General features: G+C 43.9%; 49 protein-coding genes, 11 tRNA genes, 6 rRNA genes and 1 other annotated feature (2 of these 67 running past the window's edge). Of the genes, 2 read left to right on the top strand and 64 right to left on the bottom strand.

All coding sequences use genetic code 11. The annotated features are described in order from the left end of the window. The 54 genes from rplA to spoIIE form a co-directional block, all read right to left on the bottom strand. Positions 1-549, bottom strand: partial view of a 50S ribosomal protein L1 gene (gene rplA, locus ACXAF2_RS12530; protein ID WP_282139298.1) — the 5' portion only. It extends 198 nt beyond the left edge of the window; 549 of the gene's 747 nt are visible here — the first part of the coding sequence; its start codon is at positions 547-549; its stop codon lies off the left edge, out of view. Between the two features lie 74 nt (positions 550-623). Continuing rightward, the gene (gene rplK / locus ACXAF2_RS12525) at positions 624-1049 is read right to left on the bottom strand and encodes a 50S ribosomal protein L11 (protein ID WP_032085258.1); all 426 of its coding nucleotides are present in this window, start codon (positions 1047-1049) and stop codon (positions 624-626) included. A 175-nt stretch (positions 1050-1224) separates the two neighbouring features. Next, complete coding sequence (gene nusG / locus ACXAF2_RS12520) at positions 1225-1758, bottom strand: transcription termination/antitermination protein NusG (RefSeq protein ID WP_098353402.1); 534 nt, start codon at positions 1756-1758, stop codon at positions 1225-1227. Positions 1759-1927: 169 nt separating this feature from the next. Further along, positions 1928-2107 carry a preprotein translocase subunit SecE gene (gene secE, locus ACXAF2_RS12515; protein WP_044340513.1) on the bottom strand — a complete coding sequence of 60 codons (180 nt, stop codon included), beginning with the start codon at positions 2105-2107 and terminating at the stop codon, positions 1928-1930. 48 nt (positions 2108-2155) lie between these two features. Beyond that, positions 2156-2302, bottom strand: a complete 147-nt coding sequence (gene rpmG / locus ACXAF2_RS12510) for a 50S ribosomal protein L33 (RefSeq protein WP_079534455.1) — start codon at positions 2300-2302, stop codon at positions 2156-2158. A gap of 72 nt (positions 2303-2374) precedes the next feature. After that, the gene (sigH, locus tag ACXAF2_RS12505) at positions 2375-3019 is read right to left on the bottom strand and encodes an RNA polymerase sporulation sigma factor SigH (protein WP_374056919.1); all 645 of its coding nucleotides are present in this window, start codon (positions 3017-3019) and stop codon (positions 2375-2377) included. A 77-nt stretch (positions 3020-3096) separates the two neighbouring features. Further along, positions 3097-3606, bottom strand: coding sequence for an NYN domain-containing protein (locus tag ACXAF2_RS12500; RefSeq protein ID WP_475139014.1), 510 nt, complete (start codon positions 3604-3606; stop codon positions 3097-3099). A gap of 6 nt (positions 3607-3612) precedes the next feature. Next, positions 3613-4356 (bottom strand): 23S rRNA (guanosine(2251)-2'-O)-methyltransferase RlmB, encoded by a 744-nt coding sequence (gene rlmB / locus ACXAF2_RS12495; protein ID WP_475139013.1) that lies wholly within the window; start codon positions 4354-4356, stop codon positions 3613-3615. Positions 4357-4358: 2 nt separating this feature from the next. Beyond that, complete coding sequence (locus ACXAF2_RS12490) at positions 4359-4778, bottom strand: Mini-ribonuclease 3 (RefSeq protein WP_475139011.1); 420 nt, start codon at positions 4776-4778, stop codon at positions 4359-4361. Then, on the bottom strand, positions 4778-6178 hold the full coding sequence (gene cysS / locus ACXAF2_RS12485) for a cysteine--tRNA ligase (protein ID WP_475139010.1): 1401 nt from the start codon (positions 6176-6178) through the stop codon (positions 4778-4780). Before cysS ends, ACXAF2_RS12490 begins: the two co-directional genes overlap by 1 nt. Further along, the gene (gene cysE / locus ACXAF2_RS12480) at positions 6175-6831 is read right to left on the bottom strand and encodes a serine O-acetyltransferase (protein WP_475139187.1); all 657 of its coding nucleotides are present in this window, start codon (positions 6829-6831) and stop codon (positions 6175-6177) included. Before cysE ends, cysS begins: the two co-directional genes overlap by 4 nt. A gap of 102 nt (positions 6832-6933) precedes the next feature. Beyond that, positions 6934-7154 (bottom strand) — a binding site (T-box leader). Positions 7155-7197: 43 nt separating this feature from the next. Continuing rightward, a complete protein-coding gene (gltX, locus tag ACXAF2_RS12475; protein WP_475139008.1) occupies positions 7198-8655 on the bottom strand; it encodes a glutamate--tRNA ligase in 1458 nt (485 codons plus the stop codon). 87 nt (positions 8656-8742) lie between these two features. Then, positions 8743-9219, bottom strand: a complete 477-nt coding sequence (gene ispF, locus ACXAF2_RS12470) for a 2-C-methyl-D-erythritol 2,4-cyclodiphosphate synthase (protein WP_475139006.1) — start codon at positions 9217-9219, stop codon at positions 8743-8745. Then, positions 9212-9916 (bottom strand): 2-C-methyl-D-erythritol 4-phosphate cytidylyltransferase, encoded by a 705-nt coding sequence (gene ispD, locus ACXAF2_RS12465; protein ID WP_475139004.1) that lies wholly within the window; start codon positions 9914-9916, stop codon positions 9212-9214. Before ispD ends, ispF begins: the two co-directional genes overlap by 8 nt. A 76-nt stretch (positions 9917-9992) precedes the next feature. Continuing rightward, positions 9993-11084, bottom strand: a complete 1092-nt coding sequence (locus ACXAF2_RS12460; protein ID WP_475139002.1) for a PIN/TRAM domain-containing protein — start codon at positions 11082-11084, stop codon at positions 9993-9995. A gap of 214 nt (positions 11085-11298) precedes the next feature. Then, positions 11299-12372, bottom strand: coding sequence for a DNA integrity scanning diadenylate cyclase DisA (gene disA, locus ACXAF2_RS12455; RefSeq protein WP_475139000.1), 1074 nt, complete (start codon positions 12370-12372; stop codon positions 11299-11301). A 3-nt stretch (positions 12373-12375) separates the two neighbouring features. Continuing rightward, positions 12376-13752 carry a DNA repair protein RadA gene (gene radA, locus ACXAF2_RS12450; RefSeq protein ID WP_475138998.1) on the bottom strand — a complete coding sequence of 459 codons (1377 nt, stop codon included), beginning with the start codon at positions 13750-13752 and terminating at the stop codon, positions 12376-12378. Between the two features lie 333 nt (positions 13753-14085). Continuing rightward, the gene (gene clpC / locus ACXAF2_RS12445) at positions 14086-16533 is read right to left on the bottom strand and encodes an ATP-dependent protease ATP-binding subunit ClpC (RefSeq protein ID WP_475138996.1); all 2448 of its coding nucleotides are present in this window, start codon (positions 16531-16533) and stop codon (positions 14086-14088) included. Position 16534: 1 nt separating this feature from the next. Next, positions 16535-17617 (bottom strand): protein arginine kinase, encoded by a 1083-nt coding sequence (locus ACXAF2_RS12440; RefSeq protein ID WP_475138995.1) that lies wholly within the window; start codon positions 17615-17617, stop codon positions 16535-16537. Continuing rightward, positions 17614-18162, bottom strand: a complete 549-nt coding sequence (locus ACXAF2_RS12435) for a UvrB/UvrC motif-containing protein (RefSeq protein WP_475138993.1) — start codon at positions 18160-18162, stop codon at positions 17614-17616. The genes ACXAF2_RS12440 and ACXAF2_RS12435 overlap by 4 nt, the downstream gene beginning before the upstream one ends. Positions 18163-18181: 19 nt before the next feature. Beyond that, positions 18182-18643, bottom strand: coding sequence for a CtsR family transcriptional regulator (locus ACXAF2_RS12430; protein ID WP_148971217.1), 462 nt, complete (start codon positions 18641-18643; stop codon positions 18182-18184). 630 nt (positions 18644-19273) lie between these two features. Next, positions 19274-19390, bottom strand: a 5S ribosomal RNA gene (gene rrf / locus ACXAF2_RS12425). Positions 19391-19492: 102 nt separating this feature from the next. Continuing rightward, positions 19493-22428: ribosomal RNA gene (locus ACXAF2_RS12420) — 23S ribosomal RNA — on the bottom strand. A 198-nt stretch (positions 22429-22626) separates the two neighbouring features. Further along, positions 22627-24178 (bottom strand): 16S ribosomal RNA (locus ACXAF2_RS12415). A 164-nt stretch (positions 24179-24342) separates the two neighbouring features. Continuing rightward, positions 24343-24418: transfer RNA gene (locus ACXAF2_RS12410), tRNA-Ala, on the bottom strand. Positions 24419-24426: 8 nt separating this feature from the next. Beyond that, positions 24427-24503 (bottom strand) — tRNA-Pro (locus tag ACXAF2_RS12405). Between the two features lie 7 nt (positions 24504-24510). Beyond that, positions 24511-24587 (bottom strand) — tRNA-Arg (locus ACXAF2_RS12400). A 56-nt stretch (positions 24588-24643) separates the two neighbouring features. After that, positions 24644-24732, bottom strand: a tRNA-Leu gene (locus tag ACXAF2_RS12395). A gap of 5 nt (positions 24733-24737) precedes the next feature. After that, positions 24738-24812 (bottom strand) — tRNA-Gly (locus ACXAF2_RS12390). A gap of 9 nt (positions 24813-24821) precedes the next feature. Then, positions 24822-24906 (bottom strand) — tRNA-Leu (locus ACXAF2_RS12385). Between the two features lie 53 nt (positions 24907-24959). After that, positions 24960-25035, bottom strand: a tRNA-Lys gene (locus tag ACXAF2_RS12380). Between the two features lie 35 nt (positions 25036-25070). Continuing rightward, positions 25071-25146 (bottom strand) — tRNA-Thr (locus ACXAF2_RS12375). A 124-nt stretch (positions 25147-25270) separates the two neighbouring features. Then, positions 25271-25346 (bottom strand) — tRNA-Val (locus ACXAF2_RS12370). Between the two features lie 12 nt (positions 25347-25358). Further along, a 5S ribosomal RNA gene (rrf, locus tag ACXAF2_RS12365) occupies positions 25359-25475 on the bottom strand. Positions 25476-25576: 101 nt separating this feature from the next. Next, a 23S ribosomal RNA gene (locus tag ACXAF2_RS12360) occupies positions 25577-28512 on the bottom strand. A gap of 221 nt (positions 28513-28733) precedes the next feature. Beyond that, positions 28734-30285 (bottom strand): 16S ribosomal RNA (locus ACXAF2_RS12355). Together the 16S, 23S and 5S rRNA genes with 9 tRNA genes alongside form the textbook arrangement of a ribosomal RNA operon. A 440-nt stretch (positions 30286-30725) precedes the next feature. Beyond that, positions 30726-32222 (bottom strand): lysine--tRNA ligase, encoded by a 1497-nt coding sequence (lysS, locus tag ACXAF2_RS12350; protein ID WP_475138992.1) that lies wholly within the window; start codon positions 32220-32222, stop codon positions 30726-30728. Positions 32223-32460: 238 nt separating this feature from the next. Beyond that, positions 32461-32685, bottom strand: a complete 225-nt coding sequence (locus ACXAF2_RS12345) for a helix-turn-helix domain-containing protein (RefSeq protein WP_475138991.1) — start codon at positions 32683-32685, stop codon at positions 32461-32463. Then, complete coding sequence (gene folK / locus ACXAF2_RS12340) at positions 32637-33161, bottom strand: 2-amino-4-hydroxy-6-hydroxymethyldihydropteridine diphosphokinase (protein ID WP_475138989.1); 525 nt, start codon at positions 33159-33161, stop codon at positions 32637-32639. The genes ACXAF2_RS12345 and folK overlap by 49 nt, the downstream gene beginning before the upstream one ends. A gap of 1 nt (position 33162) precedes the next feature. Further along, positions 33163-33522, bottom strand: a complete 360-nt coding sequence (gene folB, locus ACXAF2_RS12335; protein ID WP_148971404.1) for a dihydroneopterin aldolase — start codon at positions 33520-33522, stop codon at positions 33163-33165. After that, complete coding sequence (gene folP, locus ACXAF2_RS12330; RefSeq protein WP_475138988.1) at positions 33515-34336, bottom strand: dihydropteroate synthase; 822 nt, start codon at positions 34334-34336, stop codon at positions 33515-33517. The genes folB and folP overlap by 8 nt, the downstream gene beginning before the upstream one ends. 16 nt (positions 34337-34352) lie before the next feature. Further along, positions 34353-35210 (bottom strand): aminodeoxychorismate lyase, encoded by an 858-nt coding sequence (pabC, locus tag ACXAF2_RS12325; RefSeq protein ID WP_475138987.1) that lies wholly within the window; start codon positions 35208-35210, stop codon positions 34353-34355. Then, positions 35211-35798, bottom strand: coding sequence for an aminodeoxychorismate/anthranilate synthase component II (gene pabA / locus ACXAF2_RS12320; protein WP_475138985.1), 588 nt, complete (start codon positions 35796-35798; stop codon positions 35211-35213). Then, positions 35795-37198 carry an aminodeoxychorismate synthase, component I gene (gene pabB / locus ACXAF2_RS12315; RefSeq protein ID WP_475138984.1) on the bottom strand — a complete coding sequence of 468 codons (1404 nt, stop codon included), beginning with the start codon at positions 37196-37198 and terminating at the stop codon, positions 35795-35797. Before pabB ends, pabA begins: the two co-directional genes overlap by 4 nt. Positions 37199-37400: 202 nt before the next feature. Continuing rightward, positions 37401-38330 (bottom strand): cysteine synthase A, encoded by a 930-nt coding sequence (gene cysK / locus ACXAF2_RS12310; RefSeq protein WP_475138983.1) that lies wholly within the window; start codon positions 38328-38330, stop codon positions 37401-37403. 276 nt (positions 38331-38606) lie between these two features. Further along, the gene (locus tag ACXAF2_RS12305; RefSeq protein WP_475138981.1) at positions 38607-39488 is read right to left on the bottom strand and encodes a peptidyl-prolyl cis-trans isomerase; all 882 of its coding nucleotides are present in this window, start codon (positions 39486-39488) and stop codon (positions 38607-38609) included. 25 nt (positions 39489-39513) lie between these two features. Then, positions 39514-40395 (bottom strand): Hsp33 family molecular chaperone HslO, encoded by an 882-nt coding sequence (hslO, locus tag ACXAF2_RS12300; protein WP_475138980.1) that lies wholly within the window; start codon positions 40393-40395, stop codon positions 39514-39516. A gap of 19 nt (positions 40396-40414) precedes the next feature. After that, complete coding sequence (locus ACXAF2_RS12295) at positions 40415-41182, bottom strand: type III pantothenate kinase (RefSeq protein WP_172655809.1); 768 nt, start codon at positions 41180-41182, stop codon at positions 40415-40417. 154 nt (positions 41183-41336) lie between these two features. After that, a complete protein-coding gene (ftsH, locus tag ACXAF2_RS12290; protein ID WP_475138978.1) occupies positions 41337-43298 on the bottom strand; it encodes an ATP-dependent zinc metalloprotease FtsH in 1962 nt (653 codons plus the stop codon). Positions 43299-43400: 102 nt separating this feature from the next. Then, positions 43401-43949: a hypoxanthine phosphoribosyltransferase gene (gene hpt, locus ACXAF2_RS12285; protein ID WP_034762998.1), complete on the bottom strand. Its 549-nt coding sequence runs from the start codon at positions 43947-43949 to the stop codon at positions 43401-43403. 3 nt (positions 43950-43952) lie between these two features. Then, positions 43953-45359: a tRNA lysidine(34) synthetase TilS gene (gene tilS, locus ACXAF2_RS12280; protein WP_475138977.1), complete on the bottom strand. Its 1407-nt coding sequence runs from the start codon at positions 45357-45359 to the stop codon at positions 43953-43955. Between the two features lie 68 nt (positions 45360-45427). Next, on the bottom strand, positions 45428-46432 hold the full coding sequence (locus ACXAF2_RS12275; RefSeq protein WP_475139185.1) for a protein kinase domain-containing protein: 1005 nt from the start codon (positions 46430-46432) through the stop codon (positions 45428-45430). Beyond that, the gene (locus ACXAF2_RS12270; protein WP_044340612.1) at positions 46401-47141 is read right to left on the bottom strand and encodes a VWA domain-containing protein; all 741 of its coding nucleotides are present in this window, start codon (positions 47139-47141) and stop codon (positions 46401-46403) included. The genes ACXAF2_RS12275 and ACXAF2_RS12270 overlap by 32 nt, the downstream gene beginning before the upstream one ends. A 96-nt stretch (positions 47142-47237) precedes the next feature. After that, on the bottom strand, positions 47238-49730 hold the full coding sequence (gene spoIIE / locus ACXAF2_RS12265) for a stage II sporulation protein E (protein ID WP_475138975.1): 2493 nt from the start codon (positions 49728-49730) through the stop codon (positions 47238-47240). A gap of 287 nt (positions 49731-50017) precedes the next feature. Between spoIIE and ACXAF2_RS12260 the strand changes: the two genes are divergently transcribed. Then, positions 50018-50094, top strand: a tRNA-Met gene (locus tag ACXAF2_RS12260). An 8-nt stretch (positions 50095-50102) separates the two neighbouring features. Further along, positions 50103-50174: transfer RNA gene (locus ACXAF2_RS12255), tRNA-Glu, on the top strand. A gap of 69 nt (positions 50175-50243) precedes the next feature. Here ACXAF2_RS12255 and ACXAF2_RS12250 read toward each other — a convergent pair. The 10 genes from ACXAF2_RS12250 to mfd all read right to left on the bottom strand — a co-directional run. Continuing rightward, positions 50244-50714, bottom strand: a complete 471-nt coding sequence (locus tag ACXAF2_RS12250) for a DinB family protein (RefSeq protein ID WP_475138974.1) — start codon at positions 50712-50714, stop codon at positions 50244-50246. Between the two features lie 153 nt (positions 50715-50867). Continuing rightward, positions 50868-51296 (bottom strand): S1 domain-containing RNA-binding protein, encoded by a 429-nt coding sequence (locus ACXAF2_RS12245; RefSeq protein ID WP_044340617.1) that lies wholly within the window; start codon positions 51294-51296, stop codon positions 50868-50870. 74 nt (positions 51297-51370) lie between these two features. Beyond that, positions 51371-51760 (bottom strand): FtsB family cell division protein, encoded by a 390-nt coding sequence (locus ACXAF2_RS12240; protein ID WP_475138972.1) that lies wholly within the window; start codon positions 51758-51760, stop codon positions 51371-51373. Between the two features lie 42 nt (positions 51761-51802). Next, positions 51803-52456 carry a spore cortex biosynthesis protein YabQ gene (gene yabQ / locus ACXAF2_RS12235; RefSeq protein ID WP_475138971.1) on the bottom strand — a complete coding sequence of 218 codons (654 nt, stop codon included), beginning with the start codon at positions 52454-52456 and terminating at the stop codon, positions 51803-51805. Beyond that, positions 52453-52755 carry a sporulation protein YabP gene (yabP, locus tag ACXAF2_RS12230; RefSeq protein WP_044340620.1) on the bottom strand — a complete coding sequence of 101 codons (303 nt, stop codon included), beginning with the start codon at positions 52753-52755 and terminating at the stop codon, positions 52453-52455. The genes yabQ and yabP overlap by 4 nt, the downstream gene beginning before the upstream one ends. 97 nt (positions 52756-52852) lie before the next feature. Further along, complete coding sequence (locus ACXAF2_RS12225) at positions 52853-53122, bottom strand: RNA-binding S4 domain-containing protein (protein WP_044340650.1); 270 nt, start codon at positions 53120-53122, stop codon at positions 52853-52855. A gap of 22 nt (positions 53123-53144) precedes the next feature. Continuing rightward, complete coding sequence (yabN, locus tag ACXAF2_RS12220; protein WP_475138970.1) at positions 53145-54605, bottom strand: bifunctional methyltransferase/pyrophosphohydrolase YabN; 1461 nt, start codon at positions 54603-54605, stop codon at positions 53145-53147. A 13-nt stretch (positions 54606-54618) separates the two neighbouring features. Continuing rightward, positions 54619-56238 (bottom strand): putative polysaccharide biosynthesis protein, encoded by a 1620-nt coding sequence (locus tag ACXAF2_RS12215; protein WP_475138968.1) that lies wholly within the window; start codon positions 56236-56238, stop codon positions 54619-54621. Between the two features lie 168 nt (positions 56239-56406). Beyond that, positions 56407-56943 (bottom strand): stage V sporulation protein T, encoded by a 537-nt coding sequence (spoVT, locus tag ACXAF2_RS12210; RefSeq protein ID WP_148996584.1) that lies wholly within the window; start codon positions 56941-56943, stop codon positions 56407-56409. A 311-nt stretch (positions 56944-57254) separates the two neighbouring features. After that, positions 57255-57671 carry the end of a transcription-repair coupling factor gene (mfd, locus tag ACXAF2_RS12205; protein ID WP_475138967.1) on the bottom strand. The gene runs 3114 nt beyond the window's last position, so 417 of the gene's 3531 nt are visible here — the last part of the coding sequence; its start codon lies off the right edge, out of view — the gene reads right to left on this strand; it ends in the stop codon at positions 57255-57257.

Below are 57671 nucleotides of genomic sequence, written 5' to 3'. Positions count from 1 at the left end.
TGATTTGTCAGCACGGTATTCAACTTTACCTGCTTTGATTTCATTAACAGCTTTCGTTACGTCGAATGTAACTGTTCCAGTTTTAGGGTTTGGCATTAAACCTTTAGGTCCTAATACACGACCAAGTTTACCAACTTCACCCATCATGTCCGGAGTTGCTACGATTACGTCGAACTCGAACCAACCTTGGTTGATTTTGTTGATAAGTTCTGCATCACCTACGAAATCAGCGCCAGCAGCTTCTGCTTCTTTTGCTTTATCGCCTTTAGCGAATACAAGAACCTTTTGAGTTTTACCAGTTCCGTGCGGAAGTACAACTGCTCCACGGATTTGCTGGTCGTTTTTACGAGTATCTACACCTAAGCGGAACGCTACTTCAATCGTTGCGTCAAACTTAGCGAAGTTTGTTTTCTTAACTAGTTCGATTGCTTCTTCAACTGAGTAAGCAGTAGTACGATCTACAAGCTTTTGAGCTTCAAGAAACTTTTTACCTTTTTTTGCCATTTTATATTTCCTCCTATATGTGGTTTTAGCGGAATAACCTCCCACGAAATAAGGTTGCGAGTGAAACGTACATTTCATCATCGCAACCTCGTTCAACAGGACCTTTAACGAAGCAGGGATTAGTCTTCGATGACGATACCCATGCTGCGCGCAGTTCCTTCTACCATGCGCATAGCTGATTCAACACTAGCTGCATTTAAGTCAGGCATTTTTGTTTCAGCAATTTCACGTACTTTGTCGCGTTTAAGTGTTGCCACTTTCTTGCTGTTTGGTTCGCCTGAACCAGACTCGATACCAGCTGCTTTTTTAAGTAAAACTGCAGCGGGTGGAGTTTTTGTGATGAATGTAAATGAACGGTCTTCAAATACCGTAATTTCAACAGGAATGATTAAGCCAGCTTGATCTGCTGTACGAGCATTGAATTCCTTACAGAATCCCATGATGTTAACACCTGCTTGACCTAGTGCAGGACCAACTGGTGGAGCTGGATTAGCTTTACCGGCAGGAATCTGCAATTTAACCATTTTGATAACTTTTTTAGCCACGAGACACACCTCCTTAAGTCCGTGATGTGGTTATTGGGTTTTTCACCCTCCCACTCATGTAAAAAATGTCTTTATCAACATAAAGAACGTCTATTAGTTTCAGTATCTCTTTGTGGAGACGCACTGACTTATGAAATAGTACCATTTTTTCAGAATGATTTCAAGTTCTTTTCCATTATAATTTATCAATTTGGGAGAAATCCAGTTCTACCGGGGTATCTCTGCCAAACATATTAACATGGACTTTCACTTTTGCTTTCGCATTATCGATCTCTTCGATCGAACCAGTGAAGTTTGCAAACGGACCTTCGTTTACTTTTACTGTTTCTCCTAATTCGAAGTCGATCTCTACCTTTTTCTCTGTCATGCCCATTTGCTTCAGAAGATTCGTTACTTCTTCCGGCAGTAACGGAGTAGGCTTTGATCCGGATCCGGATGAACCGACAAATCCGGTAACTCCAGGTGTATTACGCACAACATACCAGGAATCATCCGTCATGACGATTTCAACAATCACGTAACCAGGGAATACTTTCTTCTTAACGACTTTCTTCTTACCGTTCTTAAAATCTGTTTCTTCTTCTTCAGGTACGATCACGCGGAAGATTTTGTCTTGCATCCCCATCGTTTCGACACGTTTCTCAAGGTTGGCTTTAACCTTATTCTCGTATCCTGAATAAGTATGAACTACATACCAATTCTTCTCCATTTAATAGGACTAAACGTCCGTCCCTCCTCGCTATTTAAGAATACTCTTTCGCCTTTTTCTCCAAATGAAAAAACCCGTAAAAAGATAACGGGCTCTAAGGTCATGTACTCTATTAACATTCATTATACCATGATTTTACGGTATATATACAACTAATTCTATGTTTCTCTTACTTAGAACCAATGATCAATCGCATAAGTTCTGAGATGCCCAGGTCAATGACAGCAAAGAAAAGGGCAACAAATACCACTGTTGTAATAACGGTAATCGTGTAGCGTGTTAACTCTTTACGTTTAGGCCAGCTGACCTTTCTCATTTCTGATGCAACATTGCGAAAGAATTTAAACATCCGTTTGTAACCTCCAACTAATATCAATACGCAAGACTTGGTGCTCCACTATTTCGTTTCTTTGTGTAGGGTGTGAGCATTACATGTATTACAGAATTTCTTTAATTCTAATCGAACTGCTTGATTACGATTACCCGGCACACTATAATTTCTGGAACCACACACCGTACAAGCAAGTATTAATTTAGTAGTCATATATTCCACCTAAACTATCCATAGTAAGTCCTATCAAAAATAACACGACCACCAATTTGTGTCAATATGACTTTACATCGTTATTTCGCGAACTTCCAAGTATCGTTCGAGCTTTCTCTTCACTCGCTGCAAGGCATTGTCGATGGATTTCACATGGCGGTTCAGTTCTTCAGAAATCTCCTGATAGGATTGCCCGTCTAAATAAAGAGCCAGGACTTTCCTCTCAAGATCACTCAATAACTGAGCCATCTTGTCTTCCATATTATCGAATTCTTCACGATTGATAATTAGCGCTTCCGGATCCATTACTTTCGCACCTGAAATAACATCTAAGAGCGTTCGGTCTGACTCGTCATCATAAATGGGCTTATCCAATGAAACATACGAATTCAGCGGTATATGTTTCTGTCTCGTGGCTGTCTTAATGGCTGTTATGATTTGTCTGGTGATACAAAGTTCTGCAAACGCTTTAAAAGAGGTCAGCTTGTCCTCCTTATAATCACGGATCGCTTTGTATAATCCAATCATACCCTCCTGGACGATATCTTCCTTATCTGCTCCAATTAAGAAATACGAGCGGGCTTTCGCTCTAACGAAATTACGATATTTCCTGATTAAAAAATCTAACGCTTCGCTGTGACCCTGATGGACGGCTTCTATTATCTCTTCATCATCCATGCCTTCTAATCGATTATCAAATGCTTCTGTCCTGGTGATATTGCTCACACACATCCCCCCGCGCAAAACAATAGATAGAAATATTATACATTACAGAAAATTCAATCGTCAACCTCTCATTGTTCCCCACGGCGCCATTTTTCGAAAATTTCAGCAACTTCTTCTGATAATTGGATCTTGGAAGCCGGCCTTTTATCACTTGAATTCCGTACTTTTCTTTCGATCTTTTTTTCGATGACTTTCACTTCCGTCAGAAGCTCCCTTGCTGATTTACGGAGGGCTCCCTGGCCAAAGATCGCCCATTGCTCCGTAAAATCAGAAGTCGCTACATGAATTTGAGTTTTGATATTACTTAACTCAATGGCTAATTTTTCAATTCGTTCGTCCGCTGTTTCATTTTCTTTCGTGAAAATGACTTCTACCTTATAATTTCTATATTTACGGGCAATTCCCTGAACGTAATAAGCATCAAACACGACAATGACCCGGTAGCCGGTATATCCTTGATATTCTGCCATTAGTTCTACAAGCCGATCTCTCGCTGCCGCCAAATCCTTATGTTTCAACTCATTCAGCTCTGACCAGGCACCGATTATGTTATAGCCGTCCACAAGGAGAATATCCATGTCTCTCTATTCTCCCAACGGGTGGCGTTTACGATAGACCTCATACATTAAAATACTAGCTGCCACCGAAGCGTTTAATGATGTTACATGACCGACCATTGGCAACTGAACAAGGAAATCACATTTATCTCTGAGTATTCGACTCATCCCTTTACCTTCACTACCGATAATTAAGCCGATAGGCAACGTACCATCAAACTGGCGGAAATCCTGCTTTCCTTTGGCATCCGTTCCCGCTACCCATACACCACGTTCTTTCAGTTCATCAACCGCTCTAGACAAGTTGGTCACACGTGCAACCGGAATGTGCTCAATAGCACCCGTGGATGCTTTCGCTACCGTTGACGTAAGCCCCACTGCTCTTCTTTTCGGGATGATGATTCCATGGGCACCTGCAGCATCCGCTGTTCTCATGATCGAACCCAGGTTATGAGGATCCTCTAATTCATCCAGGATCAGAATGAATGGATCTTCCTCTTTTTGTTCGGCCCTATGAAACAAATCATCGATTTCCGCATACTGATAAGCAGCTACAGAGGCCACGACCCCTTGGTGATTTTCCGCTACCATTTGTTCTATCTTCTTCTTCGGGACGTATTGAACCATCACATTCGATTCCTTGGCAAGTCCAACAATTTGCTGGATGGAGCCTTTCTGAGACCCTTCTGCAATCCAAATCTTATTGATATCCCTTCCTGACTTCAATGCTTCCATAACCGGATTTCTTCCTCCGATAAAATCTTTACTCATTTCTACTCCTCCTTTCCTGCCTGGGCTTGTTCAAATATCATCTTCAACAGTTCCTCTAATCGCTCTGTCCGATTAAGTAAAAACAAATATCCAATAAGTGCCTCAAAAGCAGTGCTGTGTTTATACGTTTGTACATCCGTGTTTTTTGGCGTTGTCCCGGATTTCGCATTCCGGCCGCGCTTGACAATCGAAATCTCTTCTTCCGTTAAGACGTCCTGATCGAACAACGTTCTGAGAATACCCGCTTGAGCTTTAGCAGACACATACTTCGTCGCCGCTCTGTGCAGCTGATTCGGTTTGATTTTTCCTTTTGTTAAGAGGAGCTGCCGTACATACGTTTCATATACAGCATCCCCCATATAAGCCAGTGCAAGTGCATTAATTTGTTTCGCATCGATTTGTTCATTTATCTCGTGAAGCATTAAGACCCTCTTTTCCAGCGAATGCCTTGAGGAGTATCTTCCAAGATGATATTCATCTCTTTTAATGTGTCACGAATTTCATCTGCTAATTGGAAGTTCCGCTCTTTACGTGCCTGAACGCGTTTCTCGATCAGTTCTTCCACTTCTTCGTCCAGCAGTTCTGCTTCCTGAAGGCTTAGCCCCAGGACAGAGAAGAAATCTTCGAATTGGCTCAAGAACGCATCAATCACTTCTGTAGCTGTATTCTTCTCCATCAAATAATAATTGGCCTGCCTGGATAATTCGAATATAACTGAGATTCCGTTGGCGGTGTTAAAATCATCATCCATTTCAGAGATGAACTGTGCTTTCAACTCAGCGATTTTGTCCAGCCATTCCCGGTTGTTATCCGTTAAGTCTGTACTCGATTCCTTACGATGCTTCAAGTTCTCATAAGCTGTCTTAATTCTATCTAAAGCGGACTCTGCATTTTGAAGAAGCTCTAAATTGTAGTTGATAGGATGACGGTAATGAACAGATAGCATAAAGAAACGAAGGACTTGTGGATCCTGTTCTTTAATGATGTCATGAACCAATACAAAATTCCCCAGTGATTTAGACATTTTCTCATTATCAATATTAATATATCCATTGTGCATCCAATACTTAGCGAATGGCTTACCTGTAAGTGCTTCTGATTGCGCGATTTCATTCTCGTGATGAGGGAAGGTTAAATCCTGGCCCCCGGCGTGAATATCGATGGTATCCCCCAAGTAGCGCTTTGCCATGGCAGAGCACTCAATATGCCAGCCGGGACGGCCTTCACCCCAAGGGCTTTCCCAAGAAATTTCCCCTTCTTTCGCTGCTTTCCATAATACGAAATCAAGAGCATCTTCTTTTTTATCCCCTACATCTATGCGGGCACCTGCTTTAAGCTCATCGATCGGCTGATGAGAAAGCTTACCGTATCCATCAAACTTTCTTGTACGATAATAAACGTCGCCTTGTGATTCGTAAGCAAACCCTTTTTCAACAAGAGCAGAGATAAAATCAATGATGGTATCGATATTGTCTGTTACAGTCGGATGAACATCCGCTTTCTTGCATCCAAGTGCTCCGGTATCTTCAAAGTACGCCTGGATAAAGCGCTGGGCAACCGTCGGAACATCCACACCCAGCTCCTTTGCGGCCCGAATCAATTTATCATCCACATCTGTGAAGTTAGAGACAAAGTGAACATCAAAGCCTCTGTATTCCAAATAGCGTCTCACTGTATCAAAGACAATAGCAGGGCGAGCATTTCCTATATGAATATAGTTATAAACCGTCGGCCCGCACACATACATTTTGACTTTACCCTCTTCCAGGGGTTTGAATTCCTCTTTTTTTCTTGTCAATGTGTTATATAAACGAATCGTCAAAATGATCGACTCCTTCCTTCATATTCCCTTAATAATGATTTTACCTCGTTCAATTCCATTTCCAGTTGTTTCATACGATCATTCATCGGATCCGGTAGGTCACAGTGATTCAGATCCTTCTGTATCTTGACACCATCTTGAATGACGACCTTCCCCGGAATACCGACGACGGTGGAGTTTGGAGGAACATCTTTCAGCACGACCGATCCAGCCCCTACTTTAGAATTTTCCCCAACTACAATCGATCCTAATACTTTCGCTCCCGTGGCGATAAGGGCATTATCCTGAATCGTAGGATGCCGCTTCCCTTTTTCTTTGCCTGTTCCACCAAGGGTCACCCCTTGAAAGAGCGTAACATTATCTCCGATTTCACACGTTTCACCAATCACGACGCCCATCCCATGATCAATGAAGAATCGGCGACCGATCTTTGCCCCTGGGTGAATCTCAACCCCGGTAAAAAAGCGGCTTACCTGTGAAATAACGCGAGCAATAAAAAAGAATTTCCTTTTGAAAAAAGCATGGGCTACGCGGTGGGCCCATATGGCATGAAGACCCGAATACGTAAGGATGACCTCGAAATAATTCCTCGCAGCCGGATCCTGATCAAACACTACTTCTATATCTTCCTTAAATGACTTAAACATTCGGATCCCCTCTCTAAATAAAATTGGACAATAAAAGCGCAGGCGGCTTGACCTATGACCTCTAGCCACCGGGGCTGGACAATAAAAAAACGCCTCTGTCAATAAACTGACAGAGACGCTTAGGCAGCGCGGTTCCACTCTGATTGAGAAGAAAGTAACCTTCTCCAACTCGATTCCTGTTAACGGTAGGAAACCGCCTATACCTACTATATTTCAGTAACGGGCTCAGAGGTGCATTTCAGAATCGGAGGGGCTTAAACCACTTTCAGCCGGTGATGGTTCTCTCTACTAAGCATCCTTTTCTTACTTCTCCTCATCAACGCGATATCATTTAGTGTGATACTCTTACTATATTACATAACATCCAAAATGTTAACCTAAAAGACTTTGCAGACGATGTTTAACGGTATCTTTCCCTAAAAGCTCAATCGCATTTGGTAATTCAGGACCATGCGTCTGACCTGTTACCGCTACACGGATCGGCATAAACAGCTTCTTCCCTTTATGACCAGTCGACTTTTGCACCGCTTTGATAGACGATTTGATTTCAGCTGCTTCATATTTTTCAAGAGCTTCAATCTCGTTCAAGAAAGCCTGAAGTACTTCAGGGACCTGTTCCTCTTCCAACACCGCTTTCGCCTCTTCATCATATTCAAGATCTGTCTTGAAGAACATTTCAGACAACTCGACGATTTCTGCACCGAAACTCATTTGCTCCTGGTATAAAGAAATGATGCGACTTGCCCATTCACGCTGCTCGTCAGACATATTCCCATCCAGTTTACCCGCACTGATTAAGTGAGGAAGGGATAGCTCCACAACTTGACTTAAGTCAAGATTCTTCATGTACTGATTGTTCATCCATGTGAGCTTCTGATTATCAAACAGAGCAGAAGAAGTCGATAGACGCTCAGGGTCAAAGATTTCAATAAACTCTTCTTTAGAGAATAGCTCTTCTTCTCCTTTTGGAGACCAGCCCAGTAATGCAATGAAGTTGAATAAAGCTTCCGGTAAATAACCTAACGCTTCGTATTGCTCGATGAACTGAATGATACTTTCATCACGCTTACTTAGCTTTTTACGGCTTTCATTAACGATTAATGTCATATGTCCATAAACAGGTGCTTCCCATCCAAAAGCTTCAAATATCATCAATTGCTTTGGAGTATTGGAAATATGATCTTCCCCGCGTAGAACGTGTGATATCTTCATCAGATAATCATCTACTGCAACGGCAAAGTTATACGTTGGTGTACCGTCTTTTTTCGCAATGACAAAGTCACCGATGCCGTCTGATTCAAATGACACATCTTCTTTCACGATATCATTGAAAGTATATACTTTCCCTGCAGGCACACGGAAACGAATGCTCGGTTGACGCCCTTCTGCAGCTAATCTCTCATGATCTTCCTGTGTCAAGTTGCGGCATTTACCGGAATAGCGGGGCATTTGACCGGCTGCTGATTGAGCTTCACGCTCCGCTTCCAGCTCTTCTTCCGTACAGTAGCATTTATAAGCTTGACCGCTTTCTAATAGCTCACTTAAATACTGCTCATAAATATGATTACGCTCTGATTGGCGATAAGGGCCATAGTCACCAGGCTTATCTGTGCTTTCGTCCCAATCGATTCCAAGCCATTGAAGATATTTAAGCTGACTTTCTTCTCCGCCTTCAATATTACGTTTCTTATCCGTGTCTTCAATACGGATGATGAACTTTCCACCTACACTGCGGGCGTATAAGTAATTAAATAAAGCGGTTCTTGCATTCCCAATATGTAAATGGCCCGTTGGACTTGGGGCATAACGGACGCGTACTTCTTTTGTCATTTGATTTCCTCCTCTTTGTATTTCTGCATGAAAGTCTCTGACCTATTTTAACACCGTTATGAAAGGGAATAAAGCAGATTTCTCCCCTTACTTCTTTTTGACCAACACGGTTGTCTGCGCTGCGATCCCTTCGCCTCTCCCGGTAAAACCAAGCTGCTCAGAAGTTGTGGCTTTTACATTCACTTGCGTAATATCCGCTTCCAATAACGTTGCGATGCTTTGTCTCATGGCATCAATATAAGGAGCCATCTTCGGTTTCTGGGCAATGATCGTGCAATCGATATTCCCTAATTCATACCCTTGCTCTTTCACAAGAGCCCATACATGCTCTAGAAGCTTAGCTGAATCTGCATCCTTGAACTCTGGATCTGTGTCTGGAAAATGCTTGCCGATATCCCCTGCTGCAACAGCCCCCAAACACGCATCCGCTACAGCATGTAATAGTACATCCGCATCTGAATGACCTAATAAGCCTTTTTCGTAGGGTATCGTTATGCCTCCCATAATAAGGGGTCTCTCTTCTACTAATTGATGAACATCAAATCCTTGTCCGATCCTAAACATGGCTGTCTCCTCCACTCATTTCCTCTTGCTTCTTCAAAATGGCCTCAGCAAAATATAAGTCCTCAGGTGTTGTCAATTTAATATTGTCATAATCACTTTCCACGACAGCAACCTCAACATCCATTCGTTCCACCAGAGAAGCATCGTCTGTTCCGAGGAAACCATCTTGCTCTGCTTCCCCGTGCGCTCTTTTCAACAATGAAACACGAAAAGCTTGTGGAGTTTGAACCATCCACAAGCTTGAGCGTTCAATCGTTTCCTCGACTTCCCCATCCAGTACTTTTTTAATCGTATCTTTAACAGGAACAGCAGCAATGGCGGCTCCTGCTAAATGAGTTTTCTCTACTAATTGGTGAATCGTGGATTCTTTAATAAAAGGTCTTGCTCCGTCGTGTACAAGAACAATTTCATGATCAACCTCAAGCAATGCATTGTATACACTATGCTGTCTTTCCTCCCCGCCATCTACAAGCTTAACGACCTTTTTAATACCAAAACGGTCTAATAAACCTTTGAACTCATCTCGCTCCGATGGATGAATCGCTAAATAGATTCCCTGACAATGGGAGTCATGCTCAAAGACCCGAAGTGTATGAATAATGACTGGACAGCTATTCAGCTCGAGGAGCAGTTTGTTCTTGCCCGCTTTCATTCGTTTCCCTTGCCCTGCAGCAGGAATGACAACTTCATATTCCATACGATAACTCCTTTAACTCTAGACTATTACTATTCATTATACCTTACTGAATCAATAGAGTCAGGGCAATGATTACTTATAAAGCTTTTTCTAATTGTTTGGGCTTGGCAAAGATCATCCGGCCAGCAGAGGTTTGAAGAACAGATGTTACCAGTACATCGATGTATTTGCCGATATAATTGCGTCCTTCTTCTACAACGATCATCGTACCATCATCGAGGTACGCGATCCCTTGGTTATGTTCTTTCCCATCTTTGATGACCTGAACCTTCAATTCTTCTCCAGGTAATACAACAGGCTTAACGGCGTTAGCTAGATCATTGATATTCAGTACTTGTACACCTTGAAGATCGCACACTTTATTCAAGTTGAAATCATTCGTCACAACGATCCCATTCGTAAGCTTCGCTAACTTCACCAGCTTCGAATCAACTTCCTGAATTTCCTCGAAGTCACCTTCATAAATCTGAACCTCAACAGGTAACTCCTTTTGTATTCGATTCAGGATATCAAGCCCGCGTCGTCCACGGTTTCGTTTCAACACGTCTGAAGAATCCGCAATATGCTGAAGCTCTTCCAGCACAAACTGTGGAATCACGACAATTCCTTCTAAGAATCCGGTTTGACAGATATCTGCGATACGACCATCGATGATCACACTCGTATCCAGTATCTTCAGTGTCTTAACACCCGCTTCATCAGAATCTTCGTCAGTCCCTTTTTTCTTACCTCTATTTGCAGGACCAAACAGCCCGATCAGCTCATCCCTTTTCTTAAAGCCAACTTGAAATCCTAAATATCCAAGAAGCAACGTTAATAGAATCGGAACCACTGTGTTGACAATCGGAATCTCCATTTGATTGAAAGGAATCCCAAACAGATACGCAACAAATAGACCGATAATAAGTCCTAAACTCCCAAATAACAGATCCGTTACTGGAGCTTTTACTAAACTATCTTCAAACCACTTGACGAAATTGACGACATACTCGACTGCCCAAAACGTAAGAATATAAAAAATAATGGCACCAAATATAGCAGTCATATAAGGGTTATTAATTAAAGGAATGTCTGATAAATTTATGACGGTAAATAATTCGGGAAGCAGAAATATCCCCAGTGTTCCCCCGACGATAAGGAAGCACGCTTGAACGATTCTTTTTAACATTCCCTCACCTCCTCCTATTCATTATAAACAATTTGCTATTTTTGAAACGTCTTAGCCCTTGAAAATTTTAAATTTAATAATATGGAAACCATTTTGATATACTTATCCCATTTTACTAGCTTCCTTAAGTGAAGGCTAACATGTCTTATACCGACTGTCAATTTTTTGAAAATGCTTCCATTATACCATATATGGCAAATACAGGACCACATACCTATAACTGTCGATCAGCAAAGGTTTGTTCTTTGATCAGTTTTAACCCCTCTTTGATTTTCCGTGCCCTGACCTCTCCTATTCCTTCCACTTCATCCAAATCATCCACTGAAGCACTCACTACATGAGGGAGGGTTTCGAACCTGGTAATAAGGTTTTCGATGATCACAATCGGTAAACGTGGGATCTTATTCAACACGCGATATCCTCTTGGGTAGATGGCATCATCGTGATGAACATACCCATGATAGCCTAATAATTTTAATAGGACATTATCCTCTAATACCTCTGAATGTACAAGCTCCTGAAATTTATAGAGGAGTTCGAATGGCTTTATATTTCTTTCCTGGGAATAATCCCTTATAATGAGCATCGCCTCATCTTCAATATCTGCCAAAAGCTCATTCATCTGAAGGCGTATCAATCTTCCTTCAACACCCAGCTCGCTTAAATAGGTCAATAACTCGTTCTTAATCCTTAAAACCATTTCGAATCTGTGAAGAACTTGCAGTAAGTCGCTTTGTGTCACGAGCTCCTCAAACTCTAACACGGATAAATTAGAAATGCTCTGATCCAGAACCACCTTATACTTCTCCAAAGTTTGAATTGCCTGGTTAGCCTTCGTCAAGATGACGGAGATGTCCTTTAGTGCATATCGAAAGTTACCTTGATACAGGGTGATGACATTCCTCCGTTGAGAGATGGCAATGACAAGGGCATTGGTTTGTCTTGCAACCCGCTCAGCCGTACGGTGTCTCATTCCAGTTTCAGTGGAAGGAACGTACACATCGGGGGCCAACTGTGCATTGGCCAAAATAATCTTCGTACCCGCTTCATTCAGGATGATGGCCCCATCCATCTTGGCCAGCTCATATAGATAGCTAGGAGAAAAAGCGCAATTGATATGAAATCCGCCATCCAGTACAGATTTCACCTTATCATTGTAGCCGACAACAATGAGCCCGCCTGTATTGGCTCTCAGCACATTATCAATGCCATCCCTGATCGGGGCACCAGGAGCAACGAATTGTAAAATATCCGACATGGACTTCTCTCTTGCCTTCTCATCTTCCATTTCCTATCCTCCTAAAATAATAGCCAGTGCTTCATTTATATTTGATACTCCTGTGACTTCTATATCAGTAGGCGGCTGCCACCCACTTAAGTTATTTTGGGGAATAATCACACGTTTAAAACCTAATTTAGCCGCTTCCTGGACACGTTGCTCAATCCTCGAAACCCTTCTTATTTCACCTGTCAAACCAACTTCTCCAATGATACAGTCGTGGGCACTTGACGCTTTATCACGAAAGCTCGACGCAATACTCGCTGCAACGGCCAAATCAATCGCCGGTTCATCCAGTTTAACTCCACCTGCCACTTTCAGATAGGCATCCTGCTGCTGCAATAGCATTCCTGCCCGTTTCTCCAATACGGCCATGATGAGTGAAACACGGCTGTGATCAATCCCTGTCGCCATTCGTCGTGGGTTGTTGAAGCTGGTTGGAGTGACAAGGGCTTGTATCTCCACTAGCACAGGTCTTGTACCCTCCATGGAAGCAACGACCGTTGAGCCAGCCGCGCCTTGGGAGCGCTCCTCCAGGAATATCTCAGAAGGATTTGCGACTTCCTCCAGGCCAAGCTCTTTCATTTCAAAAATACCCATCTCATTCGTCGATCCAAAGCGGTTCTTCACAGCTCTTAAAATACGATACGAATGATGACGCTCCCCTTCAAAATACAGCACGGTATCAACCATATGCTCCAATAAACGCGGCCCTGCAATCGATCCTTCTTTTGTAACATGCCCTACAATAAAGATGGCGATGCCTTTAGTTTTCCCTATTCTCATTAATTCCGCTGTACATTCCCTTACCTGAGAAACACTGCCTGGAGCAGACGTCACTTCAGGGTGAAAAATCGTTTGAATCGAATCGATGATGACAAAATCAGGGGAAATCTGTTCGATCGTTTGATGAATCAATTCAAGATTTGTTTCTGCAAAAATATATAAATCATCGGATTTCACATGTAATCGATCTGCCCGAAGTTTTGTTTGCTTGATGGATTCTTCTCCGGATATATATAAAACCTTCTGCTTTTGATCAGCCAGCTGGGCAGAAACCTGTAGCAATAAGGTAGATTTACCAATTCCCGGATCTCCCCCGATCAATACGAGGGAACCCGGAACGACTCCCCCACCCAACACCCGATTCAGCTCTTTCGACTCGGTCAATACTCTTGGTTCTTGCTTTGTTTCGATTGAGATAAGCTTCTCTGCTTTAGTAGGTCCGCTATTTTCAGAATGCATAAACGACCCACGAGGCTTCTTCCCTGTCATCTCAACCTCTTCTACCATCGTGTTCCACTCGTTACACCCCGGACATTTCCCCATCCATTTAGCAGATTCATATCCACATGATGAACATACAAACTTTGTCTTTTTCTTTGCCAATCTCTTCTTCTCCTCTTTTACTCTATTTGTTCTTTTTACATTTCATGCCAATACCCATTTGGAATGATTGTATCGGTTTTATGTATTCGTTACAAGAAAAGCGCAGGTGGCTCGTTCAGAGGCGACAAGCATAAGACGAATCAACCGGAAAGGCGCTCTTTGCCTTTTTGGTTGATTTGTCTTATGACCTCGAGCCTCTAGCCACCGGAGCTAGACAATCAGAAAAGCGCAGGTGGCTTGCTCAGAGGCGACAAGGATCCCTCGTAAAGCCATATTATGATAAAAGAGGTACACGAAAAACATATACGTGTACCTCTTTTTCTACCGTTTGTATTAAGTAGGAGTGTTTGCTGCTTCTTCTTCTTTTACCTTCACAACAAACTCACTATCCTCTACATCGATAACAATATTCTGACCTGTCAGTACTTTTCCTCTTAACAGCTCTTCTGACAGTTTATCCTCTACATGTTTCTGAATGGCACGACGCAGTGGACGCGCACCGTATTCAGGATCGAATCCTTCATCTGCTATTTTTTCCTTAGCAGCAGCTGAAAGCTCTAAATGAATATCCTGTTCTTTCAAACGAGTTGTCAATTGGTTGGACATCAAGGTCACAATCTCTTTTAAGTGGTCTTTTTCAAGGGAATGGAACACAATGATCTCATCGATACGGTTAAGGAACTCTGGTCGGAACGCTCGTTTCAGCTCCTCCATTACCTTGCCTTTCATATCCTTGTAATCCTGTTTTCCATCCTGAATGTTGAACCCAACATATTTATTGCTCTTAAGGGACTGGGCACCAACGTTAGAAGTCATAATTAACACCGTGTTTCTAAAGTCTACCGTTCTTCCTTTAGAATCCGTCAAACGACCGTCTTCCAGGACTTGCAGAAGAATGTTAAATACATCAGGGTGTGCTTTTTCAATTTCATCCAACAGAACGACTGAATACGGTTTACGGCGAACTTTCTCCGTTAACTGACCGCCTTCTTCATACCCTACATACCCTGGAGGTGAACCTACTAAACGGGAAGTCGAATGTTTCTCCATGTACTCGGACATATCAATACGGATCATGGCATCCTCGTCACCGAACATAGATTCTGCCAGCGCACGGGCCAATTCTGTTTTCCCTACACCAGTCGGTCCTAAGAAGATGAAAGAACCAATCGGGCGCTTCGGATCTTTCAGGCCGGCTCTTGCACGACGGACGGCTTTTGATACTGCTACAACTGCTTCAGATTGACCGATGACTCTGGAATGTAGGATCTCTTCCAGCTTTAGTAATCGATCCGTCTCAGTCTGAGCAAGCTTCGATACCGGTACTCCCGTCCAGTTCGATACCACTTTCGCAATATCTTCAACCGTCACTTCTGTATTTTCCTGACCTTGCTTTTCTTTCCATGTGTTCTTCGTTTCTTCCAGCTCTTCACGAAGTTTTTGCTCTGAATCTCTTAGAGAAGCTGCCTTTTCAAACTCTTGGCTTTGAACCGCTGCATCCTTCTCTTTACGGATTTCTTCCAGCTTGGCTTCAAGCTCTTTCAAGTTTGGCGGCGTTGTATAAGAACGTAAGCGCACTTTAGAGCCGGCTTCATCAATTAAATCGATCGCCTTATCCGGTAAGAAGCGGTCTGAGATATAGCGATCAGAAAATTTCACTGCTGCATCAATCGCTTCATCTGTAATCGACACGCGGTGATGGGCTTCATAACGATCACGTAAACCTTTAAGAATCTGAATGGACTCTTCTGCCGTTGGTTCATTGACTTGGATTGGTTGGAAACGGCGCTCTAACGCAGCATCCTTTTCAATATATTTACGGTACTCATCTAATGTCGTTGCACCGATACACTGTAATTCACCGCGAGCAAGAGATGGTTTTAAGATGTTTGAGGCATCAATGGCACCTTCAGCCCCACCTGCTCCAATTAATGTATGAAGTTCATCGATGAACAGGATGATGTTACCTGCTTGACGGATTTCATCCATTACTTTCTTTAATCGATCCTCGAACTCACCACGATATTTCGTACCAGCTACCACTGTACCCATATCCAGTGTCATCACGCGTTTGTCCCGCAGGATCTCAGGAACCTCATTGGCAATGATCTGCTGTGCAAGACCCTCTGCAATCGCGGTCTTACCTACACCAGGCTCACCAATCAGGACCGGGTTATTCTTCGTACGTCGACTTAGCACTTCAATGACACGTTGAATTTCTTTGCTTCGTCCAATAACCGGATCTAAGCTTCCTTCACGGGCAATCGCCGTCAAGTCACGGGCTAAGCTATCAAGGGTAGGCGTATTGGCGTTTGCATTCCCACCGCCCTGGTGGTTACTTGAATCATTGCTGCCAAGTAACTGCAATACCTGCTGCCTTGCTTTATTTAAGCTGACTCCAAGATTACCAAGCACACGAGCGGCTACTCCTTCACCTTCACGAATCAAACCTAGTAAAATATGTTCCGTTCCTACATATGAGTGACCCAGTTTACGAGCCTCATCCATAGAAAGCTCAATCACTTTCTTCGCTCGGGGTGTATAATGGATCGTTTGAGATTTCTCGGTACCTTTTCCGATTAATCCTTCCACTTCTTTCTGAATCTTTTCAGGGCTCAGTCCCAACGCCGTAAGTGCTTTAGCGGCAATCCCTTCACCTTCGCGGACAAGTCCCAATAAAATATGTTCAGTACCAATATTACTGTGCGCCAGACGAATTGCTTCTTCTTGAGCTAATGCCAATACCTTTTGTGCTCTTTCTGTAAATCGACCAAACATCATATTATTTTTCCTCCTCACATGTATCTTTATCTAACTTAATTCGCTCCCGAATCAAAGAAGACCTTCTTATATCTCTTTCATTTGGTCTCAATGGACCTCCAGAATATTGTTGTAAAAATCCAGGTTGGGTTAAAATCATTAGTTCATTCAATATATTCTTAGATATAACTTTGATGTATCCTAAATCAATTCCAAGTCTGACATCCGATAAACACTTTGCTGCTTCCTTGGACTCGATAATTCTACTGTGCTCCAACACGCCAAGTGAACGAAAGATCCTATCCTCTAATTGTATGTTAGACGTTTTAACTAATGCGTCCCGTGCGGAGTGTTCTTTATCAATAATCTGCTTCACGACGCTCAATAAATCTTCCACAATATCTTCTTCTGATTTACCAAGTGTCGTTTGGTTCGAAATCTGAAAAATGTTCCCTAACGCCTCGCTGCCTTCTCCATAAATCCCTCTAACCACCAGACCTAATTGGTTAATGGCAGGAATGATCCGATTTAATTGCTGGGTCAGAACCAGACCAGGCAAGTGCATCATCACGGAAGCCCGAAGCCCAGTCCCCACATTAGTGGGACATGTCGTTAGATATCCATGTTTCTCATCAAAAGCAAAATCAAATTCACTTTCAAACCAATCATCAATCTGATTCGCTCTCTGTAAAGCTTCCTTCAATTGCAATCCTGGATATAAACACTGTATTCGAATGTGGTCCTCTTCGTTTACCATTATGCTAATATCTTCTTCACTGGATAGAAGGACAGCTCCATGATTCGTGTCCTCCGCTAAGTTAGGACTAATAAGGTGTTTCTCCATCAATACCCTCTTTTGGAGAGGCTGAATCTCACTTGTAGGTAAAAATTCCAATTCTCCTAAATTTTTTGGGTATAAAGAGAGCTTATCTTTCACGCGATCCACTATCTCTTTAGCTTCTTCAGATGAATATAAAGTGGAAAAACGAAAGTCCGTCATGTTTCTTGCGAGGCGGACCCGTGAACTAAGGACAATATCCGAATCCGGCCCTTCCTCATTCATCCAGGAGCTAACAGCATTTTGTAAAAACTTCTCCAGACTCATCCTTTATCTCCCCCCTCTTTATGAACATCCTTCTCCAGGGAGCGAATTTCGTCTCGTATCTCTGCTGCTTTTTCGAACTCTTCATCCGCAATCATCGTTTGCATATCCGATTTCAACTGCTGAATCTTCTTCTTGATGTGAATGGCTCCACCCATACGTTCCGGAACCTTCCCATGGTGCTCCACATTCCCACTATGAACGCGCTTTAATAGAGGAGTAAGTTCATCTTTAAACGTTTCATAACAATGGGCACAGCCGAAGCGTCCTACATTAATGAATTGCTGAAAAGTCATTTTACACTTTTCACACTGTAAAACCTCTGCCTTAGGAATTTCCGTTTCTTTTGCCTGCTTAAATGCAGGGGCTATATTAAGAAGACCTGCCAATAGATTGTTCACAGAGAACCCGGAAGACGAATCAAACATAAACATTTCACCCTTATCCTGAGCGCATTGTTCACATAAATGAACCTCTGTCTTTTCCCCATTTATCACCTTGGTAAAATGAAGGGTTGCAGGTCTTTCATTACACTCTTGACAAACCATCCTACTCACCTCTCAAAACTTACTCATATTTCAATGTATCCAGCATGGCCCTGAGCATTCTTCCCCTCAATACATCCCGTTCAGGTAAATCTACCATGATCACCGAGCGGTCCATTACGCTCAGCATAATCTTCGCTTCCCGCTCAGAAATAATATCCTCTTCCACTAACCGAAACACAATATCTGCCGCCGTATTCTGACTGATGGTTTGTGTTATTAAAGCTACTAGTTGATCAATAAGATGAACTTGATCGTGGGCCTTCACCTTCATGATTCTTATGTAGCCCCCGCCACCTCGTTTACTTTCTACTACATACCCTCGTTCTATCGTGAAACGGGTATTGATCACATAATTAATTTGAGAAGGAACACATTGAAACTTATCAGCGATCTCGCTTCTTTTAATCTCGACTATCTCACTTTCACTCAGTTCTAAAACATTCTTTAAATAACGTTCAATGATGTCGGATATGTTCCTCATCAAACCTCCTCCTCATTTTGACTTTGACTATATTTGACTATAATTATACAACCGTGTTTTAAACTTTGCAATTATGAAGTATGACCTTAGAAGTTTTCCTGTTTTAGGAAGGTTTTAAACGTGGGAATGTAAGATTGTTGGATAGAAATAAGGAATTGGGGCATTGGGAGTATGATGTTTTGTTTGTGAATTGTGGTGGGAGTTGATTATAGGGATAGAGGAAGAGAGGGCTTATTTGTGATGTGATGGAGGAAGAGTAGAAATTTATTACTTTGGATGGATCCTTTTAGAAAGGTTGTGGCTATTTGGGGGATCAGCTAAGGAAAGTGCTTTATTTTGTATCAAAGCTGGGAGTTTTCAGGGGTGAACTAAGTGTTAATAGTCGAGGATTCGCGGTAATTGCGTCGTTTTCGGTTGTTATTGCGTCATCATTTTATTTAATGCGTCTTTTTAGACCTTTATTGCGTCTTTTTTTTATTTAATGCGTCTTTTTCCATATTAGAACACCAAGACTCTGCTTCATCTAAGGTTAACTGTATAGAGATAGGAGCTTGGATTCACCGTCCAACACCGTTTCTGATGAAAAAACAAAAAAGAGCAGCCCCTAAGAGCTACTCTTTCTTCACATTCGCCTGGCGACGTCCTACTCTCACAGGGGGAGATCCCCCAACTACCATCGGCGCTGAAGAGCTTAACTTCCGTGTTCGGCATGGGAACGGGTGTGACCTCTTCGCCATTGTCACCAGACGACTATTCAATTGAAGGGTTGTTCCTTCAAAACTAGATAAAGAATTGATGTCAAGAAAGCCGAATACCGACCAATTGTTGTTCATTTCAAAATGACTCTTTGTGGTTAAGTCCTCGATCGATTAGTATCAGTCAACTCCACATGTCGCCATGCTTCCATCTCTGACCTATCTACCTAGTCATCTTCTAGGGATCTTACTCACATACGTGATGGGAAATCTCATCTCGAGGGGGGCTTCATGCTTAGATGCTTTCAGCACTTATCCCTTCCGCACATAGCTACCCAGCGATGCCTTTGGCAAGACAACTGGTACACCAGCGGTGCGTCCATCCCGGTCCTCTCGTACTAAGGACAGCTCCTCTCAAATTTCCTGCGCCCACGACGGATAGGGACCGAACTGTCTCACGACGTTCTGAACCCAGCTCGCGTACCGCTTTAATGGGCGAACAGCCCAACCCTTGGGACCGACTACAGCCCCAGGATGCGATGAGCCGACATCGAGGTGCCAAACCTCCCCGTCGATGTGGACTCTTGGGGGAGATAAGCCTGTTATCCCCGGGGTAGCTTTTATCCGTTGAGCGATGGCCCTTCCATGCGGAACCACCGGATCACTAAGCCCGACTTTCGTCCCTGCTCGACTTGTAGGTCTCGCAGTCAAGCTCCCTTGTGCCTTTACACTCTGCGAATGATTTCCAACCATTCTGAGGGAACCTTTGGGCGCCTCCGTTACTCTTTAGGAGGCGACCGCCCCAGTCAAACTGCCCACCTGACACTGTCTCCCACCCCGATAAGGGGCGCGGGTTAGAATTTCAATACAGCCAGGGTAGTATCCCACCGATGCCTCCACCGAAGCTGGCGCTCCGGCTTCCAAGGCTCCTACCTATCCTGTACAAGCTGTACCAAAATTCAATATCAGGCTACAGTAAAGCTCCACGGGGTCTTTCCGTCCTGTCGCGGGTAACCTGCATCTTCACAGGTACTATAATTTCACCGAGTCTCTCGTTGAGACAGTGCCCAGATCGTTACGCCTTTCGTGCGGGTCGGAACTTACCCGACAAGGAATTTCGCTACCTTAGGACCGTTATAGTTACGGCCGCCGTTTACTGGGGCTTCGATTCGCACCTTCGCTTGCGCTAAGCACTCCTCTTAACCTTCCAGCACCGGGCAGGCGTCAGCCCCTATACTTCGCCTTACGGCTTCGCAGAGACCTGTGTTTTTGCTAAACAGTCGCCTGGGCCTATTCACTGCGGCTCTCTCGGGCTTGCACCCTACCAGAGCACCCCTTCTCCCGAAGTTACGGGGTCATTTTGCCGAGTTCCTTAACGAGAGTTCTCTCGCTCACCTTAGGATTCTCTCCTCGCCTACCTGTGTCGGTTTGCGGTACGGGCACCTTTTTCCTCGCTAGAGGCTTTTCTTGGCAGTGTGGAATCAGGAACTTCGCTACTATAATTCGCTCGCTATCACAGCTCAGCCTTCGCGATGATGGGATTTGCCTCATCATCAGCCTAACTGCTTAGACGCACATATCCAGCAGTGCGCTTACCCTATCCTCCTGCGTCCCCCCATTGCTCAAACGGAAAAGAGGTGGTACAGGAATATCAACCTGTTGTCCATCGTCTACGCCTATCGGCCTCGACTTAGGTCCCGACTAACCCTGAGCGGACGAGCCTTCCTCAGGAAACCTTAGGCATTCGGTGGATGGGATTCTCACCCATCTTTCGCTACTCATACCGGCATTCTCACTTCTAAGCACTCCACCAGTCCTTACGGTCTAGCTTCGCAGTCCTTAGAACGCTCTCCTACCACTGACACCTAGAGGTGTCAATCCACAGCTTCGGTGATACGTTTAGCCCCGGTACATTTTCGGCGCAGAGTCACTCGACCAGTGAGCTATTACGCACTCTTTAAATGGTGGCTGCTTCTAAGCCAACATCCTGGTTGTCTAAGCAACTCCACATCCTTTTCCACTTAACGTATACTTTGGGACCTTAGCTGGTGGTCTGGGCTGTTTCCCTTTCGACTACGGATCTTATCACTCGCAGTCTGACTCCCATGGATAAGTCTTTGGCATTCGGAGTTTGTCTGAATTCGGTAACCCGATGAGGGCCCCTAGTCCAAACAGTGCTCTACCTCCAAGACTCTTACACATGAGGCTAGCCCTAAAGCTATTTCGGAGAGAACCAGCTATCTCCAAGTTCGATTGGAATTTCTCCGCTACCCACACCTCATCCCCGCACTTTTCAACGTGCGTGGGTTCGGACCTCCATTCAGTGTTACCTGAACTTCATCCTGGACATGGGTAGATCACCTGGTTTCGGGTCTACGACCACATACTCAATTCGCCCTATTCAGACTCGCTTTCGCTGCGGCTCCGTCTCATCGACTTAACCTTGCATGGGATCGTAACTCGCCGGTTCATTCTACAAAAGGCACGCCATCACCCGTTAACGGGCTCTGACTACTTGTAGGCACACGGTTTCAGGTTCTATTTCACTCCCCTTCCGGGGTGCTTTTCACCTTTCCCTCACGGTACTGGTTCACTATCGGTCACTAGGGAGTATTTAGCCTTGGGAGATGGTCCTCCCAGCTTCCGACGGGATTTCACGTGTCCCGCCGTACTCAGGATCCACTCAAGAGGGAATGAAGTTTCAACTACAGGGTTGTTACCTTCTTTGACGAGCCTTTCCAGACTTCTTCGTCTACTTCATTCCTTTGTAACTCCGTATAGAGTGTCCTACAACCCCAAGAGGCAAGCCTCTTGGTTTGGGCTACATCCCGTTTCGCTCGCCGCTACTCAGGGAATCGCAATTGCTTTCTCTTCCTCCAGGTACTTAGATGTTTCAGTTCCCTGGGTCTGCCTTCCATACTCTATGTATTCAAGTAAGGATATTGTTCCATTACGAACAATGGGTTCCCCCATTCGGAAATCTCTGGATCAAAGCTCACTTACAGCTCCCCAAAGCATATCGGTGTTAGTCCCGTCCTTCGTCGGCTCCTAGTGCCAAGGCATCCACCGTGCGCCCTTCATAACTTAACCGAATTGGTTGTTACATCAGGTTTAAAACCTAAAATGGCGATACTCGGTAATTTCTTGACTATCAATTATATCTTTATCTAGTTTTCAAAGAACAAACACATTTTGATCTCGTAAGAGACAAAAAGTTTTGATGGATATCAAACCATCAAAACTGAACAAAACTTCGACTTGTCAAACGTTTAGTTAAATCTTCCTTAGAAAGGAGGTGATCCAGCCGCACCTTCCGATACGGCTACCTTGTTACGACTTCACCCCAATCATCTGTCCCACCTTAGGCGGCTGGCTCCAAAAGGTTACCTCACCGACTTCGGGTGTTACAAACTCTCGTGGTGTGACGGGCGGTGTGTACAAGGCCCGGGAACGTATTCACCGCGGCATGCTGATCCGCGATTACTAGCGATTCCAGCTTCATGTAGGCGAGTTGCAGCCTACAATCCGAACTGAGAACGGTTTTATGGGATTGGCTAAACCTCGCGGTCTTGCTGCCCTTTGTACCGTCCATTGTAGCACGTGTGTAGCCCAGGTCATAAGGGGCATGATGATTTGACGTCATCCCCACCTTCCTCCGGTTTGTCACCGGCAGTCATCTTAGAGTGCCCAACTGAATGCTGGCAACTAAGATCAAGGGTTGCGCTCGTTGCGGGACTTAACCCAACATCTCACGACACGAGCTGACGACAACCATGCACCACCTGTCACTCTGTCCCCCGAAGGGGAAAGCCCTATCTCTAGGGTTGTCAGAGGATGTCAAGACCTGGTAAGGTTCTTCGCGTTGCTTCGAATTAAACCACATGCTCCACCGCTTGTGCGGGCCCCCGTCAATTCCTTTGAGTTTCAGTCTTGCGACCGTACTCCCCAGGCGGAGTGCTTAATGCGTTAGCTGCAGCACTAAGGGGCGGAAACCCCCTAACACTTAGCACTCATCGTTTACGGCGTGGACTACCAGGGTATCTAATCCTGTTTGCTCCCCACGCTTTCGCGCCTCAGTGTCAGTTACAGACCAGAAAGTCGCCTTCGCCACTGGTGTTCCTCCAAATATCTACGCATTTCACCGCTACACTTGGAATTCCACTTTCCTCTTCTGCACTCAAGTCCCCCAGTTTCCAATGACCCTCCACGGTTGAGCCGTGGGCTTTCACATCAGACTTAAGGAACCACCTGCGCGCGCTTTACGCCCAATAATTCCGGACAACGCTTGCCACCTACGTATTACCGCGGCTGCTGGCACGTAGTTAGCCGTGGCTTTCTGGTTAGGTACCGTCAAGGTACCGCCCTATTCGAACGGTACTTGTTCTTCCCTAACAACAGAGTTTTACGATCCGAAAACCTTCATCACTCACGCGGCGTTGCTCCGTCAGACTTTCGTCCATTGCGGAAGATTCCCTACTGCTGCCTCCCGTAGGAGTCTGGGCCGTGTCTCAGTCCCAGTGTGGCCGATCACCCTCTCAGGTCGGCTACGCATCGTCGCCTTGGTGAGCCGTTACCTCACCAACTAGCTAATGCGCCGCGGGTCCATCTGTAAGTGATAGCTAAAAGCCACCTTTCAACATTTCCTCATGCGAGGAAATGAGTTATCCGGTATTAGCCCCGGTTTCCCGGAGTTATCCCAGTCTTACAGGCAGGTTACCCACGTGTTACTCACCCGTCCGCCGCTGACTGATGGGAGCAAGCTCCCATCAATCCGCTCGACTTGCATGTATTAGGCACGCCGCCAGCGTTCGTCCTGAGCCAGGATCAAACTCTCCGATAAAAGTTTGAATAGCTCTTTAAAAACAAATCTAGAATTAACGTTGACGTATTGTCTTGTTTTGTTCAGTTTTCAAGGTTCAATGTGTAAATGCTTCTGTTTGAAGCGACTTGATTATCATATCATTTACACCCGGTAGGTGTCAATGACTTTTTTAAAAAACTTTTTGGTGGAGCCTAGCGGGATCGAACCGCTGACCTCCTGCGTGCAAAGCAGGCGCTCTCCCAGCTGAGCTAAGGCCCCAAATAAGGTGGTCGGGAAGACAGGATTCGAACCTGCGACCCCTTGGTCCCAAACCAAGTGCTCTACCAAGCTGAGCTACTTCCCGAAATATATGGCGCGCCCGAGAGGAGTCGAACCCCTAACCTTTTGATCCGTAGTCAAACGCTCTATCCAATTGAGCTACGGGCGCTAAACAATTCATTAAACACTAAACAAGGAAAGTTATTTTGCTGAAGCAAAAAACTTTGGTGCCGAGGACCGGAATCGAACCGGTACGGTAGTCACCTACCGCAGGATTTTAAGTCCTGTGCGTCTGCCAGTTCCGCCACCCCGGCTAGTCTGGAGCGGAAGACGGGATTCGAACCCGCGACCCCCACCTTGGCAAGGTGGTGTTCTACCACTGAACTACTTCCGCGAACTATAATGGTGCGGGTGAAGGGACTTGAACCCCCACGCCTTGCGGCGCCAGATCCTAAGTCTGGTGCGTCTGCCAATTCCGCCACACCCGCATGGTGTTTTGCTGTTGCAAAACGATAAGATATTTTGCGCAAACAAAAATCTATGGTGAGCCATGAAGGATTCGAACCTTCGACCCTCTGATTAAAAGTCAGATGCTCTACCAACTGAGCTAATGGCTCTCAAAATAAAAAAACGAGACAAAATAAAAAAACAATGGTGCCGGCAAGAGGACTTGAACCCCCAACCTACTGATTACAAGTCAGTTGCTCTACCAGTTGAGCTACACCGGCATATTTAATTGGTTTGCTTTTAGATGAAGACTACTTATTGGAAAGTTGTTTCACTGAAGCAGTTCAAGGAAAGATATTTTACTAGTGCAATTTACTGTAGTTTACTTCATTTTCATAAAGAACATGGTGGAGGATGACGGGATCGAACCGCCGACCCTCTGCTTGTAAGGCAGATGCTCTCCCAGCTGAGCTAATCCTCCGTAATATATATCGCCTGGCGACGTCCTACTCTCACAGGGGGAGATCCCCCAACTACCATCGGCGCTGAAGAGCTTAACTTCCGTGTTCGGCATGGGAACGGGTGTGACCTCTTCGCCATTGTCACCAGACAATATTCAATTGAAGGGTTGTTCCTTCAAAACTAGATAAAGAATTGATGTCAAGAAAGCCGAATACCGACCAATTGTTGTTCATTTTAAAATGACTCTTTGTGGTTAAGTCCTCGATCGATTAGTATCAGTCAACTCCACATGTCGCCATGCTTCCATCTCTGACCTATCTACCTAGTCATCTTCTAGGGATCTTACTCACATACGTGATGGGAAATCTCATCTCGAGGGGGGCTTCATGCTTAGATGCTTTCAGCACTTATCCCTTCCGCACATAGCTACCCAGCGATGCCTTTGGCAAGACAACTGGTACACCAGCGGTGCGTCCATCCCGGTCCTCTCGTACTAAGGACAGCTCCTCTCAAATTTCCTGCGCCCACGACGGATAGGGACCGAACTGTCTCACGACGTTCTGAACCCAGCTCGCGTACCGCTTTAATGGGCGAACAGCCCAACCCTTGGGACCGACTACAGCCCCAGGATGCGATGAGCCGACATCGAGGTGCCAAACCTCCCCGTCGATGTGGACTCTTGGGGGAGATAAGCCTGTTATCCCCGGGGTAGCTTTTATCCGTTGAGCGATGGCCCTTCCATGCGGAACCACCGGATCACTAAGCCCGACTTTCGTCCCTGCTCGACTTGTAGGTCTCGCAGTCAAGCTCCCTTGTGCCTTTACACTCTGCGAATGATTTCCAACCATTCTGAGGGAACCTTTGGGCGCCTCCGTTACTCTTTAGGAGGCGACCGCCCCAGTCAAACTGCCCACCTGACACTGTCTCCCACCCCGATAAGGGGCGCGGGTTAGAATTTCAATACAGCCAGGGTAGTATCCCACCGATGCCTCCACCGAAGCTGGCGCTCCGGCTTCCAAGGCTCCTACCTATCCTGTACAAGCTGTACCAAAATTCAATATCAGGCTACAGTAAAGCTCCACGGGGTCTTTCCGTCCTGTCGCGGGTAACCTGCATCTTCACAGGTACTATAATTTCACCGAGTCTCTCGTTGAGACAGTGCCCAGATCGTTACGCCTTTCGTGCGGGTCGGAACTTACCCGACAAGGAATTTCGCTACCTTAGGACCGTTATAGTTACGGCCGCCGTTTACTGGGGCTTCGATTCGCACCTTCGCTTGCGCTAAGCACTCCTCTTAACCTTCCAGCACCGGGCAGGCGTCAGCCCCTATACTTCGCCTTACGGCTTCGCAGAGACCTGTGTTTTTGCTAAACAGTCGCCTGGGCCTATTCACTGCGGCTCTCTCGGGCTTGCACCCTACCAGAGCACCCCTTCTCCCGAAGTTACGGGGTCATTTTGCCGAGTTCCTTAACGAGAGTTCTCTCGCTCACCTTAGGATTCTCTCCTCGCCTACCTGTGTCGGTTTGCGGTACGGGCACCTTTTTCCTCGCTAGAGGCTTTTCTTGGCAGTGTGGAATCAGGAACTTCGCTACTATAATTCGCTCGCTATCACAGCTCAGCCTTCGCGATGATGGGATTTGCCTCATCATCAGCCTAACTGCTTAGACGCACATATCCAGCAGTGCGCTTACCCTATCCTCCTGCGTCCCCCCATTGCTCAAACGGAAAAGAGGTGGTACAGGAATATCAACCTGTTGTCCATCGTCTACGCCTATCGGCCTCGACTTAGGTCCCGACTAACCCTGAGCGGACGAGCCTTCCTCAGGAAACCTTAGGCATTCGGTGGATGGGATTCTCACCCATCTTTCGCTACTCATACCGGCATTCTCACTTCTAAGCACTCCACCAGTCCTTACGGTCTAGCTTCGCAGTCCTTAGAACGCTCTCCTACCACTGACACCTAGAGGTGTCAATCCACAGCTTCGGTGATACGTTTAGCCCCGGTACATTTTCGGCGCAGAGTCACTCGACCAGTGAGCTATTACGCACTCTTTAAATGGTGGCTGCTTCTAAGCCAACATCCTGGTTGTCTAAGCAACTCCACATCCTTTTCCACTTAACGTATACTTTGGGACCTTAGCTGGTGGTCTGGGCTGTTTCCCTTTCGACTACGGATCTTATCACTCGCAGTCTGACTCCCATGGATAAGTCTTTGGCATTCGGAGTTTGTCTGAATTCGGTAACCCGATGAGGGCCCCTAGTCCAAACAGTGCTCTACCTCCAAGACTCTTACACATGAGGCTAGCCCTAAAGCTATTTCGGAGAGAACCAGCTATCTCCAAGTTCGATTGGAATTTCTCCGCTACCCACACCTCATCCCCGCACTTTTCAACGTGCGTGGGTTCGGACCTCCATTCAGTGTTACCTGAACTTCATCCTGGACATGGGTAGATCACCTGGTTTCGGGTCTACGACCACATACTCAATTCGCCCTATTCAGACTCGCTTTCGCTGCGGCTCCGTCTCATCGACTTAACCTTGCATGGGATCGTAACTCGCCGGTTCATTCTACAAAAGGCACGCCATCACCCGTTAACGGGCTCTGACTACTTGTAGGCACACGGTTTCAGGTTCTATTTCACTCCCCTTCCGGGGTGCTTTTCACCTTTCCCTCACGGTACTGGTTCACTATCGGTCACTAGGGAGTATTTAGCCTTGGGAGATGGTCCTCCCAGCTTCCGACGGGATTTCACGTGTCCCGCCGTACTCAGGATCCACTCAAGAGGGAATGAAGTTTCAACTACAGGGTTGTTACCTTCTTTGACGAGCCTTTCCAGACTTCTTCGTCTACTTCATTCCTTTGTAACTCCGTATAGAGTGTCCTACAACCCCAAGAGGCAAGCCTCTTGGTTTGGGCTACATCCCGTTTCGCTCGCCGCTACTCAGGGAATCGCAATTGCTTTCTCTTCCTCCAGGTACTTAGATGTTTCAGTTCCCTGGGTCTGCCTTCCATACTCTATGTATTCAAGTAAGGATATTGTTCCATTACGAACAATGGGTTCCCCCATTCGGAAATCTCTGGATCAAAGCTCACTTACAGCTCCCCAAAGCATATCGGTGTTAGTCCCGTCCTTCGTCGGCTCCTAGTGCCAAGGCATCCACCGTGCGCCCTTCATAACTTAACCGAATTGGTTGTTACATCAGGTTTAAAACCTAAAATGGCGATACTCGGTAATTTCTTGACTATCAATTATATCTTTATCTAGTTTTCAAAGAACAAACACATTTTGATCTCGTAAGAGACAATATGGAAGGATATTTTGCTTTCGCAAAAATCCCTGATGGTTGAACCATCAAAACTGAACAAAACTTCGACTGTCAAACGTTTTAGTTAAATCTTCCTTAGAAAGGAGGTGATCCAGCCGCACCTTCCGATACGGCTACCTTGTTACGACTTCACCCCAATCATCTGTCCCACCTTAGGCGGCTGGCTCCAAAAGGTTACCTCACCGACTTCGGGTGTTACAAACTCTCGTGGTGTGACGGGCGGTGTGTACAAGGCCCGGGAACGTATTCACCGCGGCATGCTGATCCGCGATTACTAGCGATTCCAGCTTCATGTAGGCGAGTTGCAGCCTACAATCCGAACTGAGAACGGTTTTATGGGATTGGCTAAACCTCGCGGTCTTGCTGCCCTTTGTACCGTCCATTGTAGCACGTGTGTAGCCCAGGTCATAAGGGGCATGATGATTTGACGTCATCCCCACCTTCCTCCGGTTTGTCACCGGCAGTCATCTTAGAGTGCCCAACTGAATGCTGGCAACTAAGATCAAGGGTTGCGCTCGTTGCGGGACTTAACCCAACATCTCACGACACGAGCTGACGACAACCATGCACCACCTGTCACTCTGTCCCCCGAAGGGGAAAGCCCTATCTCTAGGGTTGTCAGAGGATGTCAAGACCTGGTAAGGTTCTTCGCGTTGCTTCGAATTAAACCACATGCTCCACCGCTTGTGCGGGCCCCCGTCAATTCCTTTGAGTTTCAGTCTTGCGACCGTACTCCCCAGGCGGAGTGCTTAATGCGTTAGCTGCAGCACTAAGGGGCGGAAACCCCCTAACACTTAGCACTCATCGTTTACGGCGTGGACTACCAGGGTATCTAATCCTGTTTGCTCCCCACGCTTTCGCGCCTCAGTGTCAGTTACAGACCAGAAAGTCGCCTTCGCCACTGGTGTTCCTCCAAATATCTACGCATTTCACCGCTACACTTGGAATTCCACTTTCCTCTTCTGCACTCAAGTCCCCCAGTTTCCAATGACCCTCCACGGTTGAGCCGTGGGCTTTCACATCAGACTTAAGGAACCACCTGCGCGCGCTTTACGCCCAATAATTCCGGACAACGCTTGCCACCTACGTATTACCGCGGCTGCTGGCACGTAGTTAGCCGTGGCTTTCTGGTTAGGTACCGTCAAGGTACCGCCCTATTCGAACGGTACTTGTTCTTCCCTAACAACAGAGTTTTACGATCCGAAAACCTTCATCACTCACGCGGCGTTGCTCCGTCAGACTTTCGTCCATTGCGGAAGATTCCCTACTGCTGCCTCCCGTAGGAGTCTGGGCCGTGTCTCAGTCCCAGTGTGGCCGATCACCCTCTCAGGTCGGCTACGCATCGTCGCCTTGGTGAGCCGTTACCTCACCAACTAGCTAATGCGCCGCGGGTCCATCTGTAAGTGATAGCTAAAAGCCACCTTTCAACATTTCCTCATGCGAGGAAATGAGTTATCCGGTATTAGCCCCGGTTTCCCGGAGTTATCCCAGTCTTACAGGCAGGTTACCCACGTGTTACTCACCCGTCCGCCGCTGACTGATGGGAGCAAGCTCCCATCAATCCGCTCGACTTGCATGTATTAGGCACGCCGCCAGCGTTCGTCCTGAGCCAGGATCAAACTCTCCGATAAAAGTTTGAATAGCTCTTTAAAAATAAATCTAGAATTAACGTTGACGTATTGTCTTGTTTTGTTCAGTTTTCAAGGTTCAATGTGTAAGTGCTTCTGTTTGAAGCGACCCTTTAAATATTACATTACCGACTCGTTTAAGTCAATAACTTTTTTTAAAAAGTTTTTATTAAGTTTGTCGCGTTTTGCGGCAACAGATAATACTATACCACCTTCTAAATATGGGCGCAATAGATTTTTCAAATCTTTTTCATCAGCTATACATTATAAGACAAAAGACATTCGTTTCATTCTTTTTACCGTAATTTTTTTGTTCGAATAAGATGCCTTTAGACCTAATTGGTGAATCTGACTTTATTTCTCCGGATTATTATCTACCATCATTCGATTAACATTCAAAAAAAAGCAGGAGCATTGAGCCCCCGCTGTTCTTTAACACACGATTAATCACGATGACGCATTAATGGGAATAGTAAAACGTCCCGAATAGATGGAGAGTTGGTTAACAGCATAACAAGTCTGTCGATACCGATACCAAGACCACCTGTTGGCGGCATACCATATTCAAGAGCCTCGATGAAATCATTATCCATCATGTGGGCTTCGTCGTTTCCTTCTTCTCTTTCTTTCAGTTGCGCTTCGAAACGTTCTCTTTGATCGATTGGATCATTAAGCTCCGTGAAGGCATTCGCGTGTTCACGTCCGACGATGAATAACTCAAAACGATCTGTGAATCGTGGATCTTCATCATTTTTCTTGGCGAGTGGAGAAATTTCCACCGGATGACCATAGATGAATGTTGGCTGAATAAGCTTATCTTCCACTTTTTGTTCGAAGAATTCATTTACCACATGACCGTATTGCATATTGTCTTTGATTTCGATGCCGTGTTCTTTCGCAAGGGCACGTGCTTCTTCATCGGACATTTCTTTCCAGAAATCCACACCAGTCTGTTCTTTAACGGCGTCAACCATGTGAAGGCGGGTCCACTGTGGCTCCAGGTTTATTTCATAATCTGCATACTGAACCGTGGTAGAACCGAATACATCCTTCGCAATATGAGCTACAAGATTTTCAGTAAGAGCCATGATATCACGGTAATCTGCGTATGCTTCGTAAAGCTCGATCATCGTGAACTCAGGGTTATGCCTTGTAGACACACCTTCGTTACGGAATACACGTCCGATTTCGTATACTTTTTCAAGTCCACCAACAATCAGGCGCTTTAAGTGCAGCTCGATTGCGATACGCATGAATAATGGCATATCAAGAGCGTTGTGATGTGTATTGAATGGACGGGCAGATGCTCCCCCTGCGATGGCATGCATCATTGGTGTTTCTACTTCTAAGTAACCGTTGTTATCCAGGTATCTTCTCATGGATTGGATGATACGACTGCGGGCGATGAACGTCTCTTTGCTTTCCTGGCTTGTGATTAGATCCAGGTAACGTTGACGATAGCGCTGCTCTACGTCTTTTAAACCATGGAACTTCTCAGGCAATGGGCGCAGTGCTTTCGTTAGAAGGTGGAATTCTTTCGCTTTTACTGAAAGCTCTCCCACTTTTGTTTTAAAAATTGTACCTGTAACCCCTACGATATCTCCGAGGTCTGCTGTATTGAATAGTTCGTATGCTTCTTCACCGATCGCATCTTTACGAACATAGATTTGAACTTGTCCAGCTAAGTCCTGCAGGTGGGCGAATCCCGCTTTCCCTTTTCCACGCTTTGTCATGATACGACCTGCGATGGTAACAGCAATATCTTTCTCTTCTAGTTCTTCTTTAGAAAATTCATCGAATTGAGATTTGATCTCGGATGAACTGTGAGTACGATCATAGCGTTTGCCGAATGGATCAAGTCCCTTATCACGGATTGATTCCATTTTTTCGCGTCTTACTCGAAGCTGGTCATTGATTTCTTCGTGACTCATGTGTTTCACTCCTATTCTATCTTCTTGCTTTACTAGACTAATACGATTATATACCATACTATTTTACACAATATCTATGTTTGTAACACCCCTAAAGTATGAGTTATTTCAGAAACGTACTTCGGAGAGTTAAATAGAGGTTGAAAAAATCTAAAAAAGGCCGATCCAACCTGGTGACAGAGTCACGAATTGGTTCCAGCCTTTTCTAGAATAACATAAAAGGATATACAGGTGAATTAACCGGCGTTCACTCACTACGTTCAGATTCTTCATGAGGGATCAGCTCATGCAGTGGTATGTTCAATACTTCTGCAACGTTCACTAAGAAATCTTCTTTCGGTATCCGACTGCCTCTCTCCACTTCTCCAAGGACCGAAACAGAGATGGAAAGTTCCTTGGCCAAACCTTCCTGAGTATACCCTTTCAGCTTTCTGAATGCACGAATGCGTCTTCCCCATTTATCTGTTTCCATAACCGAACTCCTTCTTTGTCAGGTATTTCGTCCAGAAATTCAACGAACGGGGCATTAAAAGATGGATGCTCTAAACGTGGAGCAACCTCTAATAACGGGATTAACACAAATGCTCTTTCTTGCATCCTCGGGTGAGGAATGAGGAGATTCTCTGATTCAATATTTTCTTGATTATAGAGTAAAATATCAAGGTCTATTATTCGCGGACCCCATTTGAACTCCCTTTCTCTTCCAAGGTCAATTTCCACCTGCAAGCACTGATGTAATAGAGTTTCTGGACTTAGACTGGTACGAATTTCGATGACCATATTCAAAAAATTACCTTGTTCTGTAAATCCTACTGGATCTGTTTCATACATAGAGGATCGATTCGTTACCTCTATCTTACCATGACTACCTAAAATGTTTATGGCTTTTTCTAAATAACCCGCCCTGTCTCCCTTATTGGAACCAAGTGAAATGTATGCAGTATTCATCCTATCGACTCCTATTAATCTCCACCGCCACCGATTGGTAATGTCCAGGAATAGGTGGATCAGGCTTGATTAGTGTAATTTTACAACTCTCTACGACTTGGAATGTTTCTAAGATCCGGGAAGAGATGTCTTCAGCGACTGCTTCCACTAAATTCTTCGGTTCTCCACAGACAACAGATTTGGTGATGGAATAGATCTCCGCATAGTTTACGGAGTCCTCAAGCTGATCACTTTGGCCGGACTTCTTTAAATCTAAATGCAACTCTACGCTAACTCGAAAACGTTGTCCAAGTTTGTTTTCTTCCTGGAATACACCATGATAGCCGTAAAACTCCATTTCGTTCAATAGAATCTTATCCATACAATTTCTCCTTTCCAACGAGGGCGTCCATCATTTTCGCCATCCGTGCCATTTCCTTAACATCATGAACACGTACGATGTGACACCCTTTTTGAATCCCGTAGCATACCGTGGCACCTGTGCCTTCCATCCGTTCCTCTACGGGAAGGTCGAGCACATGTCCAATGATAGATTTCCGTGACGTTCCCAAGAGGACAGGATATCCTAGTGAAACAAGAACATCCAAGTTTCTCATCATTTCGATATTTAATTGTACTGTTTTGGCAAACCCGATGCCAGGATCCAGGATGATTTGTTCGTCTTTCACCCCTGCATCTTTTACCAGGAAGATACTTTCCTGCAAATCTTGTATAGCATCCCGAACGAAGTGGCTATATCCCTTGTCGTCCCGGTTATGCATGAGAATAATCGGGACACCCGTTTCTGCCGCTACTTGTGCCATTTCAGGATCCTTTTTCGCACCCCATACATCGTTAATGATGCTTGCTCCAGCTTCGAGAGCTTTCCGTGCCGTCTCTGCTTTATATGTGTCGATGGAGATTGGTACGTTCACTTCTTGGGAGATCGCCTCTATTATCGGAACGACTCGTGAAATTTCTTCATCAGCAGGTACGACCTCGTGTCCTGGTCTGGTGGACTCTCCGCCGATGTCAATGATGTCTGCCCCCATCTCAACCATTTCTTTCGCACGCTCTACAGCCCGGTCCAATTCATTGAACGAACCACCGTCCGAGAATGAATCAGGTGTGATATTTAAAATCCCCATAATAAGAGTTTTCTCTGAAAAGTTAAGTTCATATTTCCCGCACTTCATTGCTCGACTCCCCCTGCTATAATTCCTTAATTGAATTCAACTGTGCTGTATACTTGCTGTATTGATCATGAAGCAGCCTTGTAAACTCTCCATCTCGTCCGGGGAAATTCACAGAGTCGATTTTGTTTACCGGTATGATCTCTTGCACAGAATTCGTAAAGAAAACCTCATGAGCATCCAGTAATTGGCCTTTCCCGAACATTCCTTCACGGACCGGCATCTGCATTCGATCCGAAAGGGCAAGGATGAACTGACGCGTTATCCCGTTTAGGAGCCCTGTCCCTACAGCTGGTGTATACAATTCTGCGTCTTTTACCCAGAAAAGATTGGACGTTATCCCTTCACAGAGATGGCCTTCTTTTGTAAGGAATATCCCTTCCTGGTGAGGGGATGGTCCAATTTCCCGTTTAGCCGCCATATTGTTCAGGTAATGATGGGATTTCAATCGTTCCCCTGTCTCCGGTGTGTTTCTTCTTAACTGAAGCAGCACACCTTCTTTTTCTATTAATGGCAAAGAAGGAGGCAATTCTTTTTGAAAAAGGATCACCGTCGCATCCTCATAAGGGGTCGTTTGTAACCCTATTTCCCCAGCCCCACCGGATACATTGAACCGGCAATATGCATCCTTCAAGCCATTTTTATTTAAAAGGGTTGTGATTGCATTCCTGATCTTTTCTTCATCCAGGTCTGCTGCAATATTCAATTCCTTTAATCCATGAGAAAGCCTCTTCAAATGATCCTTTAGCAAAAACGGATGACCATCATACGTCCGAAAGGTTTCAAACACGCCCAACCCATATAAATATCCGTGATCGTAAGGGGAAATGACCGCCTCTGATGCATGAACGATTTCTCCGTTAAGATATAGGTACATTTATAAAACCATCTCAATTTTTTTATATGTCGTTAAAAAGTTAAGGAGCAGCTGTTTCCCTTGTTCCGTCATGATGGATTCCGGATGGAACTGCACCCCTTCGATCGGCAGCTGTTTATGACGGATCGCCATGATCTCCCCTTCTTTCGTTTCGGCTGAAATGTCAAAGCATTGAGGAAGGGTTTCTCTTTTAACGATCAGGGAGTGGTACCTTGTTGCCACGAAAGGATTGGGCATGTCTTTGAAAATGGTTTCCCCATCATGGATCATGGGTGAGACCTTTCCATGCATTAACCGTTCTGCGCGAACAACATCCCCTCCGAAGACCTGGGCAATCGATTGGTGACCCAGGCACACGCCGAAAATCGGAATCTTTCCGGCAAAGGTTCTGATCGCCTCAAGGCTCACACCCGCTTCATTCGGACTGCACGGCCCCGGAGAAATCATCAGGTAATCCGGAGACAATGCCTCAATCTCATCTAATGTGATCTCGTCATTTCGTTTCACGATCAGCTCTTCCCCTAGCTCTCCTAAAAATTGCACAAGATTATAGGTGAATGAATCGTAGTTATCAATCATGAGAATCATAGGGTTTCTCCTTCCGCCCTGGCTTTCGCTACCCAAAGGGCTTTCGCTTTCTTCAAGGATTCTTTGTATTCATACTTAGGATTGGAATCAATCACGACTCCCGCACCCGCTTGAATATGGGCTTTTCCTTCTTTCACAAGCATCGTCCGAATGACGATATTCAGCTCCATATCTCCATTGACGCCAATCCAGCCTATGGACCCTGTGTAAATCCCTCTTCTAACCGGCTCGAGTTCTTCGATGATTTCCATCGTTCTCACCTTAGGGGCTCCGGTAATCGTTCCACCAGGGAAAACAGATCGAATGAGGTCCGCTCCCGTTTTCGTTTCATCTAGTGTTCCTCTTACATTTGAAACAATGTGCATCACGTGGGAGTATTTTTCGATGACCATGAACTCATTGACTTCAACTGTACCGTATTGGCAAACCCTGCCTAAGTCGTTTCGCTCCAAGTCCACAAGCATCACGTGCTCTGCTCTTTCTTTTTCATTATTGATCAGTTCAAGAGCAAGTTTCTCATCTTCTTCAGCATTTATTCCCCGGGAGCGTGTACCTGCAATCGGTCTTGTACTTACTTCAGTTCCTTTTTTCTTCACCAGTAATTCCGGTGACCCTGAAACAATTTGAAAATCCGGGCTATGAATGTAGCTCATGTAAGGCGAGGGATTTAATTCTCGAAGCTTTTTATATACCGTGTATGGCTCAGCCTTCAATTCTTGAGATTGTCGGACGGATAAATTCACCTGAAACACATCACCCTGAGAGATATAGGATTGGATTTGTTTTACGGCCTCTGAGAATTCTTCTTCATCCATCGATACTTCGATGCCTGCTGTCTCGTGTTTCCCAGGATCCTCCTCACATTCCATTAGTGAAGAAATAGCATTTGTCCAAGAGGAAGTCCATCTTGATAGCTTATTCTCGGCAGATTCCGTTTCTCCATCAGAAAGAATCATCGTCCATAAGATGTTTTCCTGATGATCGAAGACCACCCATTCCTTCAGGTAATAGAAATAAAGGTCCGGAATTTCCAGATCATCCCGCCCCAAAGCGGGAAGTCTCTCAATGTTTCTTGCATAATCATAACTAAGAAACCCGATCACGCCTCCCTGGAAATCAGGAAGATCTTCTCTTCTTTCCATACGAAGCGGCAACATCCACTTCTCCATTTGAATCAACGGGTCTCCATTTATCGTTTTAACTCCCGAAGAGTCTTGTATGCGCAACCCTTCCGAAACACTTTGTATAATGACGTCAGGTTGTAGTCCAGCAACGCTATATCGTCCACCCCGTCCACTTTCTAACAATATATGATGTGATTGATGTTGACTAAGTTGTTCGTACGCTGCAAAAAATTGTTCTTTGGTTGAATGGTTCTTATGGAAATATAGGTGCTGCACTGACCCTTCACACTCCTATTCTTTATCTCCTTTCATGATACATGAACTTCGGGCAGGTTTCATCGTTAAAAACTTGAAATTATGTGAGGGGGATGGTGGAGCGGGGATTGAATCTTGAAGGGGACTATTCCAATGAGAGTTTCAACAGATTAACAAAAAACGGACCCTGAAGAATTCATTCTTCAGGGTCCGTCTCTTATTATTATTCTTCATCAAATTGGTAAAGAGGAGTACTTAAATAGCGTTCTCCGTTACTAGGGATGATGGCAAGAACTTTCTTCCCCTTCCCTAACTTCTTCGCCACTTCAACAGCTGCATAGATGGCTGCCCCAGAAGAAATCCCGCCCAGGATCCCCTCTTCTTTAGCTGCTCTTCTTGCATAGTCGAAAGCCGCATCTTTTTCAACTTGAATGACATGATTATATACATCCGTATCCAAGATTTCAGGGATAAACCCGGCACCGATTCCTTGGATTTTATGAGGACCAGGTTTTCCTCCTGATAACACAGGTGAATCTGAAGGTTCCACGGCATAGAGCTCGATTGATGGGTAATGCTTCTTCAGTACTTCCCCTGCGCCTGTAATCGTACCCCCTGTTCCAATACCAGCAATGAATGCATCCAGTTGATCGCCCATTTGTTCGACGATCTCAGGTCCGGTTGTTTCTCTATGCACCTTCGGGTTGGCTGTATTTTTGAATTGCTGTGGCATGAAATAGCCTTTTTCATTCGCTAACTCTTCAGCTTTGCGAATGGCGCCTCCCATTCCTTCAGCTCCTGGCGTTAATACTAATTCTGCACCGTACGCACGTAACAGGTTGCGTCTCTCCATACTCATTGTATCAGGCATGACCAGTAAAGCACGGTATCCTTTTGCGGCAGCTACCATCGCTAAACCAATACCGGTATTTCCACTCGTGGGCTCAACAATCGTGTCCCCGGGTTTAATCGTACCTTCTTCTTCCCCTGCTTCAATCATCGCTAATGCGATACGATCCTTTACCGAGCTTCCCGGGTTCATATATTCTAATTTCAAGTAAACATCTGCACTATTTTCATCTACTAATCGATTCAGTTTTACCACCGGAGTCTGACCTATTAATTCCGAAATTGAATTGGCTACTCTCACCATTCATTCATCACTCCTAATTCCAAGTAAATTTGTTGGTTTTTTAAAAATGTAACAATATTCAATAAATTTGTCAATTAAAAAGCCTACACAATGTTCACCCCACACGACCTTGGTCTGGGGTGTATCATCCATCCCCCATGCTCCCTTTATGTTTGTCGGATGAGACCAAATTGCCTCTACTCTAGGTTATATGTATGCATACTTCATTTATCCTATGTTTCGTTAAAAAGTGTCTCTCTATGTAAAAGAAGCTGACCTTTAATTGGCCAGCCCCCTCTAGTTCTGTTTTCCGTAAAACCAGTCCACTTCAACCTCTTTCCAAAAGGACTCGGGCTGCAGTGGTGTTTCTACTTGCTCTAAAGCAATTTGTCTGCGAATTTGAGACTTTACATCTTTGAACGAAAAATGTCTTTCTTGCAAAACATCGTCTACATAATAAATAACGTATTCTGAATCCTCTCGAATCGGTTTTGTCCATTCACCCGGGGAGAGAGACTCTATTTCTTCTGACGCTTCTGAAGATAGGAAATCTCCACTAAGAGGAACATACCCAATGTCTCCCCCTAAATGAGCACTTTGCTCATCACTTGAACGCTCCATGGCCAACGCTTCAAAGTCAGAGCCTGCTTCAAGCTCTTCCAATGCTTGCGCTGCTTCTGATTGATCAGCCACCTTCAGCTGCTTCAGCTTATACATTTTAGAAATAGAGTACAGATGCTCGTTTTGATTATAGAAGCTCTTCAACTCTTTTTCATGAACTTGGACATCCTTCGTGAGAAGTTCCTCTAATAACAATTCAGATCTGATTTGAGCCTTTAGTGAATCTTCTTCTTCAAGATTTTCCTCATTGTGGGCATTATAAACAGATTGTATGAAATAATATTCCTGCTCTACTTCTTTATCCGATACGGAGATATCATATTTCTTCGCTAATTGGTCAATCACTTGTTGATTGATCAATGCCTTCAACTCTTCTTTGCCATGTTTTTGCTCTAGGGTATACAACCAGTCCTCCCGGGTAATTGACTCTCCGCCGACCGTTGCCACAACTTCGGGTGTACCACTTCCCTCCGAAGAGCGATTCCACAAGAGTGTAATGATGTTTGTGACAAGTAGTACCCCGACCATAACCATGAGTACAGACCGTTTAATTCTCATTTCTCCCATTCTCCCTGAATCTGATTTACTGCTTTGCGTTTGCTTTCAGTTCTTCTAATTCTTCTTTAGAAAACACATACGTTTCATTACAGAAGTGACAGCTTGCTTCTGCACTTCCATCTTCATCAATCATTTCTTGAATTTCCTGCTCCCCTAAGCTGATGATGGCATTCGAAAAACGTTCTTTATTACACTGACATTTAAATGCCACGGGAAGCGTTTCAAGTACTTTGACTTCCCCTTTACCAAGTACCTCTTCTAATACCTCTTCAGGTGTGAGTCCCTTTTCAATTAATTTTGAGATCGGAGGGATTTTAGCCAGGCGTTCCTCAATCTTCGTAATCGTTTCATCATCCGTTCCCGGCATTAGCTGCAGGATAAATCCACCTGCTGCAAGAATTGAATTATCAGGGTTCACCAGCACACCTACACCTACAGAAGAAGGCACCTGTTCTGAAGTGACGAAGTAATACGTGAAGTCCTCTCCAAGTTCTCCTGATACAATCGGAACCTGACCGGAGAAATGATCTCTCATGCCGATATCTTTTACAATCGATAACGTTCCGGTTGTACCAACTGCACGACGGACATCGAGTTTCCCTTGCTCGTTCAAATCGAAGTGTACATGCGGGTTGGTCACATAACCTCTGACCTCCCCTTTTGCATTACTATCTACAAGAATGGCGCCGATCGGGCCACCGCCCTCTACTTTGATCGTTAATTTATTTTCACCTTTCAGCATTGCCCCCATCATCACTCCGGCACTAATGCTTCTGCCTAATGCCGCTGATGCAGTCGGCCATGTTCCATGTCTTCTTTGTGCTTCTCCTACTGTATCCGTGCTTTTCACTGCATAAGCACGAACCTGGCCATCATAGGCCAACGCTTTTACTAAATAGTCGCTCATGGTTGAAGCTCCTTTCACTTTAGTTCATGTTTCTCTTGTAGATTAATTTTAATCCTTTTAATGTCAGGAAGGGATCTACGACGTCAATGCTGTTGGATTCTTTGGAAATCAATGTTGCTAACCCTCCCGTAGCAATGACAGTTGGTTCCTTCTTACTTTGTGCTTTCATTCTTTGAACGATACCTTCTACTTGTCCAACATATCCATATAGAATACCCGCTTGCATAGCCGTTACGGTATTCTTGCCAATGATGTGCTCAGGACGGGCAATTTCAATCCTTGGCAATTTAGCAGCCTTGGAGTACAGGGCTTCTGTTGAAATGCCGATTCCAGGCGCAATCGCACCACCCATATATTGTCTTTCCTCATTGATATAGCAATACGTCGTCGCTGTACCGAAGTCGACAATAATGAGAGGACCACCGTACTCGTGAATACCAGCGACAGCATTGACGATTCGATCCGCTCCGACTTCCCTTGGGTTTTCATACTTGATATTTAAGCCGGTTTTTATACCAGGACCCACGACGAGGGGAGTAATATTAAAATACTTCTCACACATACGTTCCAAACTAAACATAATTGGAGGGACCACGGAGGAAATGATGATTCCGTCAATCTCGTCAAACGTCAGCTTCACATGCTCGAACAGGTTCTTCACAAGCATTCCAAACTCATCTTCCGTTTTATGTCGATTCGTTTCAGCTCTCCAATGATATTTTAAATGGTCATTTTCATACACACCAAACACAATATTGGTATTCCCTACATCCATTACAAAAATCAATATCCTCACCTACTAAGCCAATTGTTTTCACACTGCCAACATCATACCATAATTTATTTAGAATAGGTACAAAAGCGGAACCGGCTTGGTCAGACCCAAGCATATAATCAAAATAAAAAAAGGATGCACCCATAAATGGATGCATCCCTCAATATTATGTGCGATCTGAGTTAGAATCGTCTTCTTTTGAAGCCGTATCTTCTTCGATCACGTTTTCTTCATTTTTCTTTTGGATATTTACTTTCACGTCACTATTTTCCTGGTCGGATTCATAGATACGTTCCGGTAGTTTACCGTGATCCATTAAATGCTTGATTTGTGCCGCATCCAATGTTTCGATGTCTAATAATGTTTTCGCAATGAGTTCAAGCTTGTCGCGATTTTCAGTAAGAATTCGCTTCGCTCTCTCGTAGCTCTCTTTGATTAGACGCTGCATTTCTAAGTCAATTTCGTATGCGATGGCATCTGAATAGTTTTGCTCACTATTGATGTCGCGTCCCAAGAACACTTGACCACCTTGAGATTGGCCGAACTGAAGTGGTCCAAGCTTATCACTCATACCATATTCAGTGACCATTTTACGTGCGATTCCAGTTGCACGTTGGAAGTCATTGTGAGCACCGGTTGATACATCACCGAAGATGATTTCCTCTGCTACACGACCACCAAGTAATCCTGTAATCTTATCAAGAAGCTCAGGTTTCGTCATAAAGTAACGATCTTCTTTCGGAAGCATAACGGCATATCCGCCTGCTTGCCCACGAGGGACGATGGTCACCTTATGTACCATATCTGCTTCATCAAGGACTAATCCGATAACGGTGTGACCCGCTTCATGGAAAGCCACGATTTTACGTTCTTTTTCAGATATGACGCGGCTCTTCTTAGCAGGACCTGCAATGACACGGTCTGTTGCTTCATCAATATCACGCATATCGATTTTCTTCTTATCCTCACGAGCTGCCACAAGAGCTGCTTCGTTCAGAAGGTTTTCTAAATCGGCACCAGAGAAGCCTGGCGTCCTCATAGCTATCGCTTTTAGATCCACTGAATCATCAAGCGGTTTATTATGCGAATGAACTTTAAGAACCGCTTCACGTCCTTTAAGGTCTGGACGGTCTACTGTAATCTGACGGTCGAAACGTCCTGGACGTAATAGTGCCGGATCCAGAATGTCTGGTCGGTTTGTAGCAGCGACGATGATAATACCTTCGTTAGCTCCAAAACCATCCATTTCAACTAGTAACTGGTTAAGGGTTTGTTCACGCTCATCGTGACCTCCACCCAAACCTGCTCCACGTTGACGACCGACTGCATCAATCTCATCAATGAAAATGATACAAGGTGCATTCTTCTTTGCATTTTCGAATAAATCACGTACACGAGATGCACCGACACCGACAAACATTTCAACGAAGTCGGAACCACTGATTGAGAAGAAAGGAACTCCCGCTTCTCCAGCCACTGCTCGTGCAAGTAGGGTTTTACCTGTACCCGGAGGTCCTACCAGAAGGACACCCTTTGGAATACGGGCACCCACTTCAGAGAATTTGCGTGGATCCTTTAAGAATTCCACTACCTCTACAAGTTCTTGCTTCTCTTCATCTGCACCCGCTACATCTTTAAAGCGAACTTTCTTCTTCTCTTCGCTGTATAGCTTTGCTTTGCTTTTCCCAAAGTTCATGACACGGCTTCCGCCGCCTTGAGCCTGGTTAAGTAAGAAGAAGAACAGAATAAAGATAATGACAAATGGAATGATCGTTGTAAAGAAAGATACCCAGCCGCTAGTTTCTTTGGCTTGTAATACTTCCACATCAATTCCTTGCTCTGATGCTGCCGTATTGATCTTCTCCATTAACTTTCCATCTGTAGTAAGGACATAGGTTAAGAAGTACTCTCCTTCTTTAGCCCCTTCCATCTGTCCTTTTACTTCATAAACGCCCCTGCCGGGCTGAATTGAAAAAGAAGAAACGTCTCCGTCTTCAAGGTTATTAATAAACGTACTGTACTCGATATTTTTGGTTGGCTCGTTGTTGTTACTGAAATAACTCACCACACCTATAATCACTAAAAAGACCAGTAAATAGAATATGGTGTTTCGAAAGATCCGGTTCATCCCTTACCTCCTCCCACGGTAAACAAACTAAGTAAAATAGTATCATAGAAAATCATGGCATTACAACAAATTGCACTTACAAGATTCCTCTTTAGATTATACTTATTCTCCTGTTGTATACACTCTTGGTTTTAAAACTCCGATATACGGCAGATTACGGTATCTTTCAGCGTAATCCAGACCATATCCGACGACGAACTCGTCAGGAACAATAAAGCCCACATAGTCCGCTTTGATATCAGCTTTACGTCCAGTCGGCTTGTCAAGCAGCGTGACAATGCTGATGGATTTCGCTTTACGATAACGGAATAGCTCCACCAGGTAACTTAATGTCAGACCACTGTCGATGATATCTTCAATGATCAGGATATCCCGACCTTCAACTTTTGTATCTAAATCTTTCACAATCTTTACTTCTCCTGAAGAGACAGTAGAGTTCCCGTAGCTGGATACATCCATGAAATCCATTTCCATATGAGTATCCATACGTTTACAAAGGTCGGCCATGAATGGCATTGCACCCTTTAAAACTCCAATTGCCAAAGGAAAACGGTCTTGATATTCCTCTGTTAATTGTGCACCTAATGCTTTAATCTTTTCTTGAAGTTCTTCTTCTGAAATTAACACTTTTTCAATATCTTGGTTTAACAATGTTCAACTGCCTCCTAGAAGATGATTGCTCTTAAATTGTAGTACTAAACTATTTTCTTGCTCTTCTCCCAAATCGTAATGAGACTTTTTCATTCCCGGAACCCAAAGTATGTGGTTATCTGCGTCCACTACAATCGGCCACTCGTCACGGAGGTGAACAGGAACTTTTTCGTCAATAAAGAGTGTCTTAAGCTTCTTTGAGCCTTCCAACCCCTTCACTTTCATTCGATCTCCGCTCTTTCTCGTACGCACATATAAAGGCAGGGTAACCTTGTCCGGATCGATGTAGATCCTATCACCGGTACGATCCTCTGTTAACGAGGAAGAAAAATAAAGAAGGAACTGATATCCACCTTGAAGTTCAAGCATTTTATTAACCTTTATCTCGTGACAATAAGGAGCTTCGGTTAACGCTAATTCCCCAAAATGAAAATAACATGTATGATACGCCCTTGTTACCTTTAACCCTTTTGGTAAATCCAAGCTGGCATTAGGCGTTTTTCCTTTTAATATACCCAATACATCGTAAATATGTATAGACGATAAGGAAGATGGTCTAAGTTTGTAAAGATAGTTTAATATTAGATTAATCCCTCTTCTTTGTAAAGGCTGAGGCATTGCAAGAAAACCATCGATATGTAAAGAGGAGAAATCCTCAGTGTTATTCCATACCTTATTCAACTTATCCCATGTTAATTCCTCTAAATATGCCTCATCTTCCGCCAATTCTTCACTAAATCGTTGAAATTGGAGATGAACATGAGGGTTCTCTTTTTTTAAAAAAGGAAGAACCTTTTTTCTGAACCGGTTCCTAGTGTAATCTTCCTTCAGATTACTGGGGTCTCTCCTCGGGTTTAGGTCGTGCTTTTCACAATACTCCTCAATATGCTCCTTTGTAACAGATAGAAACGGCCGTATGATCAAACCTGCAGCAATGGATCGTTTCAAGGGAATCCCCGCTCTGCCAGCCCCGGATGCTCCTCTTGTCAACTTCATCAAGATGGTTTCTACTTGATCATCCCCATGATGGCCAAGTGCTAATTTCGTAGCAGACGCCTCTTCCATGACCTCCATCAAAAATGCGTAGCGAATTTGACGGGCCATTTCCTGCATACTTCCATTCGTCCGTTCAATCTCCATTGATACATCCACTCTTTCAGCGTAAAAAGGGATGTTTCGCTTATTGCAGTATTCTTTCACGAACAAGAGTTCCTTATAGGATTCGTCTCCTCTGAACATATGGTCAAGATGAGCCGCCATGACTTCTACTTGCCACTCAGCTTTATTCGAATCAAGAAAATGGAGCAGCGCTAAGGAATCAGGGCCTCCCGACACTGCCACCATAATACGATCTCCTTTTTCAATCAAACAATATTCTTGAATAAACCTTTTAATCGTTTGCTCTAACATAACGCTTCCTCTTCCTAAAACCGTTTTCCCCATTGTATCAATTCCTACTGAATTCTCACACTCTTACGCTACATCAATTCTCCATAGATATACAAAACATATAACAACGAAACAATCATCACCACGAGCACAGTCTCAAGAAAGTGACTGGATTTTTTATTTCGTTGATTTTGATATCTGCTATGCGGAGCTGATGAGCTTGCATGAGCGCTCGTTGAAACAGGTTTATTGACTTTAGGTTTGGATTGGGTCTGCTGTGCCGGCTGAGAGTAAGAAAGTCCATTCAGGAGGCTGACCCTCATATCACTGGCAGATTGAAATTTCCCTTCCAGGGCATCAAGGATCGATCCTTCAAACTTCTTCAATTGGTCCTTGGAACCGATAGCCTGCCTTAATTGTTGCATATTCCCGTTTCCTGCCTTTGTGAAACGCCCTGGATAGGCTAAATTAATGAGGATCATCCCAACAGAGAAAAGATCATAAGAAGGTTCGGCTCTTCGCGAACCCCCCACCCAATATCCTCTATCAAAAAACTCCGTAAACTCTTTGATTGCCCGTCCATTGATGGTCGTCCCCCCAACATCAATACAGCGAATCCGGTATGGAGGGCCGGTGACGATCAAGTTTTCAGGTTTTAAATCCCCAAAGACCCATCCTTCCTTATGAATTCGCTCCAGATCTGTCAAGAGCTGAGCAATGAGTACACCCGTCCACGAAAATCCTTTCGATTGAACAAATGACAGCAAGTCAGTACCTTGAATATATTCCATCACGTAAAAATGTATTTTCTGTCCCCGATACTCCCAATCATCCACATCAAGAAGCTTTGGCCCAAGGGGAGCACCTTGGACCTTCGAGAAAGATTTCAATACATTCACTTCCGAGGTAATGGATACATTGCTATCACTCATCTTTAACGCCTGGTATCCTGAAGAACCTTGTACCAGGTAGACGATCCCGTTCGCACCATATCCTAATTCCTTTACAATCGTGTAGATCTGCTTATACCATTTCCCTCTTACAACTGTTCCAGGCGGGAAATTAAATGGTTTCTTCGAAGTATTGTTCATCATCGCCACGAGAGAGCAATCCCCTTAAAGAACGTTTTTTCTTAAAGTGGGTGATAGCTTCTGAGATCGCGGGACCTGTTGGAGTAATTCCGCCTGGAGACAATTTAGAGAAAATACTCGTCAATGTTTCGAGTTTTGGTGTCCAATCCAGCAATTTTTCGACATCTTGTCGTTTCCCGGGAAATACAAAGACGGAAAATTTATTATCACCCATTCTGGCATTCAGGCTCAATGACAGGTCTAATAAGGCTTCCTTAACTGTGGGAAGCTTATGCTTCATACTCGCAGACGTATCGACAAGAATCAACACTTCCATGTCAACGGACTCTCCCAGTTCATCGACAACCTCCATGACCTCCCCGCGTTGTTCGGGAGGAAGCTCCTCCATGGATGCGGATTTACCGAGGATTTGCTTCAGCTCTTTATTCACAACTCCCTGCAAGGTTTGTGTCATCGCTTTACGCGTGACCATTTGTACGGTTTGAGAAAGCTGCTGTGCATATACAATCTGACTCACTCCACCCCCCGATAGAGCAATTCCTTCAATTTCCTGCATTCCATTATCATCTATCACATCATTATCCATGACCCCAATGACGTTCACTGAGATTCCCTGTTCCTTTGCAAGAGCCGCCATCGCAATCGGGTCTTCACCTTGATTTGAGCAACCATCCGTAATTAATAGAATTTGACGAAGTGTACCTGGCTTCATCAGACTCCCCTCCTCATTCTAAAGTTGTTACCATCTTCGCCTAATAAGGAGGGATTTATACTCTAGTGAACTATTTTTATAGGGTGAATATACGTCCTAGGAAATTCTCTTTTTATCCTTCGTTTTCGATTTTTGCACAGGGATAGACGACCATTTCGGTATATTATGTTTGATTTTTGACACCACAATGGTCATATCATCTTCTATTAAGCCGGAGCTCGACCTGATCACTTCCTCCATTAGAATATCGGCCACTTCTTGTGGTTCCTCCGTTTCCAGCTCCTTTATTTTCCTCTTCATCCATAGGTCATAATTTTCTACATGTTTCGGTCCTTCAAAGGCACCATCACTCATCATAATGAGAAGGTCTCCTGCTTTTAACTGCTCAGACACGACATCCACATCGAAATCCTGCTGAAGCATTCCCATTGGTAAATTGCTTGCCTCTACCTTTATGATTTTATCTCCCCGCTTAATAAAACTCGGGGTTGAACCAATTTTCAAGAACCTCGATGACGCATTCTGCAGATCGATCATGGCTAAATCCAATGTAGAGAAAATTTCATCATTCGTTCTGAGAGATAGTATCGAGTTGATGGATTTGATCGCTACCTGTTCTTCAATTCCGGATTCCAGTATTTTTTTCAGAAGCCTCAGGGTTTCATTGCTTTCATAGTGAGCCCGCTCTCCATTCCCCATTCCGTCACTAATCGCAACAGCATATTTCCCCCTTCCTAATTCAATCATCGAGTAGCTGTCTCCTGATACCAGTCCTCCCCCTTTTGCTGCATGAGAAGCTCCGGTATCCACTACAAATTTCTTGGCAGATTGGAAGGTCACATGACATTGACCGTTCGGAAATTGAGCACACTCCTCCTTTTGAACAATGATATTTTCACCTAAAATATCCGATAACATCGGGGCAATCAGCTTTTCACCCTGTCCATGCCCCCCGCAATAAGGCATCGTCATATCTATATCAACATTCCCCTGTTCCAGGTTATAGATTTCAATGTTTTCAATCTCGATTCCAAACTCTCCGATACTAGATAAGATTTGTTCTTCCTGAATATGATGATTCTCCCTTTCTCTTTGAATTTCTTTCGCGAAGTTCCCCATCACCTCTGATACTCCAAGTAATTGATCGGCGACCAGTTTTCTGCTTTCCTGGACCTGCTTCTTTAACTTCAGATTCGCTTGATAGAAGGTCAACTCCTGATATATTGTTTCTTTCAGCTTTTTCTCTCTCGTACAATGCTTCTCTACTTCTCTAGCAAGTTTTGGAGACAGGGGGACACGGCCCTGATCATACTCGGTCATCACATCTTTCATCAGATTATAGGTTTTATCAAAATTCCGGGCCCAGCACTGATCCTTCTTAAAACAGGTTTGACACGTTTTCTCTGTCACATTGCTTAAGAAATAATCGAACTCTTTATCTTCCTCCTCTTCAAATCGATCTTCTATTTGTTGAAAACTATTGGACAACGCTTGAAACACCGAGGAAAACTGTGTGACCCTGTTAGCGGTCACATCTCTCACCCTTCTCATGTATCCCTGTTGTTCCTGCTGATATTCGGCAGTTCCAGGAATATGCTTGGCAATTTTAGACGTTAAACTTTGAGGGGTTAAAAATAATAGTAAAATCGCTACCCCCGATTCATATAAGGTTTTCGTTATAACCGTATCTGTTTCTCCGTACATCCCCATTAATAAAGTAGCGATTAACAAACCGATTGCTGCTCCGAATTTCTTTCCTTCTTTCATAAGTCCGCCCAGAAGCCCCGAGAAAGCAAGCAAGCTCATTTGATAAAAGCTGGAAACATTGGCTAAACTGAAAACAAGCCCAGTGACAACCCCTACTGTGGAGCCCACTGTAGCCCCTGCTATAAAGGAAAACAGCAGCACTAAGTATCTTGATAACACATGTTCCACAGACAGATTATATACAGACCATCCGATCGTACCTGTCATAATAGATGCTAATAGAATGATCAGACTGACCACTTCTTCTGTCTTCAGCGACTTCCTTCTACGCTGAACGGTTACAAGGGGCACACTTTGAATGAATATATACGTTAAAAGAAAAGCAAGGCTCGCTTCTATTAACGCCATTACTCCGTTGTACACTGTCAGTGCTTGTCCTTGCTGGATATAATCGAATGAAAGTTTTGCTACCATGACTGTGAAAAAGACATAAAAAGCGACGACTCTCAAATTATTCTTATGATATTTCTGAGACAATCGGAACGCTAATAGGAATATTACCGCACTGACGAACGTATAACTGATACTAGGAAGAGATAAGGTGAGAGCTCCTGCAAGCAACCCTATTAATGCAATGGGAGATTTCTCTCTTCGAATAATGTAAACAGAGGCGAAGAACGGCAGTGCAAACGGCGTTAAATGCGACAGGATTAACGCTCTTCCCAATAAAAATCCGATAACGAATAAGGCGATCCCCTTTTCTACGAACAGCCACTCCAGTTTCGAATAAATAGACTTCATTCTTTTGGATAGTTCCACCCTAGTGTGTTCAATGTCCACGTTCTGAACAGGTTCTATGATCGACTGATCGGCTTTCCCCATGTATGAAACACTCCCCATTTCTTTTTTGTTAAGTATAAATGGTACAAGCTTAAAACTTTGTCAAAATGAGGGAATACATACTAAGAAAGTTTCGACGACTTTCTATGGATTCCGGTAAAATATTCAGAATATTCTATTGGTGTTTATTCTTCTTTTCTACTTTTTTAGTCCTAAACGCTTATGCGAGTATACTTGAGGGAATTTTGACAAATTCTTTACTAGATTATATTGACAAGATAATTCTTTCTATGTATCATATATTTTGTGCCTAAAAGGCGCATAAATATGGCGGTGTAGCTCAGCTGGCTAGAGCGTACGGTTCATACCCGTGAGGTCGGGGGTTCGATCCCCTCCGCCGCTACCATATTTCATGGCCCGTTGGTCAAGCGGTTAAGACACCGCCCTTTCACGGCGGTAACACGGGTTCGAATCCCGTACGGGTCATAGTAAAAAAAGACTATCATTTCTGATAGTCTTTTTTGTATTCAGGTCTTTTCCGCATAAAGAGGCACATCAGGCTTTTTCTGCAGACACCACTTCTTCTATTTGCTCCTGGTGATGTTTATCATGACCGATGAAGTCTTCAAAAAACTCTTCAAGAGTAAAGCTTTGATCTCCTACTGAGAACGAATGTTGTAAATCATCATCAGATAAGCTATTTACATAAGCTATAATCGATTCACGTGTTTTGATACCCTCTTCAATCAAAGCTTCCTTGTTTACCACGTTATGAGCATATTCTGCAGCTTCTCCATTAAAACGTTGAAAATCCGGAAAAGGAGACAGCTGCGCTCCTTCTGAAACCTTCGGGAGAACCTCTCCTAATGAATATTGGTCCCATTTGATCATATGAGAAACATTTGCAGCAATCGACCACTTGCTTTCCTCCATTGGCTGAAACCACTCTTTATCATTGATCCTTTTCAATTCATTAAGCCACAGCTTAAACGATTCATGATGATCGATTATCTGATCTTTTTTCATAATGGCGGCCTCCATAAAATTAGTTAAGACTATTTTATTCGATAGGGGACGGTCGATTTCCTTTATACACGGCAAAAAAAACAGGCACACTCATCCTTATGAGTATGCCTGTTTTCCGTTCACAACCTGCTATATGAGTTAATAGACAGCAAGTTAACCTTTTTTCGCCCCTCTTCCACCACGACGAGACTCAGTATTTTTCTTTAAAGATGATAGACGATCCTCACTGTCTTTCAAGAAACGTGCCATCTTTTGTTCGAAACTCTCTTTAGTGCGTGTGTCGTTCTGCTTGTTATTATTACTACGCGGGCGTTGAGGACGCTGAGGGCGCTGCGGGCGTTGTGGTTGCTCTTTCGCTTTTCGGATGGACAAACCGATCTTTCCATCTTTCTCAACATTAATAACCTTAACTGTTACTTCGTCGCCAACTTTAAGGTGTTCGTTAATATCCTTAACATAGTTGTCTGCAACTTCACTAATGTGAACTAAACCTGTTGAACCTTCCGATAATTCCACGAACGCTCCAAAATTTGTAATACCTGTTACCTTACCCTGTAACTTGCTGCCTACTTCGATTGACATAAAAGAAATGCTCCTCCTTAAAATGATAAAAGATAAACCTTACTATATATTATAGCCAATTAAAAAAAAGAGTGTCAATAAGACACCTCTTCTTCTTTCTCTTTATCTGGTTCAGGTATGTTGAAAATAATCTCACCTTCATCTGATAAAAAGTAATCCCGGCGCGCCAGTTTGGCTATATATTCGTCGTCGTTAAGCTTCACAATCTCTTCTTCCAACGCGGTTTGCTTATCTTTTAGATGTTCTAACTTTTTTTCTAATTGTGCTTTTTCAGTACGTTTATCTTCTAAAACCTGGGCTCTGGAAATGAGAGTCGAAACTAAAAATCCACTAATTGCCAATACTAAAACTAAAAATACTGCTAATCGACGGACCAAACGTTTTTTTCTCTTAGAAGACGATTGATGCATATGCTCCTGATGACGAACATATTCATTTTCCATTGGTGTCACGTTTTTTCTCATTCCCGAACCTCCTTTACAATATGGAGTGGCAAAGCTTAAGCCCTATTCTTTGTCTTTAGGTTTCTTTTTGAACTTTTCTACCACTCTATATACTTTTTTGATATTTGATTTAAAAATTCCTGCCACTTTATTATATAACTTCTCGACTCTTTTTGTAAGATTTTTCGGCAATAAATTCCAAATACCCTTTAATATCCACCATATTGGAGCCGTTACGAGCTTAATCGCCCATTGTAACACTTTCCAGATCACCTTTAACAGGAAGATTATGACGGATAAGAGCCCTTTTCCTATAGATAATACCATGGTAATGAGAAGCACAATTATCCATTTTATCGGTGAATAAATTAATTTTTTCACCATTTTCACACCAAAATTATAAAGGGAGATAAAAAATAAGATCACCCTTTCCAAAAAGGCCAGATAAAGCTGCTTGATGAGGGCCTGATAACCAGCAAAACCACACAGCAAAGCAATGAAAATATAAAAACGGATCTCTCCAAAATTGACGATAAATAAAATATAAAAAATCGACAGGGCTTGTAATATCCAAAACATAATATCGTTTAAGAATACAAGCCACCGTTTTCTTTCAGACCGGTTTAAGAACCGATTGTACGTGTCTAATGTCGCACCAAATAAAGCTCCCATTCCGATCATGGAGAGCATGGTGTAGAACTGGGTTGAGAGTGTCATCGAAACAACTTGCTAAAGAAGCCTTTAGCCTTCTCCCCATTTTGTTCATCCAGGTAAACAAGATCAAACACCTTTCCTTTAATGGAGACGATGCCTTTATCCACGTCTAGATTTTTCATTTGTAGATTTTGACCTCTGACAGACAAAAAGCCCATTACGGTTTCGAGTAGAAACTCTTCATTGTCGAAGCTTTCCACCTGTTTAACACCCGTGATATCTAGAAGCTTGCGGCCCCTCATCATGACGTCATGTTCCTGAAAAGTCGTTTTATCTTTGTTTCCATCATAATATTGATTCATACCCATCCCTCACATTCCCATAGTACAAGCTTTGTAACTATGTTTATGTTTTCAGGGGAAAAATAGAACCAAAATTGAGCCTCTTACTATGTAATCCTTATTCCGTTTCTTCTTGAACCCTTTCTTCTGAAAGTACGGAATAAAGTCCACTTGCTTCTTCTTTTTTGGTTGTTTCAAGAAGCCTTTCTATCTTTACCCTCATAATCTTTTGACCAAACCTCACGCTTAATTCATCTCCGACTTTCACGTTAGAGCTCGCTTTTGCTTGCAGCCCATTCACTGTTATACGGCCCTGGTCGGCAATTTCTTTAGCCATCGTTCTTCTTTTTATCAATCTTGATACTTTTAAGAATTTATCTAATCTCATGGATACCATTATTCATTTCCCCTTATTCGATATTCATCTTTTTGGCTTCGATCCAAAATTGGTCTAACTCTTCTAAAGTGAAATCCTCAAAGCTTTTTCCCGTCTTCAAAACCTGTTCCTCCACATAAGAAAAGCGGCGGTAAAACTTTGTATTCGTCATAGACAGGGCTTCCTCTGGAAATATCTTATAGAATCTGGCCACATTGATCAGCGCGAATAAAATATCTCCAAATTCTTTGTTGATATGGTTTTCACTATTATTCTCGACCTCGTTTTCAAATTCCTTTAATTCTTCCCATACTTTTTCCCAGGCACCTTGTGGATCTGGCCAATCAAATCCTACTTTTGCGGCTTTCTTCTGGTATTCATATGCCTTCATCAGAGCCGGCATTCCTTTGGCAACGTTCTTAAGCATCGGTTCATGTTCATCCTGCTTTTCTTGCTTCTTGATTTCATCCCAGTTCGCTTTCACTTGTTCCGTATTTTCTACCTGAACGGTACCGAATACATGAGGGTGTCTTCGGACCATTTTGGAAGCAAGACTTTCAATCACTTCCTCCATGGTGAACATTCCTTCATCCTCACCTATTTGGGCATGAAGCATGACCTGAAGAAGGACATCCCCCAGCTCTTCAATCATATGATCAATATCGTCTTCCTCAATGGCTTCAAGTAACTCGTACGTTTCTTCAAGTAGAAACTTCTTGAGGGAATGATGTGTTTGCTCTTTATCCCAAGGACAACCATTTGGTCCCCTTAGTGTCGAGATGATCTCTCTTAATGTTGCATATTGTTTATAAGTGGATGCCATTTCTTTCACAGCCGGGACGTATAAGCTAGTTAAATTGCTGAGGTGGGCGACACGATCAAGTTCAACCAAGGGGATTCTATCCACCTTCTCTTCCTTGCTGCCAGCCGCTGTTACCAGCATGACCTCATAATCGTATGGGTATAGCTCCATCAGGGTAATCTTCACCTCAGAAGCGATAAAGGCATCATACACCTGTCCGATGATAAGCTGTTGATTCATATGAATGTCGTGAAGCTTTAAGGCCGTACCGTCCAACAGCTGAAAGCCGTCGATCGGGTCCGCTCCGACAGAAGCGAACAGAGCATCAATGAAGCTTTGACCTCCGCCTATCGACACTTGTATCTTTCCTTCTTCATGGAGATCCAGAAGCATTTGAACAGCCTTTTCAGCCACTAATGGATGACCCGGAACGGCATAGATAATGGAATACTTTTCAGATTCCGAAACCAGCTCATGTACAATTTCTTCATACACTTGTTCGAACTTATCATGCTTCTCATATACAGAATCGAAGGATTGAAACGCTACTCCTTCTGCCATTAAATCCTTTACGACCGGATGCTCCTTCGTACGTAAGTATAAATGTGAGGTACTCTTTAGTAATCGGTACACTCCTAATGGGAGTTGTTCGATGTCCCCTGCACCTAAACCCACAATTGTTATTGTATGCATATTGATCTCCTCGCTACTTTTTATTCATTGGTTGTATGACATTCATGATCCTTACCCACTTACTACCAAACGGCAAGAAACCCATTTCTTCCCTGGAAAGGACATTACCTCTTAAAAAAACAATCAAAAAGATAATGGCACCCATACACGCTCCTCCTAAAGAAAAAAGGACCGAAAGCTCTCGTTCAGGCATTCCTTTGTCTAAAAGTGTATCATAAATCTGCAGGAATACCTGTAACACGAGGGTCATAGCTCCGCCGCTCAGCACTAAGGTTCTATAGAAAGAAAAGGGGAAGAACCGGATAGGGAATAATCTCCTTAGTTTCAAGATCATCATACCGGTAATAACAGCTAAAGAACCGACCGTCGAAATGGACGCTCCCATAATACCCATGAGGGGAATGAGATAGGCGTTGCCGAGATATTTTAAGAGAATGCCTATCAAAATACAGAATGCCGGGTAATAAATCTTACCTATTCCTTGGAAAATACCTGAAAACGTAAGAATAAGACAGCTAAAGAAAATGGAAAGACAGAATACGGCGATCACCTTTGAGCCCAATGCATTTTCGAATAACATCGTATTGGTAGGAACCATGATATTGATGATTCCCAATGTAGCTGCAAATCCGATGGTAATGCTGATTTTAAGGGATAACAGACTGTACTCCCTTATCAAATTTTCTTTCTTTTTCAAGTAGGCACTTGTCACCAATGGAACGATGGTAAGGGAAATGGAGGTAGCCACTACTGTCCCCAGCTGGACAAAGGGCTGACCCCGGTCATAAATCCCCTTCCACGTTTTCCCTGACTCTGCTTCCATTCCAGACGAGGTCAGGAGAGAATACACATTCAAGGAATCAACAAATTGAAGTAGGACCAGAAGCATGGCACTTACACAAATGGCTGTTCCGTTCATTAATAACCGTGACCAAATATGTAAATAATCAGGAGACAACCTCAGGGATTCCAGTGAAAAAAGCTTTTCTCTGCGGGCAGTCACAATGAGAAGTAAAACCAACAATCCTCCCAGTCCACCGGTTATAGAACCGAATAGCGCTCCGTTCCCCGCAATATACAGGGAATACCCTTGAGATACCAAAATGGTAGAAAACACAAGAATCGTCACCACTCTCACCATTTGCTCTGTCACCTGTGAAACAGCAGTGGGCACCATATCTTCCTTTCCTTGATAGTAACCTCTCAGAACAGAAAGGGGAGCTAACAACAGGAAAGATAAAGAAATGACTTGAATCAACGGTTTAAGGAATGGGTCCCCCATCCAACGGGCAATCACGCCTGCCCCAAAGTACACAATGAGAAACCAGCTCAATCCAACGAGACATAGGAACATGAAGGAGGTGACGGCTACATTCTTGGCTCCTTCATCATCTTCATTTTCTATTTTCTCGGCTACTAACTTCGAGATGATCACAGGGAATCCGTAGGTGGATAATGCAATGGCAATTCCGTAAAAAGGATACACCTGCTGATAGATATAAAATCCAATATCTCCAACAATATTTTGAAACGGCACACGATATACTGCGCTTAATATCTTCGTCACTAGTGCAGCAACCGTCAATACCATTGCCCCTTTCAAAAATTGATTGGAAGAGTACTTCTTACTCAACCAGTTTTCCTGCCTTTCTTCACCACTTTTTTCAATGCTCAATGAGTCTGACCATGCAGAGAAAAAATCGTTTATGTACTGGTCATTTTACCATAAACAGCGGTCTGTTTTCTCTCTGCAGCAGGCCAAAAATAAAAAAGAAGAGCGGCTAAGTGCCGCTCTTAGAAATTATTGCTCCATTTGTCTTGCTAAAAAGCCAGCTGCCGTTTCTACTGCCTTTTGTTCCACTTCGCCTACTGTACGCTCCTTCGAGAAGATCGCAACGGCGCCAATCGGGTCACCATTTGCGACGATCGGGGCTATCGTATAGGAAGCCAGTTCTTCACCGTGTCCATCGACAAGCTCAGCTTGTCCTTGTTGAGTGTGTAACAGAGACGTACGGTCATCCATAACTTTCTCAACCAGTTCACTGATGTTCTTATTTAAATATTCTTTCTTTGAAGCGCCAGAGATCGCTATTACAGCATCTCGATCACAAATTAACACGGCGCTTCCAAGGCTGTCGTATAATGCTTCGCCGTATTCCTTAGCAAAGTCACCAAGTTCACTGATTGGGGAGTATTTCTTTAAGATGACTTCTCCGTCACGATCGACGAAGATTTCAAGGGGATCTCCCTCGCGAATCCTTAATGTTCTACGAATTTCTTTCGGAATGACGACACGCCCTAAATCATCAATACGACGAACAATACCAGTTGCTTTCATCTATAGTTGCCTCACTTTCATCAGATGATTTTATTTGGCAATGTATCAACTTGTTATTGAATACTTTACCATTGTTGAGTTTAGTATCTTACAACTTAGAAGTTCTATACACATTCAGTTATTTTTTCTGTAATTTCACTAAAATTCTAATGCAGGTATCTTTTTCCATTGTTGGCAGCTGCATAAATACTAATACCCTTATCATAGTAAAGTAAAACAAACAGCGCGTTTACATTTTGGTTACAGTATTATAACGAAGGTAAGAATTTCCGTATTTCATCTGATGAATATATGTGAAGCTCTTATCATTATCAGGCGTTTTCTTCTACTTTTAACGCTTCATCTAAATGCTTAATGATGTCATAAGCCATATTAAACCACTTGGATGATTCTAAGCGTGAGGTATTAATCGATATTTTAAGCTTAGATCCTTCCATTCCGAGACCCACAGCCCGGCCGTGTTTATTGCATAAGTTAAAGACCTTGGACCCATCGATCTGCGCCGTTCCTTCTGGCGACATAAAGATATTCACTGATTTCTTATCCTGCTTAATGGACTCAAGCTTTGTATTTTTAGCGTATATTTTCATTTCAGAGATTAAGAATAGATAGCCCACTTCCTCTGGATACTCGCCGAAACGGTCAAGAATTTCTTCTTCCAGCTCTTCTATTTCAGGGAGGGAAGAGATGGAGCGGAATCGTTTATACATTTCGATCTTTTGATGTCC

This window comes from Rossellomorea sp. ABR4_004, assembly GCF_056159585.1.
Note: the sequence above shows the minus strand (reverse complement) of the source record. Positions and strands in the feature narration are given on the sequence as shown.

Excerpts from the sequence above, each read along its gene's own strand:
- spoIIE (WP_475138975.1), bottom strand. The coding sequence starts at position 49,730 with ATGGGGAAAGCCGATCAGTCGATCATAGAACCTGTTCAGAACGTGGAC.
- ispD (WP_475139004.1), bottom strand. The coding sequence starts at position 9,916 with ATGGAATATGAAGTTGTCATTCCTGCTGCAGGGCAAGGGAAACGAATG.
- yabP (WP_044340620.1), bottom strand. The coding sequence starts at position 52,755 with ATGAATCAATATTATGATGGAAACAAAGATAAAACGACTTTTCAGGAA.
- clpC (WP_475138996.1), bottom strand. The coding sequence starts at position 16,533 with ATGATGTTTGGTCGATTTACAGAAAGAGCACAAAAGGTATTGGCATTA.
- ACXAF2_RS12240 (WP_475138972.1), bottom strand. The coding sequence starts at position 51,760 with ATGAGAAAAAACGTGACACCAATGGAAAATGAATATGTTCGTCATCAG.
- spoVT (WP_148996584.1), bottom strand. The coding sequence starts at position 56,943 with ATGAAAGCAACTGGTATTGTTCGTCGTATTGATGATTTAGGGCGTGTC.
- pabA (WP_475138985.1), bottom strand. The coding sequence starts at position 35,798 with ATGATTCTCATGATTGATAACTACGATTCATTCACCTATAATCTTGTG.
- ACXAF2_RS12440 (WP_475138995.1), bottom strand. The coding sequence starts at position 17,617 with ATGAGTCTGGAGAAGTTTTTACAAAATGCTGTTAGCTCCTGGATGAAT.
- ACXAF2_RS12460 (WP_475139002.1), bottom strand. The coding sequence starts at position 11,084 with ATGTTAAAAAGAATCGTTCAAGCGTGCTTCCTTATCGTCGGGGGAACA.
- ftsH (WP_475138978.1), bottom strand. The coding sequence starts at position 43,298 with ATGAACCGGATCTTTCGAAACACCATATTCTATTTACTGGTCTTTTTA.
- tilS (WP_475138977.1), bottom strand. The coding sequence starts at position 45,359 with ATGTTAGAGCAAACGATTAAAAGGTTTATTCAAGAATATTGTTTGATT.
- ACXAF2_RS12435 (WP_475138993.1), bottom strand. The coding sequence starts at position 18,162 with ATGGTTTGTCAAGAGTGTAATGAAAGACCTGCAACCCTTCATTTTACC.
- rlmB (WP_475139013.1), bottom strand. The coding sequence starts at position 4,356 with ATGAGTAAAGATTTTATCGGAGGAAGAAATCCGGTTATGGAAGCATTG.
- ACXAF2_RS12275 (WP_475139185.1), bottom strand. The coding sequence starts at position 46,432 with ATGATGAACAATACTTCGAAGAAACCATTTAATTTCCCGCCTGGAACA.
- pabC (WP_475138987.1), bottom strand. The coding sequence starts at position 35,210 with ATGTACCTATATCTTAACGGAGAAATCGTTCATGCATCAGAGGCGGTC.
- ispF (WP_475139006.1), bottom strand. The coding sequence starts at position 9,219 with ATGTTTAGGATCGGACAAGGATTTGATGTTCATCAATTAGTAGAAGAG.
- ACXAF2_RS12225 (WP_044340650.1), bottom strand. The coding sequence starts at position 53,122 with ATGAGATTAGATAAATTCTTAAAAGTATCAAGATTGATAAAAAGAAGA.
- folK (WP_475138989.1), bottom strand. The coding sequence starts at position 33,161 with ATGAATACTGCATACATTTCACTTGGTTCCAATAAGGGAGACAGGGCG.
- folP (WP_475138988.1), bottom strand. The coding sequence starts at position 34,336 with ATGAAGTGCGGGAAATATGAACTTAACTTTTCAGAGAAAACTCTTATT.
- gltX (WP_475139008.1), bottom strand. The coding sequence starts at position 8,655 with ATGACAAAAGAAGTACGCGTCCGTTATGCCCCAAGTCCAACGGGCCAT.
- ACXAF2_RS12250 (WP_475138974.1), bottom strand. The coding sequence starts at position 50,714 with ATGAAAAAAGATCAGATAATCGATCATCATGAATCGTTTAAGCTGTGG.
- yabQ (WP_475138971.1), bottom strand. The coding sequence starts at position 52,456 with ATGACACTCTCAACCCAGTTCTACACCATGCTCTCCATGATCGGAATG.
- hslO (WP_475138980.1), bottom strand. The coding sequence starts at position 40,395 with ATGAGCGACTATTTAGTAAAAGCGTTGGCCTATGATGGCCAGGTTCGT.
- disA (WP_475139000.1), bottom strand. The coding sequence starts at position 12,372 with ATGGAAGATGAGAAGGCAAGAGAGAAGTCCATGTCGGATATTTTACAA.
- ACXAF2_RS12500 (WP_475139014.1), bottom strand. The coding sequence starts at position 3,606 with ATGGATATTCTCCTTGTGGACGGCTATAACATAATCGGTGCCTGGTCA.
- nusG (WP_098353402.1), bottom strand. The coding sequence starts at position 1,758 with ATGGAGAAGAATTGGTATGTAGTTCATACTTATTCAGGATACGAGAAT.
- ACXAF2_RS12430 (WP_148971217.1), bottom strand. The coding sequence starts at position 18,643 with ATGAGGAACATATCCGACATCATTGAACGTTATTTAAAGAATGTTTTA.
- rpmG (WP_079534455.1), bottom strand. The coding sequence starts at position 2,302 with ATGACTACTAAATTAATACTTGCTTGTACGGTGTGTGGTTCCAGAAAT.
- folB (WP_148971404.1), bottom strand. The coding sequence starts at position 33,522 with ATGGATAAGATTCTATTGAACGAAATGGAGTTTTACGGCTATCATGGT.
- secE (WP_044340513.1), bottom strand. The coding sequence starts at position 2,107 with ATGTTTAAATTCTTTCGCAATGTTGCATCAGAAATGAGAAAGGTCAGC.
- ACXAF2_RS12270 (WP_044340612.1), bottom strand. The coding sequence starts at position 47,141 with ATGAAGCCAGGTACACTTCGTCAAATTCTATTAATTACGGATGGTTGC.
- ACXAF2_RS12345 (WP_475138991.1), bottom strand. The coding sequence starts at position 32,685 with ATGGAAACAGATAAATGGGGAAGACGCATTCGTGCATTCAGAAAGCTG.
- cysK (WP_475138983.1), bottom strand. The coding sequence starts at position 38,330 with ATGGTGAGAGTAGCCAATTCAATTTCGGAATTAATAGGTCAGACTCCG.
- ACXAF2_RS12305 (WP_475138981.1), bottom strand. The coding sequence starts at position 39,488 with ATGAGAATTAAACGGTCTGTACTCATGGTTATGGTCGGGGTACTACTT.
- ACXAF2_RS12490 (WP_475139011.1), bottom strand. The coding sequence starts at position 4,778 with ATGCTTCACGAGATAAATGAACAAATCGATGCGAAACAAATTAATGCA.
- ACXAF2_RS12245 (WP_044340617.1), bottom strand. The coding sequence starts at position 51,296 with ATGTCAATCGAAGTAGGCAGCAAGTTACAGGGTAAGGTAACAGGTATT.
- yabN (WP_475138970.1), bottom strand. The coding sequence starts at position 54,605 with ATGCATACAATAACAATTGTGGGTTTAGGTGCAGGGGACATCGAACAA.